Source organism: Sagittula sp., from assembly GCF_052825245.1.
Window position 1 is genome coordinate 279262 of the sequence record NZ_JBRBWD010000032.1, and the last position, 54424, is coordinate 333685.

The window sequence follows — 54424 nt, forward strand, 5'->3', positions numbered from 1 at the left end:
CCGCACGGTGGCGCCGCGCCTCGGGCTCAACAAGGAAGAATGCGAGACGGTGGAATGGCTGGTCCGCTACCACCTGCTGATGTCCGACATGGCGCAGAAACGCGACATCGCCGACCCGCGCACCGTGCGCGACTTCGCCAAGGCGGTGAAGACGGTCGAGCGGCTGAACCTGCTGACGGTGCTGACGGTCTGCGACATCCGCGGCGTGGGTCCCGGCACGTGGAACAACTGGAAGGCCGCGCTGCTGCGCGCCCTCTACCGCCAGACCCGCCGCGCGCTCGAAGGCGGCATGGAAGAGCTGAACCGCGAAAAGCGCGGCACCGTGGCCAAGCAGGAACTGCGCGAGAAGCTGTCTGACTGGTCGGAGGCCGATCTGGCGCATGAAACCTCGCGGCATTATGGACCCTACTGGCAGGGCCTGCATGTCACCGCGCATGTCATCTTTGCCAACCTGCTGCGCGGGCTCACGGACGACGAGGTGCGGATGGACATCCATCCCGACGACGACCGCGACGCCACCCGCGTCTGCTTTGCGCTTCAGGATCATCCCGGCATCTTCTCCCGCCTGACCGGCGCGCTTGCGCTGTCGGGCGCCAACGTGGTGGACGCGCGGACCTTCACGACCCGCGACGGCTATGCCACGGCGGTCTTCTGGATACAGGATGCGGACGGCGCCCCCTACGAGGAAGTGCGCATCCCCCGCCTGCGCGAAACCATCCGCAAGACCCTGACCGGAGAGGTCGTGGCCCGCGAGGCGGTGAAATCCCGCGACAAGTACAAGAAGCGCGAAAAGGCCTTCAAGGTGCCGACCCACATCACCTTCGACAACGAAGGGTCCGAGATCTTCACGATCATCGAGGTGGATACCCGCGACCGGCCTTCGCTGCTCTACGATCTGGCGCGTGTGCTGGCGAGCCAGAACATCTACATCGCCTCCGCCGTCATCGCCACCTATGGTGAACAGGTGGTCGATACCTTCTACGTGAAGGACATGTTCGGGCTGAAGCTGCACTCCAAGACGAAACGCGACATGATCGAGAAGAAGCTGCGGCTGGCGATGGCAGAAGGGGCGGAACGCGCCTACGGCTGAAGCGCGCGCGCCCCGGCCTGCTGCGCCCTCGCGGCCCATGCCGGCCGCCGATAACCCAGCCAGCGGTCTGCAAAGGCGGCGTAGTCGGGATGCCCGTGGTCGAGCTGCATGAAATCCAGCGCCTCGGCCCGGCTGTGAAAGTTCTCCGTCTCCCACGGCGCATCGTCGAGCAGCATCTGCAACATCCGGCACATGCCGTAGGTCACGTCATCGGTCACGAAACAGGCGTGTCGGACGTTTGCCGACTGCGCCAGGAAGGTCCGGCGCGACTTCATGGCGACGGCGCGCATCTCGGCGTAGCCGTGGTTCGGAAAGCGGCATCCGTCGAGGTCGAAGAGGATGCTCTGGCTCGGCTCGAAATCGGGGTCCTGGGCATACGCCGCGATGGAGTCGAGATGCTCCAGCGGATCCACGTCGCCTCTCAGCGTGACTACGACCGCCCCGAGACTCTTGTGTATGCGGTATCCAATTCCCAAGCTGCCCCCGCTGAGCGTCAGGAAAGTTGACTGGTAAACTGTCTTAGCACCTTTTTGCATTGTTGCAACTGAATATATGGCGCGGTAGCTCAAACGCATGAGCGACCTTCCGCAATTCCTGCTTGCGGGATTCGCCCTTGCGGGCAGCCCCGGGCCGAACACGCTGTCGATGGCAGCGGTCGGTGCCGCTTTCGGCCGCCGCGATGCGATAGGCTACCTGCTGGGGCTCAGCTTCGGCATGCTCGGGGTCATCGCGCTGGTCGGTACGGGCACGGCGGGGCTTTTGCTGGCTGTCCCCGGCGCCGCGCCGGTCATCACCGGGCTCGCCGCGCTCTACTTCCTGTGGCTCGCCTGGCGGATCGCGAACGCACCGCCCATCGGCCCGGCAGACAGCGGTCGCCGCCCGCCGCGCTGGCACGAGGGCGCGCTTCTGTCGATGATGAACCCCAAGGCCTACGCCGCCATGGCCGCGCTCTTCTCGGGCTTTACCCTGCGTCCGGAGCCGCTGCCCGATGCGCTGACCAAGACCCTCGTGGCCTTCGCGGTGATCCTGACCGTAAACGCGGCATGGATGGTCATCGGCACCCTGCTGACCCGCCTGGCGGGCAATCCGCGCACCGCCCGGGCCATCAACTACGGGTTTGCGGCGGCGCTGCTGATCTCCGTCGCCGCGACCACGCTGCTCTGACTGCACGAAACCTGCACGAAGGCGGGGTTCACCCTGCACATCTTTCGCGGTAACTGCAACCAGACCTCTTGCTGCGAGCAGCCATGAAACCCATCCGCCTCATCTCCGGTATCCTCACTGTCGGATTCTGGACCCTCGCCAGCCGCGTGCTGGGCCTTGTCCGCGATATCCTGATCGCCACCGTCATCGGCCCCGGCCCGCTGATGGACGCCTTCGTCGCCGCTTTCCGGCTGCCGAACCTGTTCCGCCGGTTCTTTGCCGAGGGCGCGTTCAACGCCGCCTTCGTGCCGATGTTCTCCAAGAAGTTCGAAGCCGGGGAGGACCCGCAAGGCTTTGCCCGCGACGCCTTTTCCGGGCTTGCCTTCGTGCTGCTGATCCTGACCGCGCTGGCGATGATCTTCATGCCGCTCCTGGTCTGGGCCACGGCGGGCGGATTTGCGGGCGACGAACGCTTCGACCTGACAACCGCCTTCGGGCGCATCACCTTCCCCTACATCCTGACGATCTCGCTGGCGGCGCTCCTGTCCGGCGCGCTGAACGCCGTGGGCCGCTTTGCCGCCGCCGCCGCCGCGCCCGTCCTGCTGAACATCCTGATCGTGTCCGGCCTGACCTTCGGACAGGGGCTCTTTGGCGGCGCCCATATCGAGTGGCTGATCTGGACGATCCCGGTGGCAGGCCTGGCGCAGCTGACACTCGTCTGGGTCGCGGCAGAGCGCGCCGGGCTGAAGATCCGCCCCGGCCGCCCGCGCCTGACCGACGACATGAAGCGCCTGACCCGCATCGCCATTCCCGCGGCCCTCGCCGGAGGCGTCATGCAGGTGAACCTGCTGGTCGGCCAGCAGGTGGCCTCGCACTTCGAAAAGGCGGTGTCGTGGCTCTACAACGCCGACCGTCTCTACCAGCTGCCGCTGGGGGTCGTCGGCATCGCCATCGGCATCGTGCTCCTGCCCGACCTCTCGCGCCGCCTGAAGGCAGAGGATCACGTCGGCGGGCGCATGGCCTTCTCCCGCGCGGGCGAACTGTCGCTGGCCCTGACCGTGCCCTGCGCCGTGGCACTTGTGGTCATGCCGCTGCCGCTGGTCTCGGTGCTGTTCGAACACGGTCGCACCGGGCCGGAGGACAGCCGCGCCATGGCCATAGCCGTCGCGATCTACGGGGTGGGCCTGCCCGCCTTCGTCCTCCAGAAGGTGCTTCAACCCGTCTATTTCGCGCGCGAAGACACCCGGTCGCCCTTCCGCTTTGCCGTCTGGTCGATGGTCGTCAACGCCGTGGCCGCCATCGGGCTTGCGCCGCTGATCGGCTGGCTCGCGCCCGCCATCGCCACCTCGCTCGCCGGATGGACGATGGTCTGGCAACTGGCACGCGGAACCCGGGGCATGGGCGACGTGGCACGCTTCGACACCCGCTTCTACAAGCGCGCGGGCCGCATCGTCGCCGCGTCGGCCCTCATGGGCGCCGCGCTCTTCGGGGCCGAACTGCTGCTGGCCCCTTGGCTCGCGACCGCCGGTCTGCGCGTGTTGGCCCTGCTCCTGCTCATCGCCGTGGGCGTCGCGGTCTATGGCGTCGCGGGGCAGCTTCTGGGCGCCTTCCGGCTGTCGGAGTTCCGCTCCATCGTGCGCCGCCGCAAGCCCGCATGACCCGCCTCCTCCACACCCGGTCCGAAACCCTCGCTGCGCTCGAAACGCTCGCCGCCTCCGCGACAGAAGAGCTGATCCTCGCCGTGCGGACCCTGTCGCCGGGCACGCCCCTGCTGACCGAGGCACTGACCGAGCGTGGCCTGAACACCTGGAGCGACCTGATCGCCTGGGTCACGCGCCGCGGCGTCCGCCTGCTGATGGCGTTCGGGGACGACGATCCGCTGTTCGACGCGGACCGTCACCGGCGGGTGTGGCTGGCGGCCTCGGCCTTTGCCAACGTGCACCAGGGCAATGCGCAGATCCTTTGCGCCCCGCATGGGCAGACGATGGGCAGGCTATGGGCGCTGCGCTTTCGCAGACCGATCCGTGCCGCGCTCCGGCAGCTGGCCACTGACGACGCGCGGCGGCTGACCCTGCCGCAGCGCGCGGCACTCGCCAAGGGGCCGACGCCAAGACCGCAGCGGATCGCCCAGTCCTTTGCCGTGGCGGACGGCGAAAGGGCCCTGATCGGCGGCTACTCCATCGACATGCGGCACAAGGGTCAGGACTGGTACGACGTCGCCGCCCTGATAGAGGACGCAGATTTCGCCGGGGCCCTCCGGTCGCATTTCGCCGACTGCTGGAGCGCCGCGATCGCCACCGGCGCGCCCACCCTCGCGTCGGAGCCGCGCCCTTTCGCGACGGTCTCCCGACGTCAGAGCCGGCCCGAACTGCGCCTGCTCCGCACGCTCTCCGACCCGTCCTCAGGCCCGCTCGCCTTCACCGGTACGACGAAGGCCCGCGATGCGGAGACGCATCTCCTCCGCACCTTCGGGGCGGCCCGGCAGCACGTCTTTATCGAGACGCCCGCCTTCCGTCATCCCGCGCTTGCCGACGCGCTGGCCAGCGCCGCACGCGCCACGCCGGAGCTGCAACTGACTGTCGTGCTGCATCCAGACGCGGACATCCTGCCCTTCGGCGGCGCCCTGCCCGACACGGTGGCGCTGGCAGAGGACGCGCGCGACCACACGCTCGCCCTGCTCGCCCGGGCCTTCGGGCGGCGGGCCACCTTCCTGAAACACGCGCCGCAGGGCCGGGACACGGTGGCGCAGCGCGGACCGGACGGGACGGCCGGGCGGGTGATCGTCGTGGACGGCACCACCATCGTGCTCGGGTCGCACAGCCTGACGCTGCGTTCCATGCGGCTGGACACCGAAGCCTCCGTGCTGATCCGGGACACATGCCTTGCGCAGGACCTCGTGGCGCAGCGGGCGCGGAAATGGCTGGGACCGGAGGCAGACAACAAGGATCCGACCCGGGCCGAAACATGGGCCACGGCGCCCGCGCCGCTGGAACCCTTCAAACCGCAGGCCCCGGCGCCACGCAGCACCCGGCCCATGCGCCTGCCGGACGAGGCGTTCTAGCCCCGCCCCCCGCGCACGCGGTGCAGGAAGCGGCGCCAGCCGCCCGGCACCATCACGACCGCCAGCAGGAACCCGGCGAAGAAACCGCCGAGGTCGGCGATCCATGTGTCGTCCGTCCCGAAGAGCAGGCCGAACACCAGCCGGATCCCCATGAGCATGCCGATCAGCCCGAAAGCCCGCATCTGCGGGCCTCCCTCCTGTCCCAGCCGCAGCCACAAGAGGTAGGTGAACCCTCCGATCAGGCCGAAGTCCGAAGGGTAGGCGCCCACCAGCCACGGATCGTTGCTGAACAGGCCAAAGCACAGCGCGCCCGCCACGGCGCTGACGAAGAAGATGGCGACAAAGGCCAGCGCCCCCATCGACTCCGTGACGATCTTGCCCATGGCCAGCAGGAAGACCATGCCGAACAGAGCCTCGTAGAAACTGCCGTGCAGGAACGGGTAGGACACGAACCGGATCAGGTGCTCGGGCGGGTAGCGCGCGTTGTCCAGCATCCAGTCGAAGACCTGCCCCGAGAATCCGAACCGCTCGATGTAGCCGAACCGCAGGCCCACGGCGTCGCGGCCGCCGATCATGCCCATGTCGGCCAGCGAAAAGAACGCCTCGATCCCCAGCAGGACAAGGAACATCGCGGCCACGACCGGGGGCAGCGGATTCACCGGCGCTTCGTTGTGCGGATGGGTCATGCGGGGCCTTTCCTTGACGGGGTGTCCGGGCATGGGTAAGCCAGCCGCGCAGCAATTTCCAGACGGAGACACCGCCATGACCGAGGGGGTCCAAACCTCTCCCGCTTTCGCGCCCCGCGTCTTTTCCGGCATCCAGCCTTCCGGCGGCCTGACGCTCGGCAATTATCTTGGCGCGCTCAAGCGTTTCGCGCAGAGCCAGAACACCGGCGTGCAGTCGATCTACTGCATGGTGGACATGCACGCGATCACCGTCTGGCAAGACCCTGCCAGCCTGAAGCGCGCCACCCGCGAACTCTGCGCCGGCTTCATGGCGTCGGGTGTCGATCCGGAGAAGTCCGTGCTCTTCAACCAGAGCCAGGTCTCCGGCCATGCAGAGCTGGCTTGGATCTTCAACTGCGTCGCCCGCATGGGCTGGATGCAGCGGATGACCCAGTGGAAGGACAAGGCCGGCAAGAACCAGCAGAACGCCTCGCTGGGCCTGTTCGCCTATCCCGCGCTGATGGCCGCCGACATCCTCCTGTACCACGCGACGCACGTCCCGGTAGGCGAGGACCAGAAGCAGCACGTCGAGCTGACCCGCGACATCGCGATCAAGTTCAACCACGACTTCGGCGTCGACTTCTTCCCGATCCCCGAGCCGGTGATCGAGGGTGCGGCAACCCGCGTCATGTCCCTGCGCGACGGCACGAAAAAGATGTCGAAGTCCGATCCCTCGGACATGGCGCGCATCAACATGACCGACGACGCGGACGCCATCGCCTCGAAGATCCGCAAGGCGAAGACCGACCCGGAAGCCCTGCCCTCCGAGGCGGAGGGGCTCGAAGGTCGGGCCGAGGCGCGCAACCTCGTAAACATCTACGCCGCCCTGGCGGACATGACGGTGGACGAGGTGCTGCGCGATGTCGGCGGGCGTCAGTTCTCGGAGTTCAAGCCGATGCTCTCCGAGCTTGCCGTGGCGAAACTGTCGCCGATCTCCGGCGAGATGGCCCGCCTGATGGAGAACCCGTCGGAAATCGACGCCATCCTCGCCCGCGGGGCCGAGCGTGCGCGAGAGATCGCGACGCCGATCATCGACCGCACCTTCGAAATCGTCGGCATGGTACGATGACGTAACGATCTTGCCGGGGCGCATTGCCGCCCCGGTTGTCGGAGGGTATCCACAGCCCGTCTGTTTACGGCTCGTGCCGCCTGTCAGGACCGAATGTTTTTGGTGTCGAAAAGCAACGAATCGGCGCACACTGCGTGCGGCGTTTACCGCGTTAGGACATTATTAACATAGATCAGTTTTCTGGAAGCGCGCGGGCCGGGTCTTTCAACGCCAGGCTGATGCGGTTTCACGGTGTTAAGGATCCAGACAGGAGGTCGTGGCGTGGACGGCCCGGCGACTACCAAAGTAGGGCAGGCCACTGTACGGTCACCCAGGCGGGCCCGTAACAGGTTTGACCGATGGAAAGATGGCAAGTTGAGCGACCTCTGGGAAAGTAACGCAGTTGAATCCGGCGCCGCCTTTCAAGAGGAAGTCAGGCGCATCGTCGAAGGTGCAGAGACGCTGATCCGTGATTCGCTCGGGGCGGCGGAGGTCGTGCTGATCCCGCGCGCAAGCTCGAAGCACGGCGATGTCCACGTGCTGCGCCAGGTGCAGTCGTCCCAGCTGGAAGAGGCCGCGACCCGCTTTCTCGACGACTACCTGATCCAGCGCGCCACCGGCACCAGCATCCCGACCGTCAGGACGATGCCGTATCCCGTGGACGGGCGCCACGGGTCGGACCAGATCATCTGCCGGATCCTCCTGGACGGGGACTACAGCGTCTGCGGCTGCCTCGCGGTGCGCATGCAGGAAGCGGACGCCGCGACGGCCCCGCACAAGGCACGGCTCGACGCGATCTCTGTCATGGTGTCGACGATGCTGAAGGCGGTGACCACCAGCTTCGAGCTGGAGATCGAGCTGATTGCCGCGCAACGCCGCTCTGCCCGGCTCGAGCTTCAGACCCGCACCGACCCGCTGACCGGCGCGCAGACCCTCGGCGCCTTCGAACGCGAGGTCCGAAAACGGTTGCAGGACAGCGCGGATGCCTGCGCGCTGATCCTGTTCGAGGTGGAGAACCTCAAGAACGTCAACGATCTCTTCGGATACCAGTTCGGCAACAGCTACCTCGGACTGGTGGCGGGTGCCCTTTCGGCGGCCCTGCCCGACACTGCCATCGTCGGGCGCCTTGCCGGCGACCAGTTCGGGGCGCTGGTCGAACTGCCCGAACGTTACAACAGCTACCTCGGCGACGTGCTGTCCCGCTGCCGCGACAGCATCCTGCGCAGCACCGCCACGCTGGGGCGTCCGAACCTCGGGCGGACCAGTGCAGGCGCCGCGACCTACCCCAACGACGCCGTGGACTACGACACCCTCTTCGAACTGGCCGAAGGCGCGCTCCACGTCTCCAAGAGCGGCGGGCGCGGCCTGTCCACCGTCTTTGCCCCCGGCATGGACCGGCGCCCGAACCCGCGCGAGATCACGCGCCGCTTCAATGCCGCGCTCTCTGCCAACCAGATCCGCCCGTATTTCCAGCCGGTCCACAACCTTGTCACCGGCGACTGCACGGGCTTCGAGGTGCTGGCCCGCTGGGAAGACCCGGACCGCGGCGTCCTGATGCCCGACGATTTCATCCCGATTCTGAACGATCCGGAAAACGCGGAGCGGCTGACCCAGAAGCTGACCGGCTCCGCGCTGAAGGCGCTCGCCGATCTCGGCCCCAGCCGGGCCAAGGACCTGACGCTTGCCATAAACGTCACCAGTTTCGACCTGATGAACCGGGAATTCGCCTTCGAACTGCAATCCCACCTGTCCGAGATACACGGGCTGTCGTGGTCGCAGATCATCATCGAGGTGACCGAGAAGATCATGCTCGGCGCCGCCGAAGGGCAGGTTTTCCGCACGCTGGAGGAACTGCGCCGCCGGGGCGCGCGCGTGGCGCTGGACGACTTCGGCACCGGGTACGGCGGGCTGCGCCATCTCAGCGGATGGCCGGTGGACATCCTCAAGATCGACCGCCACTTCATCGGGCGGATGCTGGACAGCGAAATCGACCGCGCCATTGTCGAGTCGATCCTCCACCTGTCCGAAAGCTCGGACCTGACGGTCATCGCCGAGGGGATCGAGACGCCGGAACAACTGCGGGCGCTGCAAAGCATGAACTGCGCCAAGGGTCAGGGCCACCTCTTCGCGGCGGCGCTGCCCGCCTCCGGCCTGGCCGACAGCCTCAGGACCATCGACTTCGACATGCTCAACAGCCGGGACGACTGGTAGGCCCTACCGGCCAAGCGCCAGCGCAGCCGTCCGCTTCAGCAGCATGATCGACACCGGCTTGCGCAGGCCGAGGCCGGGAACATGGCGCAGCGCGGGGTCGACCATTTCCGCATAGCCCGAGCAGTAGATCACCCTGAGGTCCGGATTGCGCCCGCGGGCCAGCTTGGCAAGGTCATCGCCGCTGCTGCCGTCGTCCAGTTGCACGTCCGTGATGAGCAGATCGATCCGGGCGTCGCCCTTCAGGCTGTCGCGCGCCGCGGCGGCGGTCGCGGCGGTCGTGACGTCGGCTCCCATGGCCGCCAGCGCCTCTGCCGACAGGGCCCTTGTGTCGACACGCTTGTCCATCAGCAGCACGCGCACGCCGGACAGGACGGGCTGCTCGACGGGCGTCTGTCCGGCGGCGGCGGCCTCCGGCTCCAGCACCATCCGCACCGAGAGGCCCGCACCGGGCACGTTGGACAGCTCCAGACGTCCGCCCGTCCGGTCGGCAAAGGCGCGGACGGCGAACAGTCCGATCGGCGTGTCGCCCACCCCGGGGCGCTTCACGGCCTGCCGTTCACTGAACCGCGCCAGCAGCTCCGCCGACATGCCCGGCCCGGTGTCGCGCACCTCCAGCACGACGGGGGCGCCCTCTGCCCCCCCGGTCAGCCGCACAGTGATCCGCCCGCCGGGGCCGGAAGCGATGCAGGCGTCGCGGGCGTTCAGGATCAGGTGGACCAGCGCCGTCTCGTAGTCCGCAGGCCCGCCGGGCACCGACACCGGCCCCTCCGGCAGGTCCGCCTCCAGGATCATGTCCGTCGGCAGGGAGGGTCGGACGACCGAAACCGTCTCCTCGATCAGGCGGACGAGTTCCGTCCGCAGGTCCGGGCGCGAATCCCGCGTCAGCGCCATGAGTTGGTCGATCAGCAAGACCCCGCGGGAGACGACCTTCTGCAAGGTGCCGATCACCCCGTCCATCGACGGATCGGTCTTGCGCAGCGACCACGTGTCGGTGGACAGCCGGATGACCCCGAAGATGTTGGAGACCTCGTGTACCACGCCCGAGGCAAGCTGGCTCATCGCCTCGAAGCGTTCGGTCCGCGCCATGTTGGTGCGCACGACCCAGCTTTCGGTCTCGTTCCAGACGGTCAGCACGTGACGCCCGACAGTGCCCGGAACCGGCTCCAGCGGGGTCAGGACGAACTGCAGGGCCTGCTCGCTGCCGTCGGGGCCGAGATGCCCGACAAAGACCGACCGGAAGGCCTCTGCGCCCGTCAGGCGTGCAAAGGGATGCTCTTCCCCCAAGAGCCGCCGACGGGTTTCCAGTTCGTGAAACTCCGCCTCGCGCAGCCAGCGGTCCGCCGTTTCGCCGTCGCCGATCATCGCCCGTGCACTGTGGTTGGTCAGGATCACCTTCATGTCCGCGTCCATCAGGAAGACGCCAAGCGGCACCGCCCCAAGGATCGTCCCCAGTTCCTCCAGCCGCTGCCGTGCGGCCTGCGCCCGCTCGTTCTGGAACGCCGCCACCCGCAGGATCACGTACCCCCCGAGCGCGCCCAGCAACATGCCAAGCGCGCTCAGCCGGACGCTGGGTGTGATGAAGCCGAGCTCGGTGGCCTTCAGCGCCAGCCACGCCAGCACAACCGGCCCGATGACGACCGGAAGCAGAAACCGCCGGGCGATGTGGCTGCCCGATCCCTCGCCGGTCAGCACCGCCATCCAGCCGCGCGACGGGCGCGAAAGGATCTGGGCAAGGAAGATCAGTGTCAGGCTGAACGCGGTCGGCAGTGACAGGCCTGTCAGGACCGGGGTGCCCTGCATGCCGCCAAGGTCGAAGGCGAAACTGACAAGCGAGACAAGCGCCAGCAGAAGCCCGGCGCTTGCCACGTAGCCCTTGGCGTCGTGCCGCTCCGGCATCGCGGCGACCAGCGCGGCAAGGACGACGCCCAAGCCGGTCGCGGTCGACATCCATGCCGTGGGCTCTGCCCCGACCCGGCCCAGCGTCAGCCCCCAGAAGGCGATCAGGACAGCGAGGCCCTTCAGCCCAAGTGCCAGCGGCGCCAGGCGCGGCGCAAGGTGCCGAAGCGCAAAGCCCGCCGACAGCAGCATCACGCAGACCGAGGTGGCGGGCACCATCGCCGGCCCCAGATCGAACGCAAGTCCGCCGCCCGTCAGCCGCGTCACGAGGTTGAGAAAGCCGACCGCGAAGGCGGCGGCGTTCAGCACATGCGCGGCGCGGCGCACCCGGGCACGCCGCCGTTCGCCGCTCTGGTCCATGTGGGCTGCCGCTGCGCGCATTCCTGTCCTCCGGCCGTGTTCCGGCCAAGCTTGGCGTTCCGCAAGACGGCGAGACGCAGGCCCGAAGCCCGCCTCAGCCTTTGGTCAGGACCCGGACAACCTCGGCCAGCTCCGACAGCGTGGACGTTTTCCTGATCTTCGCATCGGCAGACCGCAGCCCCTGCGTGAACAGCGGAGAGTCGATCAGTTCGGGCCGCCCGGTGATGACCACCACCGGAATGTCCGGCTTGAGTGCGCGGACACTGTGGACCGCGGTGATCGCCCCGCCCCCGTCCATGATGACATCGAGGAACACGATGTCGAAGGGATCTGCCTGCAACGCCTCCAGCGTCTCGGCCACGGTTTCGAAGGCCGCCACTGAGTGTCCGACCGCCTCCATCGCCTCTGCAAAGGCGATGCGGTACTCCGGATCGTCGTCGGCAAGCAGAATACGGACCAAGCTCGGCTCCACGTTCGATTGAAAACGCCTTCTTCTGTGTTACCAAGAGTTCAGGCACATTTAAACCGGGAAGGATCTGGTATGGCCGACGCGAAAGGCAGCTCTGAGAGTGTCCCTCTCGTCGTTGTGGGCGCATCTGCCGGCGGGCTCGAACCGCTCGAAGACTTCTTCGAAGCCGCTTCGGATCTTTCCGGCTGGGCCTTCGTGGTGATCCAGCACCTCTCGCCGGACTACAAGTCGATGATGCACGAACTTCTGTCACGGAAGTCGCGCATGAAGATCGAACACATCGAAGACGGCATGAGGCTGCGACCCGACACGATCTACCTGAACAGTCCCGGTATCAGCGTCGAACTGGAGGACGACGTCTTCCGGGTCCAATCGTTTTCAAGCCAGGACAAGCTGCCCCGCCTGCCGATCGACACTTTGCTCAGGTCAGTCGCCAAGCGCAAGAAACAGCCCGTGGTCGGGGTGATCCTTTCCGGATCGGGCAGCGACGGCTCGCGCGGGGCGAAAGTGCTGCACGAGGCCGGAGGCGCCATAATCGCCCAGTCTCCGAACGAGGCCGGCTTCAACTCGATGCCGATGGGCGTGATCGCCGCGGGCGCCGTCGACCGCGTGCTGCGCGCCGCCGACATGCCCGATGCGATCCGCGATATCTTTGCCGGACGGGCACCCGATAGCGGCGAAGACAAGGATTTTTCCGGCACGATGAACGGCATCCTGCAATTGCTCGAAGACGGGTTCCGCGTCGACTTTTCCTCCTACAAGTCGGCCAACGTCCGGCGGCGGGTGGAACGGCGGCAACACCTGCGCGGCATCGAGGATCCGGCCGACTATTTCAAGCTGCTGGCCGACGACCGGTCGGCCCTGGACGAGCTTTACCGCGACCTGCTGATCGGCGTGACGGAGTTCTACCGCGACCCGGAGGCCTTCACCGTCCTGCGCAAGCAGGTGCTGAACAAGCTCGCCCGCAATGACGACGAAACCTCGCCCCTGCGTATCTGGGTGCCGGGCTGCGCCTCCGGCGAAGAGGCCTATACGCTCGCCATCGAGATGTCCGAGGCGCTGGCGGAGGCAGGGGCCGCCCGCAAGTTCCGCATCATCGCGACCGACATGCACCGCGGCTCGCTCGAACGGGCCTCTGCCGGGGCCTATGACGCGCAGGCCGTCGCGAACCTGCCGCCCGAGATCGTCGGCCGCTACTTCGAAAAGCGCAACAACAAGTATGTGGTCGATCCGATCCTGCGCCAGAAGATCATCTTCTCCGCCCATGACGTGCTGAGCGATCCGCCCTTCATGAACCTGAACCTGATCTCCTGCCGCAACCTGTTCATCTACCTTCAGGACCGCCCGCAGGCGCGCGTCCTGTCGATGTTCCTCTTCGGGCTGCGGCGGAACGGTTACATGTTCCTCGGCCCCTCCGAAAGCCTTGGCCGGTTCAGCCAGGAATTCGACACCATCGACTCGCGCTGGCGCATCTTCCAGAAGGCCTCCGAAGGCCGTGTGCTCGACCACAGCGTGATGACCGGCAAGTTCCGCGCCCGCCCGCTGCACGAAACCGCCGTCGCCGCGCCAAAGCGTCCGCGTGACCGTTCCGTCGCCTCGGACATCGCCGACATCCGCAGCCGCGAGACGCTGATCAAGGGGTACGACGCCCTGCTCAAGCGCTATGCGCCGCCGTCGATCCTCGTGACCGGGGACGGGTCGGTGCTGGGCTGGTTCGGCATGGCGCGGCTGTTCATCGACACGATGAACAACCTCACCGACTGGACGGTCGAGAACATCGTGCACCACGACCTGCACTTCACCATCAACGTCGCCCTCGAGAAACTGCGCCAGGGCCAGCTCGAGTCCTACAGCCGCAAGACCAAGGTCACGCTGACCGATGGCGAGGTCCAGACCTGCAACGTCCGCATCGAGGCGCTGGACCAGGTGTCGCGCGTCAAGGTCATGCTGGTCGGGCTGGAACTCGCCAAGGAAGAGGCTCCGCAGGACTCCGCTGCCGCGATCCAGCCGATCAGCGACGAGGACGTAAGCGTCGTCACCACCCGCATCCACGAACTCGAACGCGACCTCCGCCTGACCGAACAGACCCTCCAGCACGTGACCGAACGGCTCGAGGCCAGCGGCGAGGAACTTCAGGCCTCGAACGAGGAACTGCAGGCCTCCAACGAAGAGCTTCAGGCCGCGAACGAGGAACTCCAGTCCTCCAACGAGGAACTGCACGCGGTGAACGAGGAACTCGTCTCCGTCAGTGCCGAGCACGAGCGCAAGATCGAACTCCTGTCGCAGCTCAACGCCAACACCGAACAGGTGCTCGAACTTCTGGGCACCGGGGTCATCTTCCTCGACAAGCAGGGGCGCATCCAGCGGTTCAGCGAACTGGTCTCCGAACGGTTCAAGCTGGAAACCCACGACATCGGCCGCACCTTCCACGTAGTCGGTCCGCGGCTGGAATTCACCGCCCTCGAAACGGTGATCGACGAGGTGCTGGAGTCCGGCACGTCCCAGACGGTCAGCGGCGAGCATCGCGGCCAAGCGATCACGGTCGAGGTGCACCCCACGAAGGAGAACCCCGACTCGGACACCGGCGCCGTGGTTCTGGTCCGCTAACGGCGGCATACGCCGCGTGACGTGCAGGCCCCGCCGGCGCGCCTCAGGCGTCCGGCGACTGGGCGGCCATGCGTGCGAACAGCCGCAGCGCGTGGCTCGGATCCTGCGACACGGCGGGCAGCACGGGATCGTAGGCAGCGCGGATCACACCGGCAATGTCGGGCCGCAGCACCGTGGTCGCCCCCGCCCACGCCAGCGGCGAGCGTTCCGAAAAGGCCGTGTCGGACCAGCACAGTATGCTCTGCGCCACCTGTCCCAAGGCCAGTTCCTCTGCCGGGACTTTCGAGAGCGCATCGTCCATCCGCAGGAACACGAAACAGGCCCGGATCGCGCCGCTCTCGTCAAAGCGGAAGACCCGGTACTGGTTGGCCTCCGCCGCGTCCAGCCGCGCGACCAGCGCGCCGAGCCCGTCGATCAGCCGGTCGAGGTTGGGCACGTCCAGCAGTTCCGGCCAGTCGCGGAAGAAGAACACCATGAAGTTGCTGCCCAGTTCCGTATCCGTCTCGGCCATGCCGTGACCGGCCAGCGCACAGACGGCCTCGAACGCCCCCTTCACCACACTCAGCGTCGCGTCCTCCACGCCGAACACGATGGGCGCGATGGGCCGCCCCCAGCGGGCGCAGAAGAAGCTGCCGTCCGACCGGGTGAACAGGGCCGCGATGTCCTCGGGGGTGATGGTGTCGGTCTGGGTCATGGGCCCTCCGCCATGTCTCGGGGCGCGCGTGCGGCCACCGGGGCCGGCGCAACAGGATGTGGGGCGGGGTTACACGCCACTCCCCTTGCGGGCAATCCCGGCGTTTTGTCTCACTTCCCGAACAGGTCGGGGGGTGTGTCCGGGCGCGGCGGGGCCATGCCGATGTGCTTCCACGCCGACTGCGTCAGCATCCGCCCGCGCGGCGTCCGCGGGATCAGGCCCTGTTGCAGCAGGTAGGGCTCCACCACTTCCTCCAGCGCGTCGCGGCTCTCCGACAACGCGGCAGAAAGCGTCTCGATCCCCACCGGCCCGCCGCCATAGCTCTGCGCGATCAGCTGCAGGTAGCGCCGGTCCGCACCGTCCAGACCCAGCGCATCCACGCCCAGCCGTGTGAGCGAAGAATCCGCAAGCTCCTGCGTGACCACCCCGCCACCCTCGACCACGGCAAAGTCCACGACCCGGCGCAGCAGCCGCCCGGCGATCCGGGGCGTGCCCCTTGCGCGCCGCGCGATCTCCCGCGCGCCGGAGCCTTCGACCCGCACCCCCAGCTTGCGCGCGTTGCCCCCGACGATCGTCTCCAGCTCGTCCACCGTGTAGAAGTTCAACCGTGTCGGGATGCCGAAACGGTCGCGCAGCGGCGTCGTCAGAAGCCCCAGCCGCGTCGTGGCGCCCACCAGCGTGAATGGCTGCAACTCGATCCGCACGGTGCGCGCCGCCGGCCCCTCGCCGATCACGAGGTCCAGTTCGTAGTCCTCCATCGCCGGATAGAGGACCTCCTCCACCGCCGCGCTCATGCGGTGGATCTCGTCGATGAACAGCACGTCCCGCGCTTCGAGGTTGGTCAGGATCGCCGCCAGATCGCCCGCCTTGGCCAGCACAGGGCCAGAGGTCATGCGGAACCCCACCCCCAGCTCGCGCGCCATGATCTGCGCCAGCGTCGTCTTGCCCAGCCCCGGCGGGCCGTGGAACAGCGTGTGATCCATCGCCTCGCCGCGCGACCGGGCGCTTTCGATGAACACCCGCAGGTTCGCCCGCGCCTCCGCCTGGCCGACGAAATCCACCAGCATCTGCGGCCGGAGCGCGCGGTCGCGGTCCTCGGGCAAGGGCTCGGGCCGCATCGTCGGATCAGGTTCCATGCCTCTTCCTTACCGGTCGGTCGGTCGGGTGCGCGACCCGCCTCACCCCTTGGGCGCCAACAGCTTCAGCGCCGCGCGGATCAGGCCTGCCGTGTCCAGCGATCCGTCCTCGCCCGCGGCCTGCGCCACGGCGCCTGCCGCCTCGCCCGGTCCATACCCGAGGTTGCCGAGCGCGGAAAGCGCCTCCGCCTGGGCCGAGGCCACGGGTGCCGGGGCCGCTGCAGGGGCGCGCGGGACGGTCTCGATCACCTCGTCGGGCGTATCCGACAGCGGCACCGAGGTCGCGCTCACGCCCATGGCCATGACCATCGGCGCCTTGTCCTTCAGCTCGTTCACCACGCGCTGCGCGGTCTTGGGACCGATGCCCTTCGCCGCCTTGATCGCGTTCCAGTCGCCAAGCGCCAGCGCCCGCGACACGCCATCCGCGCCAAGCGCGCCGAGGATCGCAAGCGACGCCTTGGCCCCCACGCCCTGCACCGACATCAGCAGGCGGAACCATTCCTTCTCCACCAGCGTCGGAAAGCCGAACAGCTGCAGCAGGTCCTCGCGCACCAGCAGGTCAGTATAAAGCGCCGCGAACTCCCCGGCACGGCCAAGCGACGCCAGCACCCGGTCGGTGCAATAGACGACATAGCCCACGCCGCGCACGTCGATCAGCACGTGGTCGTCGCCGCGATAGACGATCTGTCCGGCAATCCGCCCGATCATGCCCGCACCTTCATCCGCTGCACGCCGGAGTGATGCGCATGGCAGATCGCGATGGCCAGCGCGTCCGCCGCGTCCGGGCCGACCGGCTGGCAACCGGGCAACTGCATCTTCACCATGTGCAGGATCTGGTTCTTGTCCGCATGACCCACGCCGACCACCGTCTTCTTGACCTGGTTCGGCGCGTACTCCCCGATGCTCAGCCCGAACTGCGCCGGCACCAGCAGCGCGACACCCCGCGCCTGGCCCAGCTTCAGCGTGCCCACCGCGTCCTTGTTGACGAATGTCTTCTCGATGGCGGCCTCGTCCGGTGCGTGCGTCTCGAAGACCCGCGTCAGCTGGCCGTGCAGCGACAACAGCCGCAGCGCCAGATCGGTGCCTTCCGAATCGCAAATGCCGTTGGCCACGTGCCGCAAGCGGCTGCCGTCGACCTCGATGACCCCCCATCCGAGGTGTCGCAACCCCGGATCAATGCCCAATACCCGCATCCTCGCCCACTTTTCTTGTTATGCGGCCACAGTTAGCACGAAACGCGAACAAACGCCAAGGTTAAAGCGGCGGAGCCCAAAAGCGACACCCCTTTATCCACAGGCGACATCGCGCGGCAGGCGGTGTCGGTTTGCGCCGGTTGCGGAGTGGAAAGCGACACGATTTCAGGCGGAATTTTGCCAGTTTTTATAGGCAGTTAACCGCGAATGCTGCCATGCAGAAAATGCAGATGTCCCATGCAATTTCCGCCCCTTGCTTGTGCGCTTCGCACATTTTACGTGCGCTTTGTAAACATGCACCCCCCCATCATCCAGGAGATCGAGATGGCCGCATACGACACCACCCGCCACCACGCCGCCACGGGCTCCGCCGCCCGCATTGGCACCATGTTCACCACTGCCGTCGGCGCGTTCGCCGCATGGAATGACACCCGTCAGACCCGCAAGGCACTTGCATCGCTGACCGACCGCGAACTCGACGACATCGGCCTGCACCGCGGCGACATCGACGCCGTAGCCCGTCGCTACTAAGCGCATGGGGCGCTACAGAAAAAGGGCCGCGTCTGGCAAAGACGCGGCCCTTTTTACGTGAGCGCAACGAGAGATAGTCAGTCTTTACGAAACAAGCAGTGATCCGAGCTCGGCCAGTTTCGCGGTCAGCGGGTCGATCTGCATGAGCCACGCGCCAACCCGTTCGAAGATGGAGCCGCTGGCCAGGGTATCGACGTGGACCTGGTAATCCCCGCTGCCGAGGTACGTCAGGACCAGCGTCTTGAAGGCGATGAAGCCTGCCGCCGCCGCCAGAATGACACGCAGTCCCATGCCGCCGGTCTTGCCGGCGGGCACCTGCACGTAATTCCCTGTCTTCTTGTCGAGCTTCGTCACATAGCCCCGCGCCAGGCGCTCGTGCTTGCGACGAAGAGCCTGTTCGCGACGTTTATAGCTGGAGAGCGCTTCTTCCATGGCAGCCTCTGAAATACCGGCCCCCACCGATTGGACACATTTTTAGCCAAGGAATGTGGCGAGAATTGGGCACTTGCCGCAGGTTTTACCCAAAAACGGCATGAACCCTCCTCATTTTTGCAGGAGCAGCGTGACCCAGTCACCGATCGTGGTGCGGTTCACCTCGGCGATTCCCTCTGCCGCGTAGGCCTCGGCGACCTCGTCGGCCTGACGCGTCAGGATGCCCGACAGGATCGCATAGCCGCCGTCGGCCAGATGCGCCTTCATCGACGGGGCAAGGTCGATCAGCGGCTGCTTGAGGATGTTCGCGAACACGAGGTCATAGGGCGCGCGTTCGTGCAGGACGTCGTTCTCGAAGCCCGCCGCCTCAACGCAGATGACCTTGCCCTCAAGCGCGTTGGCGCGCACGTTGGCCTCGGCCACCTCGACCGCAACCTCGTCGATGTCGGAGGCCACCACGGTCTCCGGCCAGATGCGCGCGGCACCCATGGCCAGAACCGCCGTGCCGCAACCGATGTCCGCGACGCTGCGGCCGACAAAGCCCTCGCCCGCCAGCCGGTCCAGCGCCTCAAGGCAGCCCTGCGTGGTGCCGTGGTGCCCGGTGCCGAAGGCCATCGCCGCTTCGATCAGCAGCGGCTCCGACCCTTCCGGGATCTTGTCCGCATCGTGGCTGCCGTAGACGAAGAACCGCCCCGCAACCACCGGCGTCAGTTCGCGGCGCACCTTGTCGACCCAGTCGGTGTCCGGCACTTCGGACACGACAAAGCCCTGCGCGTGGAAGGCCGCGGACAGAAGCGCAAGCTCCACCTCGTTCGGCGCTTCGATGAAGTAGCCGCCGATTTCCCACAGGCCCGATCCGTCCTCGATCTCGAAAACGCCGACGCCTGTCGGTTCCGGTTCGAGCTCTTCCATCGCCTCGCCCAACGCCTCGGCGCGGGTCTTGTCGTCGATCTTGGTGAAGGCGGTCCAGGTCGGCATCATCGGGTCTCCATCGGGTGCTTCCGCGCCTTACACCAGCCGGAGGGCACACGCCAGCATTGCCAGACTCGCGAAACTGCGCCACGCTCACGGCGTATTCTTTCGGAGTCCATTCTTATGAAAACCGTTCTCAAGGTCCTTGGCGGCCTCGTTCTTGTTGTCGCGCTGTTCGCCGGTGCCATGTTCTTCTTCACCTCCGGGTCGCGCGACATTGCCCGGCAGTTCGTCACGCTCAGCACCACCGGCGGCCACGCCGAGGCGCGTGCCCTCCTCCACCCCGGCCTGCAGGATCAGCTCAGCACCGACAAGATGGCCGAGATGTTCGCGGGCGCGAAAGCCTACGAGAAGGTCTCGTTCTCCAGCGTATCCACCGGCACCGGCAAGCCGACCGTCCTCGAAGGCACGGCCACGACCGCCGACGGCTGCATGTCGGTCCTGAAGTTCGAGCTGCTGAACGAACAGATCGTCGGTTTCGACGTCTCGCCGCTCTGCCGCTGACGGATCACTCTGCCGGAGCGGGGGCCAATGCGCTGAACCGGGTCTCGTTCCCCGGCGCGGGGTGGCGCGGGATAAGCAGCGCCAGCCCCAGCGAGGTCATCGCCATGCAGGACGCCAGCCCGAACACCGCCCCCGGCGAAGTCAGCCAGAGGTAGCCCAGTAGCGCCGGCAGGAAGACGGCCGCGATGTGGTTGATGGTGAAGGCCACCGCCGCCGTGGGCGCGATGTCGCCCGGGTCGGCGATCTTCTGGAAGTAGGTCTTCAGCGCCAGCGCCATGGCAAAGAACAGGTGATCGACGACATACAGCACCGCCGCCAGCACCACACCCCAGCCGAACCAGTAGATCCCGCCATACAGCGTGAACACCAGCGTCAGGCCGATGTACTCGAAGACCAGCGTGTTGCGTTCGCCAAACCTGAAGACGGCGCGCCCGAAGACAGGCCCGATCACCATGTTGGCGACGAGGTTGATGAGGTACAGCGCCGTCACCTCGTGCACGTCAAAGCCGAAACGCTCGACCATCATGAAGCCCGCGAAGACCACGAAGATCTGCCGCCGCGCGCCCGACATGAACTGCAACGCGTAGTACAGCCAGTACCGCTTGCGCAGGATGAACTTCTTCACCTGGGGGTTCGGGCTCTCGAACTGCGGAAAGGCGATGGCGCAGTAGATCACGATCACCAGCGTCAGGCCGCCCGAGGCCATGAACACCGTATCATAGCTGAGGCCAAGCCGGTCCCAGGTCAGCACGATCAACCCGTAGGCCACCAGTGTCGCGCCCGATCCGGCGGCGATCAGCCAGCCCAGGATCTGCGGCGCGCGGTCCTTCCTCAGCCACTGAAGCTGCAGCGACTGGTTCACCGTCTCGTAGTAGTGGAAGCCGATGGACGACATCAGCGTGATGAACAGCAGCCCGCCCATCGTCGGGAACCACGCCGTGACCGCCGTGGCCACCGCCAGCAGCGCCAGCGACACCAGCGCCAGCACCTGTTCGCGCATCACGATGATCACGAGGATCACCCCGATGGCAAGGAAGCCGGGGATCTCGCGCACGGTGTGCAGCCAGCCGATGTCCGCCCCGTCGAACTGCGCCACCTCGATGACGAAGTTGTTGAGCAGCGCCGACCACGTCGCGAACGACAGCGGCATGGCAATCGACATCAGGAACAGCAGGGTGATGGGCCGGCGCCAGATCGGCAGCGAACGTGCCTCGGAGAGCGGAATAGGTGTCATGAGCATGCTTTACGCCCGGGCAAACACTTTGGCGAGTCCGCTTTTCGTGCGAAAACGCACAGCCCGGTGAAAAAGTCACGCCACGGAGAAGCGGTACTCCACCTCGGCAAAGCGGTCGCGCGGGAAGACGTAAAGGAAGCGCAGCCCCTCCGACCCGGCCACCGTGCCATGCTCCACGTCCGACGGGATGTAGAGCGCCACGCCCGGCGCGATCTCGTGCGCGACGCCGTCGATGGTGACGATGCCCGTGCCCGACAGGCCGAAGTAAATCTCGGCCGGGGCATGTCGGTGCGGCAGCAAAGTGCCCTGCGGGCCGAACTCTGCCACGCCCAGCACCATGGAGGAGGTCGCGGTCTTGTCGCCGTCGAACAGGGTCTTCCAGCGCACCGTGCCAAACGCCGGGTCCTCGCCGCCTTCCAGCGGCGCGTGGTCGGCATTGGCCACTACCGGAAGCGCGGACATGGCCACGGCCGCCATCGTCGCGGCGGTCAGGTCGAACTGGACGGTCTCGTTCATCGCGGGCGCCTCCCGGCAAAGCGTGTCTCTGGATCCGCCCATTGCATTTCAGACACCTCCACCTCTGCCCGGAAAACGACGCGCATGTCGCACATGGCGCTGTGACGGGCAAAAAACCGCGCCGTGACCGGCCATTCATGCGGAAAATTGAATTTAATGATCTGCATCAAGTCACCTTTTCCGATTCTCCGGCAGAACCCCGGCCAGCGTCACACCGCAGGAGGGAAGCCCATGGACATCGTTCCGCTGATCGACCGGATCGGAGAATCCCCGACCGCCGCGCTCTTCGGGCTGGTGACCGGCGTGATCTTCGGCATCGCGGCGCAACGCTCCCGCTTCTGCCTGCGCGCCGCGACGGTCGAATTCGCCCGCGGCATGATGCAGGACAAGGTCGCGGTCTGGCTGCTGACCTTCTCCACGGCGCTCGTCTGGGTTCAGGGCGCACAGCTTCTGGGCCTGCTCGACACGACCGAGGCACGCATGATGGCCGTCCCGGGAAGCTGGTCGGGCGCCATCGTCGGCGGACTGATCTTCGGCGCGGGCATGGTGCTGGCGCGCGGCTGCTCGGGCCGCCTTCTGGTGCTGGCGGCGACCGGCAACCTGCGCTCCGTCGTGTCGGGGCTGATCTTCGCCGTCACCGCACAGATGAGCCTGACCGGCTGGCTCGCCCCGATCCGCGACCGCATCGCCGCGATCTGGATCACCTCCGGCGGGCGCAACATGGACCTGCTGACCGCCCTGCACCTGCCGCGTGAGGCCGGGCTTGTGATCGGCCTCGCCATCGCGCTCGTCGCGCTGGAACTGAGCCGCCGCAACCGCATCGGGTTTTCACGGCTGGTCTTCGCCTCCGGCGTGGGCTTTGCGGCGGCGGTGGGCTACGGGCTGACCTACATGCTTTCGCAATCCGCGTTCGAGCCGGTCCAGATCGAAAGCCTGACCTTCACCGGCCCCTCGGCCAACACGCTGATGTTCTTCCTCGACCGCACCTCGGTGCTCGAATTCGACGTGGGTCTGGTGCCGGGCGTCGTGCTGGGGTCGTTCCTGTCGGCCCTTCTGGCGAAGGAGCTGAAGTTCCAAGGGTTCGAAGGCTCGACCCCCATGCGCAACGCCATGATCGGCGCGGTGATGATGGGCTTCGGCGGGATGCTGGCCGGCGGCTGCGCCATCGGCGCGGGCGTCTCCGGCGGCTCGATCTTTGCCGGAACCGCCTGGCTGGCGCTGTTCTGCATGTGGATCGGCGGGATGAGCATGGACGTCATCCTCGGCGGCCGCGGCCAGCCCGCACACGTCTGACCCGCCGCAAGAAGCTGCGGGCGACCCGAAGGCCGCCCGCGCAGTCTCAGTTCCGGATCCGCCAGCCGGTCCGGAAGATCAGCCAGATCACCGCCAGGCACAGGAACAGGAACCCGCCGATCGCCAGCAGCGACAGGCCGATGGGCACATCCGCCGTGCCGAAGAACGACCACCGGAAGCCCGAGATCAGGTAGACCACCGGGTTGAACAGCGTGATCTTCTGCCAGATCGGCGGCAGCATGGAGATCGAGTAGAAAGACCCGCCAAGGAACACCAACGGCGTCACGACCAGCAGCGGCACAAGCTGCAACTGTTCGAAGTTCTTCGCCCAGATGCCGATGATGAAGCCAAACAGCGCGAAGCTCACGCAGGTCAGGATCATGAACATCAGCATCGCGAAGGGGTGCAGGATCGTCAGGTCCACGAACAGCGCCGAGGTGGCAAGGATCACCACGCCGATGAACAGCGCCTTGGTGGCCGCCGCGCCGACATAGCCCGCCACCACCTCGAGGAAGTTCACCGGGGCGGACAGCAGTTCGTAGATCGTGCCGATGAACTTCGGAAAGTAGATCCCGAAGGACGCGTTCGACAGCGCCTGCGTCATCACCGACAGCATGATGAGACCCGGCACGATGAAGGCGCCGTAGGACACGCCCTCCACCTCGTCGATGCGCGACCCGATGGCCGCGCCGAAGACCACGAAGTAGAGCGACGTGGAAATGACCGGAGAGATGAAGCTCTGGAACAGCGTGCGGAAGAACCGCGCCATCTCGAACCGGTAGATGGATGCGACTGCGCGGTAGTTCATGCCGCGTCCTCCTTCTGCTCGTCTTGCACGAGGCCGACGAAGATGTCTTCGAGCGAGTTCTGCGCGGTCGCCACGTCGCGCACCACCAGCCCCTCAGAGGATATGGCAGACATGAGCCGCCCGATCCCTGTCCGTTCGGCGTTGGAATCGTACTGGTAGACCAGCCACGTGCCGTCCTCCGCCAGCGTCAGGCCGAAGTCCGACAGCGCCGGGGGGATGGCGGACAGCGGCTCGCCCAGTTCGATGCGCAGCTCCTTCTGGCCCATGCGGACCATCAGCGCGTCCTTGTCCTCCACCAACAGGATCCGGCCCTTGTTGATGACGCCCACGCGGTCGGCGATGGCCTCCGCCTCCTCGATGTAGTGGGTGGTCAGGATGATGGTGACGCCCTGCCGCTTGAGGTCGGCCACCACCTCCCACATGTCGCGCCGCAGTTCCACGTCGACACCGGCGGTCGGCTCGTCGAGGAACAGCACGCGCGGTTCGTGGCTCAGCGCCTTGGCGATCAGCACCCGGCGCTTCATGCCGCCCGACAGTTCCTTCACCGCCGAGTCGCGCTTGTCCCAGAGCGACAGCTTCCTGAGGATGTCCTCGAGCAGCGCCTCGTCGTGTTTCAGCCCGAACAGCCCGCGCGAGAAACGCACGGTGTTGATGACCTTCTCGAACGGTTCGAGGTTGATTTCCTGCGGCACCAGCCCCACAAGGCTCCGCGCCGCGCGGTATTCGGTGACCACGTCGTGCCCGCCGATGCGGATCGTGCCCTCGGTCGGAATGGTGATGCCGCAGATGGCCGAGATCAGGGTGGTCTTGCCCGCCCCGTTCGGCCCGAGCAGCGCGAGGATCTCGCCTTCCTCGATGGTCAGGTCGACCCCTTTCAGGGCCTCGAACCCGCCCTCATAGCGCTTCTTCACGCCGTCAATTTCTACCATGGCCATGGTCAGAGCCCCTCCATTTACGCAAGCGGAACCTAAACTCGCCGGTTCGGATTGCAATTGTGCAAACGCGCATACTGCCTATTCATGTCGCTTTCTGACAGGACGGGGGCAGCCCCCTGCCGTATGGGCAGGGCATGAAAGACCGCCTCGACAACCCCGCCCTCGGAATAGTGCTCATCTGCCTCGGCGTGCTGGCGATCTCGGTAAATGACTTGCTCATCAAGTGGTTGTCGGGCGGATACCCGCTGCACCAGATGGTCTTCACCCGCTCCGCCATCGGGCTTTGCTTCACCTTCGGCTTCGTGTTCTGGGAAGGCGGGCTCGGGCTCCTCCGCAGCAGGACACCGGGCATCCACGCCCTGCGCGGCTTCCTCGTGGTCGTGGCGAACATGACCTTCTACGCCGCGGTGGCCGTGCTGCCGCTGGGCCAGGCGACCGCGCTCTTCTTCGTGGCGCCGCTGTTCATCACCCTCCTGTCGATCCCGATTCTCGGCGAAAAGGTCGGGCCGCTCCGGCTCGGCGCGGTGATCGTCGGATTCCTCGGCGTGCTGGTGATGCAACAGCCGTGGAACACCGATGCGCAGGTCTCGCGGATCGTGATGCTCCTGCCCGTGGCAGCCGCGCTGTTCTATGCGCTGATGCAGGTGCTGACCCGCAAGCTGGGCGCGACGACGGCCGCCTCCGCCATGGCGGTCTACACGCAGGGCGCCTTCCTGCTGGTCTCCACCGCGTTTTTCCTGATCGCGGGCGACGGGCGGTTCGCGGAAGGCGTCAGCAACGAAAGCCTGATCTTCCTCCTGCGCGCATGGACATGGCCCACGCCCGAGGACTGGCCTGTGTTCATCGGCCTTGGCCTGTGTTCGGGCGTGGTGGGATACTGCCTCAGCTCGGCCTACCGGCTGGCCGACGCGGCGATCATCGCGCCCTTCGAATACATCGGCCTGCCGATGGCGATCTTCTGGGGCTGGACGATCTTCGGCGAATGGCCGGAAATCGCCACCTGGATCGGCTGCGCGCTGATCATCGGGGCGGGCATCTTCGTCTTCCTGCGCGAACAGGCGCGCAACCGGCCACTGCCCGGCCGCCGGTCGCGCTGGGGCCGCCGCTGACGGTGGACCCGCTCAGGCGCTGCGCACCGCGTCGATCATGATCTGCACGTTCTCCGGATCGGCGTCCGGCGTGATCCCGTGGCCGAGGTTGAAGATGTGCGGCCCCTTCGAGAACGCCCGCACCACGCGCTTCGTCTCCTCGACCAGCGCGTCGCCGCCGGTGACGAGATGCGTGTTGGCCAGGTTGCCCTGCACGCAGCCGTGGGGCTGGACATGCTCTGCCGCCCACTCCGGCGTCACGCTGTCGTCGATGGCGACGCAGTCGGCGCCCGTTGCGGCGTGGAAGTCGATGTACCTGTCGCCCGCCTGACGCGGGAAGGCGATGACCGGCAGACCGGGAAAGCGCGACTTCAGTTCCTGCGTGATGATCTTCGCAGGTTCCAGCGCATAGCGGTCGAAGTCCTCGCCCTGCAGCGACCCGGCCCAGCTGTCGAAGATCTTCACCACCTCGGCCCCGGCCTTCACCTGCTCCGTCAGGTAGTCGATGGTGCCCTCGGTCAGCCGGTCGATGATCTTCTCGAACAGCGCGCGGTTCTCGGCCTTCAGCGCATGCGCCGGGCCCTGATCGGGGGTGCCGCGCCCGGCGATCATGTAGGTCGCGACCGTCCAGGGCGCCCCGGCAAAGCCGATCAGCGTGACTTCCTCGGGCAGGGTCCTGCGCAGGATCTTCACCGTCTCGTACACCGGCGACAGCGTGTCGTGGATCATCTCGCCACGGCCCAGCTTGTCGAAATCCGCATCCCGGGTGATCGTCGACAGCCGCGGCCCCTCGCCCGTGACGAACCACAGGTCCGCTCCCAGCGCCTGCGGCAGCAGCAGGATGTCGGCGAACAGGATCGCCGCGTCGAAACCGTAGCGCCGGATCGGCTGCAGCGTCACCTCGGCGGCCAGCTCCGGGTTGTAGCACAACGACAGGAAGTCCCCCGCCTCGGCCCGTGTGGCCTTGTACTCCGGCAGGTAACGTCCCGCCTGCCGCATCATCCAGATCGGCGGGGTCGGAAGCGTCTCTCCGGCAAGCGCGCGCAGCAGGGTCTTGGTCATGTTGGCTCCCATCGGTGTTTTGCCGCACTTAGGGCAAAACGCGGGTGGTTGCCAGCGGTCAGCCTGCCGCATAAAGCTCTGGGCCATGACGATGCCCACGCCCAACTCCCCGCTCAAGATCGGCACCCGCGGCTCTCCGCTGGCGCTGGCGCAGGCCTTCGAGACCCGTGAACGGCTGATGGCCACCTTCTCGCTGCCCGAGGAAGCCTTCGAGATCTGCATCATCAAGACGACCGGCGACGACCGCGCGATGATCGCCGCGGACCGGCCGCTGAAGGAGATCGGCAACAAGGGCCTCTTCACCAAGGAAATCGAAGAGGCGCTGATCGCGGGCCGCATCGACATCGCCGTGCACTCGATGAAGGACATGCCGACGGAACAGCCCGAAGGCCTTGTCCTCGATTGCTACCTCCCGCGCGAGGACCCGCGCGACGCCTTCATCTGTCACGACCACGGCTCGATCCACGATCTGCCGGTGGGGGCCGTCGTGGGGTCTTCCTCGCTCCGCCGCCGCGCGCAGCTTTTGCATCGCCGCCCCGACCTGAGCGTGGTGGAGTTCCGCGGCAACCTCCAGACCCGGCTGAAGAAGCTCTCGGACGGCGTGGCCACGGCCACCTTCCTCGCCTGCGCCGGTCTGAACCGGATGAAGATCCCCGGCGTGCCGATGTTCCCCATCGCCGAAGAGGACATGCTGCCCGCCATAGCCCAAGGCGCCATCGGCATCGAACGCCGCATCGACGATCCCACCACGCAAGAGATGCTGGCCGCAATCCACGACCACGACACCGGCCTGCGGCTTGCGGCGGAACGCGCCTTCCTCGCCCAGCTCGACGGTTCGTGCGAGACGCCGATTGCCGGGCTGGCCGAACTCGACGGCGAGAACCTGAGGCTCCGGGGCGAGATCCTGAAACCGGACGGCTCGATCTCCCACGCAGGCGAGATCAGCGGCCCGGTGGCCGACGGCGCGGCCCTCGGCCGGGCCCTCGCCGACGACCTCCTGTCCCGCGCCGGCGAAGGCTTCTTCGACTGGCATTGATGCCCCTCTGACCGCGCGCCTCTCGCACAGAGGTGATATGCCGGGCCCCGCTTCCGTGTTACGCTGGCATCGGAAGCGCCCGCGGTCGAGGCCGGCGCAAAGATCGACCTCTTCCACCGGCGGGCGCCACGCCGGGAGGAGATCTACATGACCCAAACTATCGGAAATCCCGCAAGCTGGCTCGCCGGCGCCTTCGGACGCGCCTCGCACCACGCGGTCGAAAGTTCGCGCCGCATGGGCGGCATCGCCCATCTCGCAGCCCCCCGAACGCGCAGGCTGCACATGGGGGACATCGGCGACGCCCTCCGCGCCGGATGGGCGGATTTCAAGGCCTGCCGGACCGACGTGATGTTCCTCGTCCTCATCTACCCGGTGATCGGTCTGGTGCTGATGGCCATAGGGTTCGACCGCAACCTGATCCCGCTGATCTTCCCGCTGATGGCCGGGTTTGCCATCCTCGGCCCGGTCGCCGCCGTCGGCGTCTACGAGATCAGCCGCCGCCGCGAACGCGGCGAGGACACCGGCCTTTTCGCCGCGCTCAAGGTGGTCCAGCGCCCGCGTTTCAGTGCGGTGGTGATGCTGGGCCTCTACCTCTGCGCGCTGTTCATCGGCTGGATGCTGATCGCCGCGGGCCTGCACAGCGCCCTGCTCGGCGATGCCCCCGCCTCCCTCTCCGCCTTCGCGGATCAGGTCTTCGGCACGGCCGCGGGCTGGACGATGATCGTCGTGGGCTGCGGCCTCGGGTTCGCCATCGCGCTCGCGGTGCTCGCCATATCGCTGGTGTCCTTCCCGCTGCTGATCGACCGGCCCGTGGGCCTGCCCGTCGCGGTCTCCACCTCGATCCAGGTCACGCGCGAGAATCCGAAGGTGGTGCTGACATGGGGCGCGGTGATCGCCGCCGGGCTGATCCTCGGCAGCCTGCCGATGCTGATCGGCCTCGTGGTGGTGCTGCCGGTGCTGGGCCACGCCACGTGGCACCTCTACCGGCGCGCAATCCACTGAAGGCGGCAGGGGCCGGGACGTCCCGCCCCCCCCCACCCGCCGGCTCAGCCGACCTTCAGCACGATCTTCCCGATGTGGCCCGAGCTTTCCATCCGCGCATGCGCCTGCGCGGCGTCGTCCAGGGCGAACTCCGAATCCATGACCGGCGCGATCTTGCCCGCATCCAGAAGCGGCCAGACCTTCGCCTTCAGCTCATCCGCGATGCGCGCCTTGGCAAGGTCGCTCTGCGGACGCAGCGTGCTGCCGGTGATCGTCAGCCGCTTCACCATGACCATGGCGAAGTTCAGCTCCACCTGCGGCCCCTGCAGAAAGGCGATCTGCACCAGCCGCCCGTCCTCCGCCAGCGTCTTCACGTTGCGCGGGATGTAGTCGCCGCCCACCATGTCGAGGATCAGGTTCGCGCCACCCTCGTCCTTCATGACCTTGACGAAATCCTCGTCGCGGTAGTTGATCGCCCGCTCTGCCCCCAGCGCCTCGCAGGCGGCGCATTTCTCCGCCGACCCGGCGGTGGCAAAGACCCGCGCCCCGAAATGCTTCGCCAGCTGGATCGCGGTCGTGCCGATCCCGGACGACCCGCCGTGGATCAGGAACCGCTCCCCCGCCTGCAGGCCGCCACGCATGAAGACGTTGGACCAGACCGTGTAGAAGGTCTCCGGCAGGCAGGCGGCCTCCTTCATGCCCATGCCCTCCGGCACCGGCAGGCAATGCGCGGCGGGCGTCGCCACGTATTCCGCGTAACCGCCCCCGGGCAGCAGCGCGCAGACCTTGTCGCCCACCGCGGGCCAGTCCACGCCCGCCCCGACGGCCACCACCTCGCCCGAGGCCTCGAGCCCCGGCAGGTCGGACGCCCCCGGCGGCGGCGCGTAGCTGCCCGCACGCTGCAGCGCGTCGGGGCGGTTCACCCCGGCATAGGCCACCTTCAGGACGACCTGCCCGGCCTTCGGTTCCGGCACGGGCCGCGTGCAGGGCTTCAGCACCTCCGGCCCCCCGGCCTCGGTTATCTCGATCGCGCGCATGTCGGCCATGGGGCCCTCCCTGTTGTCTCGTCCGGCAACGCTATCAGCGCACCGGCCCCGGGCAACACCCCGGGATCAGCCGCGGGTGGTCCAGCCCCCCGGCAAATCGTCGCGCTTCGGTGCCTTCACCATGTCGAGGATCCGCGCCGGACCGGCGGCCAGCGCGCTCAGCACCTTGCTGTCCCGCACGCCCGCCTTCATCTTCTCGATCCGCATCACGTCCTCGATCCGCCGGTCGAGGAAGGCCCATGTCGCCTCGTGCCCCGGCGAATCGTCGCCCAGCCAGAACAGCACGGTCGAGGAATAGACCCCCGACAGCGTCGCCCGCTTGGTGTACCAGTTCACGTCCTCCGAGGTGTCGCCCAACGCCCGCCAGATCGCATCCGCCGTGCCCCAGATCAGCTTCGCGCCCTCGGCGGCATACATCGGCAGCGCAAAGAGCGTGGTGCCCCGCCGCACCGCCTCCCGGTCCTCCGCCGCCTCGATCCGCGCCCGCACGGCAAAGGCCACCTTGTCGCGGAACCGCATGCCTTCCATGTCGGCCGCCTCGATCCTCTCCAGCATCAGCGCGTCGCCCCGCCGGTGATAGGCCGCGGCCAGGTCCACGGCGCCGCGCGGGAACAGCGCCCGCGCTACCGTGCGGTCGACCTCCGCATCCTGCACCGCCGCGCGGAACGTGGTCTCCGACCAGCCGTCGAAGGGCACGTGTGTCAGGGCTGCATCCAGCAACCGGTCAGCGGTATCGGGCATGGGACCTCTCCTCTTGCATCGCGCATCAGGGTAGACAAATAGTCCGCCCCTTGCTATAGGGCCACTTCCTGCAAAACTTCCTTGCAACTCCAGACTTAGAAAGGTGGTGAAAACCACATGCAGGTCAGTGTTCGTGACAACAATGTCGATCAGGCGCTCCGCGCCCTGAAGAAAAAGCTGCAGCGCGAAGGCGTGTTCCGCGAAATGAAGCTCAAGCAGCATTTCGAGAAGCCGTCCGAGAAGAAGGCCCGTGAAAAGGCCGAGGCTATCCGCCGCGCCCGCAAGCTGGCTCGTAAAAAGGCCCAGCGCGAAGGTCTCCTCTGAGGCTCAGCCGTTCTTCGGCACTGAACAAACGATCGACCCCCGGGGCACCCGCCTTCGGGGGTTTTTCATGTCCTCACGCCGCCATCCACCTTGATCTGGCCCCAGCCACAGGCCGGCAAGCCCACACCTGCCGCACCCCCCAAAGGCCCTCCTCCTTCATCTTGGCAAGAAATACCTCGGGGTGAGGCCGCAGGCCGAGGGGCGGAGCCCCTTTTCCTGTCCCGCAAAGGCAAAGGGCCGGCACGAAGCCGGCCCAGTATGGCATGTCAGCGGAGGGCCGGGCGTCCGCCGCCCCGCCCGAAAGCTCAGCTCGGCCCGATCATGAAGCAGTTCACCTGCCGCGCCTGCAGCCGCTTGCAGGCCAGCTCGGCGGTGTCCCGCGTCAGCCCCATGAAGTTCGCGTCGAACCCGCGGTTGCCCTGCACCACCTTGCGCAGCGATCCGTCCAGCGTCGCGGTCTCCGCCAGGGCGGTCTTCAGCAGGATCTTCTCGGCCGCGTAGCGGCTCGGGAAGCGGCCGACGTTGATGCCCCAGTGGCGCGCGTCGTTGGTGGACAGCCGCGTGACGACCTCCGCCTCGCGCGCGGGCGTCGGCGTGTCGCGCAGCGCGGCGCTGGCCAGCGTCACGCCCTGCGGCCTGCGGATCGGCTTGGCCGAGGCAGACGGCGCCACGGCCGAGGCCGCGACCACGGCGGACCCGACCGGCGCCGCGGCGGCGGCGGACGACGTGGCCTGCACTTCCTTCAGCACCGTCTCGATCTCGTCCTCGAGCTGCGCAACCAGCGGCGCGACCTCGCCCGCGGGCACCGCCGGGGCCACAGATCCCGCCCGCGCCAGCGGACGCAGGCTGCGCGAAACGGCGGCGCTGGCCACGCGGATCGACTTCGCCCGCGTGCCCGGTGCCGGATCGGAGGTATTGGCGACCACGATGCCCGCAGTCCCCGCGCCACGGCCCAGGTAGGGCGGCTTGCCGGGTGCGGCAAAGGCCACGCGGCTCGGCGATTCGCGGAAACCGAGGTCCAGCAGCTCCGCCACCTTGGCGTTGCGCGACGCGGTCGACTGGCCGCCGAACACCGTGGCGATCACCCGCTCCTGCCCGCGCTCGGCCGAGGCGACAAGGTTGAAGCCCGCCGCCCGGGTGTAGCCGGTCTTGATGCCGTCGGCGCCCTTGTAGCTCTGCAGCAGGCGGCGGTTGGTGTGCGACACGGTGCGCACGCCCGCATCCGCCGTCACGCGCGAGAACAGGTTGTAGTACTCCGGGTAGTCGTAGATCACGTGCCGCCCGAGGATGGACATGTCACGCGCGGTGGACAGGTGCCCCTCCGCCGTCAGCCCGTGGGCGTTCTTGAACGTGGTCCGGGTCATGCCCATCGCCTGCGCGGTGCGGTTCATCCGGCGGGCAAAGGCCGCCTCCGACCCTTCCACCGCCTCGCCGATCGCGGTGGCCGCGTCGTTCGCCGATTTCACCGCCGCCGCACGCACGAGGTAGCGCAACTTGATCTTCTGCCCCTCGCGCAGGCCCAGCTTCGACGGCGGTTCCGCCGCCGCGTTCTTCGACACGGTGACGAGCGTGTCCATCGTTAGCTCGCCGTTCTGCACCGCCTCGAAGGCAATATAGAGTGTCATCATCTTGGTCAGCGACGCCGGGTGAAGCCGGGTGTCCGCGTTCTGTGCGTGCAGCACCTTGCCGGTGCGCGCGTCCATGACCATGGCTGCGTAGGGCGCGGCTTTCACTGCCATCGGCAGCAGAGCCACCAGCCAAACGAATGTGAGTAAACGGAGGCCTGTCCGGCCCCACTTCCTGCGACGTCCCGTCACCTGTTCCGCCTTTCTGCCTCTTTCCCCCCGATGTTTCGGTGGGGTTTGTCCTGGTACCATTCTGCGGGCACCATGGTTAAGCAAATGCTAACACGGAAAGGGCTTGTGGAAAAGCCTGCAGTGCATTGATTTGCATCACATTTTCCGGGCAGGTGTTACCAACATCTTGGGGGTTGTCCGCACAACCCCAACTATTGAGGCCATTGTGTCCGGAATAAGGCAGATTGTGGCGAAAATGGGGCAACCGAAACCGGGCTACAACCGGACCGCCGCGGGACTCATCCGGCCATGAACCGCGCCGCCACCGGACCGCTCATCCAGGCCACCTGTCCCCCCGCCACGGTCGCCACGATTCGCCGGCTCTCGCGCTCCATGACCAGCAGGTCGGCCCGCTTGCCCGGCAGGATCGCCCCCCGGTCCTCCAGCCCCAGCAACCGCGCGGGCCCGTCGGAGACCAGCCGCCACGCCGCCGCCTCGTCCAGAAGCCCCAGCTCGACACAGCGCCAGGCCGCCCGCGCGGGCGAGGGGTAGTGATAGTCGGACGCGAGCGCGTCGCACAGCCCTTCGGCGATCACCTCCTGCGCCGCGACATTGCCCGCGTGCGAGGCGCCCCGCACCACGTTCGGCGCGCCCAGCACCACCTTGTCGCCGCCGTCGCGCGCCGCCTGTGCCGCCTCCAGCGTCTCCGGGAATTCCGAGATCCGGACGCCGCGCGCCCGCCACCCGGCCCGCTGTGCCGCCGTCCGGTCGTCGTGGCTGCCCATCGCCACGCCCCGCGCCGCCAGCCGCGCGCACAAGCCGTCCATGGCCGCAGGCACCTCCGCCGCCGCCGCGTGCAGCCCCATCATCAGTGCGAAATGCGCCTCCGGGTTGCGGCCCGATTTCAGCGCCTGCCCGGTCAGCCGCGGCGGCTTGCGCCCCTCCGCCAGCCGGTCGTGCGGCAGGTGGTCGTTCATCACCACGTAGCCGATGCCCCAGCGATCCACCGCCGCCTCCGCCCGCGCGAAGCTGTCCAGATAATGCGTCTCGAGCCGCAACTGCAGCCGCAGGTCCACCGGCACCGTGTCCGCCACCGCCGCCACGGAGGCAAAGACCTCCTCCGCGAACTCCGGCCCGCGCATCCCGCCCTCCCAGGACCAGAACTGCGCAAGCATCGCCGTGGTGATCCCGCAGGCCGCAAGCTCTGCCGCCACGGCCACCATGCCCGCGTCCCGTTCCCGCAGGGCTCCGCGCCGCGGCGCCATGTGCCGCTCGAACCCGTCGCCATGGGCGTCCACGATCCCGGGCAGCACGTCGTACCCCGACAGGTCCACGCGCCGCCCGACCGGCACGTCGGCGATCAAGCCGCCTGCCATCGAAACGGCGCCGCTGTCCCATCCGGCGGGCGTCATCACGCGCGCGCCCGTCCATGTCATCCCGAGGCTCATGGCGCTGGCATAGCCGGGAGAGGGCGCATAGAAAAGGCACCATGACATCCCCTCGCCTCGCCTGCCGCGCCATCATCATGCACGACGACCGCTTGCTCCTGGTGAACGCCTGGCCGGGCCGGATCTCGACGCTCTGGTGCGCGCCGGGCGGCGGCGTCGAATGCGGCGCCTCCCTGCCCGACAACCTCGCCCGCGAGGTGCACGAGGAAACCGGCCTGACCGTCGCCGTGGGCGCCCCCTGCCTGGTGAACGAATACCACGACCCCGACACCGGCTTTCACCAGGTGGAGGTCTTCTTCCGCTGCACCGTGACCGCGGGCCAGATCACCGACGACTGGCAGGACCCCGAGGGAATCGTCCACACCCGGCGCTTCTTCACGCGCGCCGAACTCGCTGACTTGCACATGAAGCCCGACAGCCTCCGCACCCTGCCCTGGCAGGACGGGCTGACCTACGATCCGCTGGAACTCCTCGCGAAGTAGCGCGGCCCAAGGACCGACAGCGCCACACCGCCCAGGATCACCGCCGAGGCCATGAGGAAGGTCACCGTCAGCGGCTCGCCCAGCAGCAGCACGCCCCCCAGCGCCGCGATCATCGGCACCGTCAGCTGCGCCACCGCCGCCACCGCCCCGTCGAGCCGCGGCAGGACCGCGTACCAGAGCGCGTAGCCCACGCCCGACGTCACCGCCCCCGACAGCACCGCCAGCGCGATCCCACCCCCGGTCATCGGGCCCGGATCGACCCCCATGAGCAAGAGCGCCAGCGGCGCCGCGATCACGAAATTCGCCGCCGTGGACCCCAGCGCATCCGCAGCCTTCCGCCCGGCCAGCGAATAGACGCCCCAGCCCACGCCCGCGGCCACCATGCTCATGACCGCCCAAAGCCCGCCTGACGCGCCACCCGACGGCCAGGCCAGCCACATGAGCCCGGCAAACGCCAGCCCCGCCCCGACCCAGCGCAGAAGCGGCGGCCGCTCCCCGCCCAGAAGGCTGCCCGCGAACATCGTCACCTGCACCATGCCGAACAGGATCAGCGCCCCCAGCCCGGACGGCAGGTCGATGTAAGCCCATGAAAACCCGAAGATATAGGCCAGGAGCCCCAGCACCCCCGCGACCCGGCCCGCGCCGCCCAGCCGCAGCCCGCCGCGCAGCGCGAAGGCCAGAACCGTCAGCATCGCGGCCCCGGCCCACAGGCGGATCACCCCGAAGGCCACCGGCTCTATCAGCCCGGCTCCGACGGCAGCCCGGTTCAGCACGGAATTGGCCGCAAAGGCGACCATCACCACCGCGACCCATGCAAAGAGCCTCATGCCGCCCCCTTCATCTTGGCGAAAATACCTCGGGGTCCGGGGCAGAGCCCCGGCGGATCGCCCGGCGCACGCCGGGCGAGACCCCTCATGCCACCAGCTTCTCCGCCCGCTTCAGATCGACGGAGACAAGCTGCGACACGCCCTGTTCCTGCATGGTCACGCCGAACAGCCGGTCCATGCGCGCCATCGTCACCGCGTGGTGGGTGATGATCAGGAACCGCGTGTCGGTGCGGCGGCACATCTCGTCCAGCATGTCGCAGAACCGCGTGACGTTGGCGTCGTCCAGCGGCGCGTCCACCTCGTCCAGCACGCAGATCGGCGAGGGGTTGGCCAGGAACACCGCAAAGATCAGCGCAAGGCAGGTCAGCGTCTGCTCGCCCCCCGACATCAGCGACAGCGTCGACAGCTTCTTGCCCGGCGGCTGGCACATGATCTCCAGCCCCGCCTCCAGCGGATCGTCCGATTCCACCATGACGAGGTTCGCCTCGCCGCCGCCGAACAGGTGCTTGAACAGCATCGAGAAGTTGGAGTTCACCTGCTCGAAGGCCGTCAGCAGCCGCTCGCGCCCTTCCCGGTTGAGCGAGGCGATGCCGGTGCGCAGCGTCTTCACCGCCTCCTCCAGGTCGGACTTCTCCTTCACCAAGCCGTCGTGCTCCGCCTCGACCTCGCGGGCGTCCTCCTCGGCGCGCAGGTTGACCGCGCCAAGCGCGTCGCGCGCGCGTTTCAGCCGCGCCACCTCGATCTCGATCTTCTCCGCATCGGGCATCTCGTCCGGGTCGGCGTCCAGCGCCTCCAGCAGGGCCTGCGGCGTGGTCTCCATGACCTCCTCGATGCGCAGCGCCGCGGCCTGCACGCCCTCGCGCGCCGCTTCTGCCCGGGCCTCGCCCCCGGCGCGGGCCTCGCGCGCCTCGCCGGCACGGCGCTCCGCCTCGCGTTCCGCCGTCACCGCGTCGCGCAGCAGGGTCTCCGCATCGGCCAGCCGGTCTTGCGCCAGGCCGCGCCGCTCCTCGGCGGCGGCGATCCCCTCGGACAGTTCCTCGCGCTGCACCGACAGCGCCTCCGGCACCTCGGCGGCCTCATAAAGTTCCTGCTCGGTCTCGTCGCGCCGCTCCGCCAGTTCGCGGGCGCGCACCGTGGCCGTCTCAAGCCGGTGCCGCCATCCCGACAGCTCCTGCGTCACCCGCTGTGCGCGCCCCTTGCGGGCCTCGCCCTCGCGGCGCAGCTCGTCGGCGGCGGACCGGCGGGCCATCATCGTCATCCGCGCCGCCTCCACCGTCATCTTGACGTCCTCGGCCTGCCCGCGCACCTCGTCGAGATCGTCGAGCCCCTCCAGCGCGCGCTCCGCTTCCTTCAGTTGCGCCCGGGCCGCGCCCGCCTCGTCCTCGAACCGCTTCACCGCCAGCGCGGCACTTTCCAGCTTGCCCTCGGCCATGTCGCGATCGGCCTCGGCGCGGGACAGGGCGCGGGTCGCCTCCGTCACCTGCTGGTCGGCCTCGCGCCGGGCCACGCGGGCCTCCTTGTCGGCGCGGGTCAGCTCCGCCAGCCGCGCGACCAGCGCGTCATGCGCCGCCCGGCATCCGTCCAGATGGGCCGAGGCTTCCGCCATCTCCTGCTTCAGCGCCTCCAGCCGGTTGAGCTGTTCCAGCCGCAGCGCCGCGGCAGAGGGCTGATCCTCCGCCCAGGCGCGATAGCCGTCCCAGCGCCAAAGGTCGCCTTCGACCGACACCAGCCGCTGACCCGGCTTCAGAAGCTGCTGCAACCGCGCGCCGTCCTCGGCCTCCACGAGGCCGATCTGCGACAGCCGCCGTTCCAGCACATCCGGCACCGACACGTGCTGCGCCAGAGAGGTCACGCCCGGCGGCAGGGGCTGCGTCACGTCGTAGGCAGGCAGCACCAGCCAGCCCGACGGTCCGTCCTCGCCCACTTCCGGGGCGCGCAGGTCGTCGGCCAGCGCCGCGCCCAGGGCCTTCTCGAAGCCCTGCTGGACCTGCAGCCGGTCGAGGATCTGGCCGCCCTCCGCCGTGTCCCGCTCCAGCAGGCGCGCCAGCGCCGTCACCTCCGCGCGCAGCGCGTTCATCACGCCCTCCGCCTCGGACCGTTCGCCGCGGGCCTCCGCCTCGCGCGACTGGCACTCTGCCCGCGCGGTCTCCGAATCGGTCAGCAGGGTCTCCGCCCGCTCCGCCATGGCGGTCGCATCCATCTGGCGGCCGCGTGCAGTCTCGGCGGCCTCGCGCGCCGACGTCAGCCGGCCCTTCGCCTCCGCGACCGAAGCATGGGCCTTCTCGGCCTCCGCCTCGCCGCGCGCCACGGTGCGCTGGCAATCGGCAAGGTAGCGCTGCGCCGACTGATGCCGCGCCGCCAGACGGGCCACGTCCTCCGTCATCTGCGACAGGTCGGCCTCGCGCGCCTGCAACACGTCGGATGCCTCATGCGCCGCCGCCTGCGCCTCCGCCAGCTTTTCGTCGTGGCCCTCTCCGGCCTTTTCCAGTTCGCGCGCTTCCCACTCCAGCCGTTCGATCGTCTCGCCGGCATCGCGGTTCAGCGTCTCCTCGCGGGCCATGTCCTGATCGAGCTGGGCAATCCGCTTCTTCAGCGTCTCGATCCGCTCCGCTGCCTGCCGCTCCTGATCGGACAGCGAATCGCGCTGCACCAGCAACCGCTGCAGGATGGCAGAGGCGATGGCGTCCTCCTCGCGCAGCGGCGGCAGGGCCTCTTCTGCGGTCCCGCGCCGGGCCTCCGCCTCGCGCGCCTCGCGCTCTGCGGCAAGGGCCGCGGCGACCATGGCGCGCAGCGCCTCTTCCGCCTGCGCGCGGGTCAGGTCCGCTTCTTTCCAGCGGCGATACAGCAGCATCCCCTCGGTCTGGCGCAGTTCCTCGCCGATGGCCCGGTAGCGCGCCGCCTGCTTGGCCTGCCGCGCAAGCTGCGCCAGTTGCCCGGCCAGCTGCTCCACCACGTCGTCGACGCGCAGCAGGTTGGCCTCCGTGCTCTTCAGCTTCAGCTCCGCCTCGTGGCGCCGCTGGTAGAGGCCGCCGATCCCCGCCGCGTCCTCCAGCACCTTCCGCCGGTTCGCGGGCCGCGCGTTGATCAGTTCCGAGATCTGCCCCTGCCGCACCAGCGCCGGAGAGGTCGCCCCGGTCGCGGCATCGGCGAACAGCATCTGCACGTCGCGCGCCCGGGTGTCCTTGCCATTGACCTTGTAGGCCGACCCCACGTCGCGCGTGATCCGCCGCACCACCTCAAGCTGGTCGGTGTCGTTGAACCCGGCGGGCGCCAGCCGGTCGCCATTGTCGATGGTCAGCGCCACCTCGGCAAAGTTGCGGGCAGGCCGGGACGAGGCCCCGGCAAAGATCACGTCTTCCATGCCGCCGCCGCGCATCGCCTTGGCGCGGGTCTCGCCCATCACCCAGCGCAGCGCCTCCAGCAGGTTCGACTTGCCACAGCCGTTCGGCCCCACGACACCCGTCAGCCCGGACGAGATGATGAGGTCGGTCGGATCGACGAAGCTCTTGAAGCCGGTGAGTCGCAGACGGGAAAAGTGCACGGGCAGGTCCTCCTGAGACGTGCAGTCTGCCTGTCCCCACCCCCGAGAGTCAATCTGGAGGCGCCCGATATGGCGGGGCTGCGATCAACTTTCCACAAGATATAGCACGTTACGTCAGGTCTTGTGGCACTCCATTTCAAAGCTGTTTCCGATGCCCGCGAACAGCTCGCAATACATGGTGTGACGGCGTTTCGGCAGCTTCGGCGGGGTACGCCCGGCGCAGGCCATGCCCACGACCATCATCGCCGGATCGCCCATCACCCACTCCGCCCGGCAGCCCGTCCAAAGCTGCGCGGCGATGCCCGCCTTGGGCGCCACGGCCTGGAATTGGGGAAGAACCTCGGGGTTGGTGCGAATCGCCTCCACCAGATCGCCGCGCCGCCGGAGCGTGAAACGCGCGCCGTCCTGTTCCCGGATCGCCTTCTCCGCCCCGGAGAACCCCGGCCCCGCCGCGTCACACGCAGCGAGGCCGAGGATGAGAGAAACCACGGGTAACGTCCGCATGGTTACAGTATCGCTCACCTTCCTTACCGTTAGGTTAACCCGTCCGGACAATCCGCGCTTTCAGGCTTTACATTCCAAGTTCAGAATGTATATTACATTCCAATATCGGAATTTGTTTAGTCACGGAGGCCGACATGGCACAGACTCATCGTCCCGCCGACAGCTACTCGCCCGTCTACTTCCTCGCGTCGCTTGGCGCGGGCGGGATCGCTGTCACCTTCTTCATGTTCCTGATGTTCTGGGTGCCCCACAAGGGCCGGCCCGTCCCGATCTTCGAAGACATCGTGGCCGCATGGTCCACCGGCAGCCCGTGGATGCAGACCGGGATCGCAGTGGCGCTGGCCGGGATCGCGTTCTTTGCCTTCCTCAACATCCGCTCGCTGATCTGGAACCTCTCCGCCTACAGCGCCTTCAAGCGGACGGAGGGCTACGCCAGCCTCAAGGCCTCGAACGCCGAGACCACGCTGCTCGCTATGCCGCTCGCGCTGGCGATGACGGTGAACGTCGGCTTCATCCTCGGCCTCGTCTTCGTGCCCGGCCTCTGGGGCGTGGTGGAATACCTCTTCCCGCTCGCCATGGTCGCCTTCGGCCTGATCGCCGTCATGGCCTTCCGGCTGATCGGCGACTTCCTCGGCCGCGTGCTGTCGAAGGGCGGTGTCTTCGACGTGACCGCGCACAACTCCTTTGCGCAGCTCACCCCGGCCTTCGCGCTCGCCATGATCGCCGTGGGCTTCTCTGCCCCCGCCGCGATGAGCACGAACGCCCTGACCGTCGGCACCGCGCTGGTGATCTCCACCCTGCTCGGCACCATCGCGATCCTCTACACGGTGCTCGCGGCCACGACCGCCTTCGCCTCCATGCTGCAACACGGCACGGCGCGCGAGGCCGGCCCGACGCTGATGATCGTCGTGCCCATCGTCACGGTGCTGGGCATCATGTTCGTCCGTCAGGACCACGGGCTGCACACCACCTTCGAGGGCCACACCACCGCCGGTGAAACCATGGTCTTCCTTGCCCGGCTGCTCGCCATCCAGGTGGCGTTCCTCGGCCTCGGCGCGGTCGTCCTGAAGGCGCAGGGCTACTTCTCCGACTTCGTGACGGGGCCAAAGACCTCGCCCGGGTCCTACGCGCTGGTCTGCCCCTTCGTGGCCTTCTCGGTGATGATGCACTTCTTCATCAACAAGGGGCTTGTCGCAGCGCAGGTGATCGACAAGTTCGGCACCGGGTACTGGAGCCTGACCGCCATCGCCATCGCCTTCCAGGTGGTCGCCATCGCGCTGGTCCTGCGCCTGAACCGCCAGCACTTCGCCCGGACGCAGATCGCTGCCGTCCCGGCCGAGTGACCCACCTGCCGGAAACGATGAAGCCGGGGCCATGCGCCCCGGCTTTGCCGTCCGTACCGGAACCGCCAGCCCTCAGAACGTGACGTCGACCCCGGGCAGCTTCAGCGCCTTGATCAGTTCCCGCAGCTCCTGCCGCGCCGCCACGTTCGAGATGTTGAGCTGCTTGACGCCCACGTCCTTCAGATCGAGCAGCGTCAGCCCGCGCGGAAAGAGTTCGCGGAACACCACGCGTTCGGAAAAGCCCGGCGCCACGCGGAAACCGATCCGCTTCGACAGCCGCTCCAGCGCGCGCTCGATCTTCATCTTGTTGACCATCTGCTGCGCCCCCAGCCGGTTGCGCAGCACCACCCAGTCGATCGGCGGCAGACCGGCCTGCGCGCGCACCTGCCGCGCCGACCAGACCATCTCCGAATAGACCGAGGGGCCGAGGATCTTGTCGCCGTCCGCGTCGATCCGCGCCAGCAGGTCGAAGTCGATGAAACTGTCGTTCAGCGGGGTCACCAGCGTATCCGCCAGCGAATGCGCCACCTGCGCCAGCCGGGTGTGCGAACCGGGGCAGTCGATGACGATGAAGTCGCAGGCCGCATCCAGCCCGGCCACCGCCTCGCTCAGCTTTTCCTCGTTCGCCGCCTCGTTGACCGTCAGCCCGTCCTTGTCCGCGTCGGGCAGTTGCGTGTGCCCCGGAGAGGGCAGCGTCAGGTCGGACTTCTGCAGAAAGGCCGTCCGGTTGTCGAGGTAGCGGCCCAGACTCCGCTGCCGCAGGTCGAGGTCAAGCGTCTCTACCCGGTGGCCGAGGCGCGCGAGCGCCGTCGCCAGATGCATCGAGACGGTGGATTTCCCCGCACCGCCTTTTTCGTTCCCGACCACGATGATGTGTGCCACGCCCGAACCCCCAAAATCTTACCACATGTTTGCCTGTGGTTTGGTATCCCCAACAGTATCTTGTAGAGACCGTCAAGGAAAGATGAACCCGTGCACGGCGAAAGCAGGCCGCGGCGCGCGGGCCACAAGGCAGGGCGGGCGCAACGCCGCCCCACGAACGGAAAGACCCGGCACCATGGCCGGGTCCTTGCCTTAAACCTTGCGAAGGCTCAGTGCAGCTTGGCACCGACTTCCGTGATGGAGGAGTCGATCATCTGCTTGGCTTTCGCCGCATCCGTCTGCTCTGCCACCACTTCGCGCGCGGCTGCGATGGCCACGGTGGCCGCCGTGTCGCGCACTTCCTTCACCGCGGCAGCCTCTGCCGACGCGATCTGCGATTCGGCGGCGGCCAGGCGGCGCTTGATCGACTCGGCGATCTTGGCTTTCGCCTCCTCGGCGGCCAGTTCGGCCTCCTGGCGGGCGTGGGCCACGATCCGGTCGGCCTGGTCCTGCACGTCGCGCTGCTTGCGCTCGTAGCTGGCAAGAAGGGTCTGCGCTTCCTCGCGGATGCGCCGTGCCTCGTCCAGCTCGGACTGGATGTCCTCTGCCCGCTTGTCCAGCAACTTGCCCAGCATGTTCGGCACGTTGAAGTACACGAGCACCACGAGGAACAGCAGGAACGCCAGCAGCACGATGAAGTTCGTGTTGTGCAGCGAGAAGAACGGACCCGTTGCGGCATGCGCCGGGGCCGCGGCCAGCAGGGCGAGGGGAAGAACGATCTTTTTCATGTCCCTTACCCCTTCAGCTGATTGTCGACGGCGGCCGCGATGCGGCTTTCGTCAGCGGACATGCCCAACGCCGCCACGATGGCCTGCGCGGTGTCCTTTGCGACGACCTCGACGTGCTGCATTGCGCTGGCGCGGATCTCGGCAATCGCCTTCTCCGACTCTGCGGCTTTCGCGGCGATCTCCGCGTCGGCCTTCGCAATGGAAACGTCGAGCTCTTCCTTGATCTCGTCGCGCGTCTTCTGCGCGATGGTCTGGGCCTCGGCCCGGGCATCCGCCAGCGCCTTCTCGTAGGCCTTCTCGGCCTCCTCGGCCTTGGACTTGAGGTCCTCGGCAGCGGCGATGTCGTTGGTAATGGTGCCCTGGCGTTCGGCCAGGACGGACGCGATCCGCGGCAGGGCGACACGCGCCAGGATGAAATAGATCACCACCAGCGTGATGATGAGCCAGAAGACCTGGTTGCCGATCCACTCGCCGCACAGCTGCGGCATGCCGATCGCGCTGCCGTTTGCGTCGACGCAGGCGCCCGCAAGCTCTTCCGTGATGGGTTCTGTCGCCATGTCGTTCTCCGTCGGAACTTGTCTCTACATCGGGCGGTCCGTCAAACGGCGAACCGCCCGCGCGTAAGGATCGTTAAGTTCCGTGGATCAGACGGCGAACATCAGCAGCAGCGAAACGAGGAAGGCGAAGATGCCCAGCGCTTCCGCGAATGCGATGCCGATGAAGAGGGTGGCGGTCTGCGAAGCAGCTGCCGACGGGTTGCGCAGGGCGCCTGCCAGGAAGTTGCCTGCCACGTTGCCCACACCGATTGCGGCTGCGCCGGAACCGATAGCTGCGAGACCTGCGCCGATGAACTGAAGACCTTCCATGTCCTATCTCCTTACGATTGGAAGTTGTATGTTCGGGTGTGTCGGGGGCGGGCGCCGGGGCGCCCAGCCGTCAGTGATGCGGATGCAGCGCGTCCTTGAGGTACACGCACGTCAGGATCGTGAAGACGTAGGCCTGGATGAAGGCCACGAGGATTTCCAGACCGTACATCGCGGTGATCGCCAGGACCGAGATCGGCGAGACGGCGGCAATGGCCGCAAAGCCCGCGAAGACCTTGATCACGGCGTGGCCCGCCATCAGGTTGCCTGCAAGACGGATGGAGTGGCTGACCGGGCGCACGAAGTACGAGATCAGCTCGATCAGCGCCAGCACCGGGCGCAGCGCCAGCGGCGCGGCCGAAACCCAGAACAGCGACAGGAAGCCCACGCCGTTCTTGATGAAGCCAAGGATCGTCACGGTCAGGAACACGGCCAGCGCCAGGACCACCGTCACGGCAAAGTGCGACGTGGTGGTGAACGACATCGGGATCAGCCCGAGGAAGTTGGCGAAGACGATGAACAGGAACAGCGTCATGATGTAGGGGAAGTACTTCAGGCCGTCCTTGCCGGTCACGTCCTCGACCATCTTGTAGACAAAGCCGTAGGCCAGTTCGGCGACCGACTGGGAGCGCGACGGCACGATGGCCCGGCGCGAGGTGCCCACGACCATCAGCAGCACGATGGCGACGATCGACAGGAACAGCCAGAGCGTCACGTTGGTGATGGTGAACATGCCGACATCGCCATGGCCGAACAGCGGCTTCACGATGAACTGGTCCATCGGGTGGAAGACGAGGCTGCTGCCCTCGGCTGCGCCGTGGGCTGCCTCGGCTGCCTGTTCTGCACCTTGCGTTTCAGCTGCCATCTCTGTTCCCCTCGTTCGCACCCGACCGGGCGCCCTTGTCTGCTTCGGGCGCGTCCGCCCCGTTGTGTCCCGGCGTGACCGCCATCTGTGTCGCCTGCACCTCGGCCGCCGTCCTCAGCATCACCTTGATGCCCGCGACGATGCCCAGGAGGGCGAAGATGACCATCAGGAAAGGCGCGGTGCCCAGCACCATGTCCAACCCGTAGCCAAGGCCGAACCCGATCCCGAGTCCCGCCACCATTTCCGTCACCATCCGCCAGGCGATGTTGGCCTGGCTGTAGTGTTCTTCCTGATGTTTCTTCTCGAGCTTCCGCCCGGCCTTGAAGGCCGCCAGCTTCGCATCCAGGTCGTTCAGCTGCCGCTTTGGATCGGGCGCGCTCATGCTCGGGTCGGTTCCATCAGTGTCGCGCTAGGGATTAGGTGCAGGGGCGGCCTGAGTCAATGTCCGGTTAAGCCCCGGAATGCGGGCCGCAGGTATCTGAAATCATTCATAATTTCCAAAGGCAGCGCGGGACGGCACAGGATGCCGCACCTCCGTTAGCGCCCCAAGACGGCCAAAACCCATATTCAACCCATCAGTTGACAATGCGCGGAACCGGGCCTGCGCCCCGCTCCTCCGGGCATCGGGCCGCGCGATCAGCCGTCGATCCCCGGCCCTTCGTCGAACCGCCATGGCGCGCCCTCCGCGATCACCCAGTCGCGGAACTGGCGGACCGCGCGCCGCCGCGCCGCCTGCGGCTCGGTCAGGATCATGTAGGACCCGCCCCAGAGCGGCACGTCCCAGGCCCTTTGCAGATCGCCCCGCGCCACGTGAACCTCCGCCACCTCGGCACTGACCAGCATCACCCCCTGCCCCGCGACGGCGGCGGGCAGGGCCAGATCGGCCAGCAGACGCCACTCCGGCGGTTCCAGCCCGCCCGGATCGACCCCGGCGGCGATGAACCAGTCGCGCCACGGATCGCCGCGCCGGTCCTGCAGCCGCGGCAGCCGCAGCAGGTCCGACGGACCGGCGATCCCGGCGCAGACCTCGGGACGGGCAAAGGGATACATCGGCGCGTTGCTGACCAGAGACGCGGGCACATCCGGCACGGTGCGCACCACGGAGCGGATGGCGACATCCGCCTCGAAGCCGGTCAGGTTCGCCAGCGCATAAGAGGCAGTGATCCGCGGCTCGACACCCGGAAAGGCCGCATGGAACCGCCCCAGCCGCGGCAGAAGCCAGTGCGCCGCGATGGTCGGTTCGCAGGAAACGGTGACGACGCCCGGTGCCCGCCCGGTGAGCGTCTCGGTCGCCTCCGCCAGCACGTCGAAGGCCGGGGAGACCTGCCGGAGGTAGGCCCGCCCCTCCGGCGACAGCTCCACCCCGCGCGCCGCGTCACGGAACAGGTTGACCCCCAGCCTCAGCTCCAGCCCGCGCACGTGGCGGCTGATGGAGGAGTGGCTAACGCCCAGCTCCGCCGCGGCGGCGCTGAAGCTGCCATGCCGCCCGGCCGCCTCGAAGGCGCGCAGGGCATTCAGCGGAGGCAGGCTGCGGGGCATGGCGTCATGTGCAGTTTTTGCACAGCTTCTGTCAAGCAACTCGCGTTGATCGGACCCGCCATAAGCGGGATATTGAGGGAAACCCACGTCATTCGGACACCTAGACATGCACAAGAACCGCACAGCTCCGCTGGCGCGGGTCTGGGCCGCCTGCCGCGCGCTCACCCGCGTCCTTGCCTCTTCTTCAACTCAGGCGGATCCCGTCAACGGCCTGCCGACCGGCCTCAGCGACCATCACCTGCGCGACATCGGCCTGTCGCGTCAGCAGATCTATCTTTACCGGCAGCGGGAGGCGACACCGCCGCGCTTTTGAAATCCCGGGAAAGCATGTATCGCGGGAAACATGACCGCCCGTCTCGACGCCACCTTCGCGGCCCTCGCCGATCCGACCCGCCGCCGCATCCTCGCGATGCTGCTGGAGGACGACATGGCCGTGACGGATGTGGCCGAACCCTTCGAGATGTCGCTGGCCGCGATTTCCAAGCACCTCACCGTGCTGACCAACGCCGGGCTCATCAGCCAGGAAAAGCGGGGCCGCCTGAAGTGGTGCAAGCTGGAACCCGACGCCCTGCGCGAGGCGACGGTCTGGATGCAGGGCTTCGGCCTGTTCGAGCCGGTCAACCTCGACGCCTTCGAGCGTTTCCTGGAAATGGAACTCGCGCCCCGCGACGACATCCCCGACGGCCCGCAGAACCCCGACGCGGCCTGAACAGCGCCCGAAGGGCCCTCCCGAAAACAGGCGCAGCCCCGCCCCGATCTCGGCGGGACCGCGACGCGGGCCGGGGCGCGTCTGCCGAGGCTTTGGACGCGGGCGGAGGCGACGGGTTGAGGGGCCAGCCCCTCAAACTCCCCGAGGTATTTGCGCCAAGATGAAGGGGGAGCGCATCAGCTGCGGTGGGCGTCCTCGTCCTTCAGCAGAAGGAGCAGCGAGATCACGGTGAGCGCCACGCCGGGCAGCACCGCTGCCGCGGGCGCGCCCTGTCCGAGCGCCAGCTGCCAGAGGATCACGCAGGACGGCACGAGGTAGGTATAGGCCATGACCTTGGCCGAGGGCAGGCGCAGCGTGGCGAAGCGCATGATCAGGAAGGTCACGCCGGTCGCCATCAGCGCGGTGTAGAGGATCACCCACCAGACCACCGCCGGCAGCGCGGCCCAGTCGGTCGCCAGGATGTCCGGCGCCGCCCAGAGGCCGAGGATCAGCGCACCCGCCGTGAGGATCGCCGCGGTGAAGGCCAGCGCCGGTTCGCCGCGGTTCAGCCGGCGCAGCAGCGGCGAGTAGAGCGCGTGGCCGATGCAGCCCCAGAAGTAGACCTGCTCGCCGCGGCCGATCTCGAACCGGGCCAGCGCCGAGGGGTCGCCCCGGAAGATCACCCAGAGCGCACCCGCGCCGCCGATGGCGATGGCCAGCGCCATGCGCGCGGTGGTCGCCTGCCGCACCACCAGCCAGCCGAAGACCGCGGTCAGCGCCGGGTTGAGGGTGAAGACCGCCGCCATGCTGACCGGCTCGGCCGTCTTCAGCCCTTCGAACATCGTCACGAAGTAGAGCGCGAAAAGCCCCGCCAGCGCAAAGTAGCGCCAGGGGGCGCGGAAGACGCGGGCCTCCGCCTGCCCCGCGCCCAGCGCCAGCGCCCACATGACCGCCGCCGCCACGGCGAAGCGCACCGCGGTCAGCACCGCCGGGTCGATGTGCGGGCCGACCATCGCCCCGAACGGAAAGCTCAGGGCGACGATCATCGAGAATCCCAGCATGGCGAGGTGGCCCTTGCCGGCCTCGCCCAGCCGCCCTTCCGCCGCGCCCGTCCGGTTCAGCACTCCGTTTCTGCCCCGACAAAGGCCTTCAGGTGGGCGAGGAAGGCCTGCACCTTCGCGGTGCGGTGCAGGTCGACATGGGTCACCAGCCACAGCGGCGAGGCCCAGTCGTCCTGCGGGCCCATCACCAGTTCGAGGTCGGGGTTGTTCTTCGCCTCGCGCGTCGGCAGGAAGCCCAGCCCGGCACCCGCCAGCAGCGCCTGCTGCACCACGCGGCTGTCCTCCGACCGGAAGACCACGCGTTCGGTGTAGGGGACCTGCGCCTGCAGCCAGCGGTAGAAGGGCGCGCGGTTCTCCGGATCGTCGTGGCCGACGAAATCGTGGTTCACGAGGTCGGCTGCGCCGGAGGGGCGGCCGCGCCGGGCGATGTAGTCCTTGTGGCCGTAAAGCCCGATGGACTGGCGCGCAAAGGCCTGCACCACGTTGTCGGGCTCCTGCGGCGCGTTGCCCGCGCGCAGCGCCACATGCGCCTCGCCGTATTCCAGCCGGAACAGCCGGTCGCCCGTCAGGAAGCGGACCACCACCTCCGGGTGCGCCTCGCGGAAGGAGGTCAGCGCGGGGACCATCAGCGGCGCAAAGGCCACGAGCGAGGTCACCAGCAGCTCGCCCGACACGTCGGAGCCGCGGCCGCGGATGCGTCCTTCGAGCTGCTGGAACTGGTCGGCGGTGGTCTGTGCCACCCGCAGCAGGTCGGTGCCCGCCTCCGTGGCGGTGTAGCCGCGGGCATGGCGCTGGAACAGCTTGACGCCCAGCCGCCCCTCGAGCGCGTCGATATGGCGGATCACCGTGGCGTGGTGCACGCCCAGAACCTCGGCCGCACCGCTGACGGTGCCCAGCCGCGCCACCTGGAAGGCGGTTCTGATCTCATCCCAATTGTCCATGTCTCACCATGTGCATCTGCAAACATATTCTGTCCATTTCCTCCGATTGCGTTCACGGATGCAAGAACCAAAATGAACGGCAGAGTTCACAAACCGGATATCGAACAGGAAAACCGAATGACACATACCTTGCTGCGCATCGACGCCTCTGCCCGCCACGAGAATTCCACCACCCGGACGCTGGCCGACCGCGTGGCGGAGCGCCTGCAACCGGCAAAGACCGTCACCCGCGACCTGAGCCAGGAGGTCATCCCGCAGCTCGACGCGGGCTGGCTGCACGCCATGTCGACCCAGACCGACGCCCGCAGCCCCGAGCAGCACGACCGGCTGGCCCTGTCCGACCGGCTGATCGCCGAGGTGCAGGAGGCCGACACCCTGCTGATCGCCATGCCGATCTACAACTTCAACGTGCCCGCCAGCCTGAAGGCCTGGTTCGACATGGTCGCCCGTGCCGGCATCACCTTCCGCTACACCGAGAAGGGCCCCCAAGGCCTGCTCGAGGGCAAGCGCGTGATCCTCGTGGTCGCCACCGGCGGGACCGAGGTCGGCAGCCCCATCGACTTTGCCACCCCCTGGGTCCGCCACATGCTGAACTTCATGGGGATCACCGACATCCAGGTGGTGCGCTCGGACCTGCAGAACCTCGACGCCGAGGCCTCGAAGGCGCGCGCCGAAGCCGACCTCGCCGAACTGGCGGCCTGACCGCCGAACGGACTTGCCATGTCCTGCCCTCCGGCAGGACCCACCGGGGAGGGCGCTGCCCTCCCCGGACCCGTTCCGGGGTACGCGTCAGATGCCAGGCATCAGTGGCTCTTGCATCACATCGCAGCCCCGGAGCGCGGCGCTGCGTACGAAGGCCAAGGCCGGGGCCAAGCGATCATTCGTGCAAGATGCAGCGAACGGCAGGATCGGGCCCGAACTGTCAATATGTCGTTCCGCCATCGCCTTTCAGGACTTTGAACAACGCCATCACATGCTCTTCGGCGTAGCCGGCCTTGATTGCCTTGTCGAAAAGGGTGCCAATGTGGTTCGGAAACCCGGCATCAATGCCTACGTCCATGGCTTGCCGCTTCAATAGTTCCAGCGATGCCTGCCAAACGGACAACGTGGCCGTTCTTTGATCGTAAGTGCCGTCTCGTATCGTTCCGACATGATGCTGAATGCGTTCATTGTCAGGAAACATCGAAATGAACTTCTGCAGGTCTATTCCCTCTGCCTGGCATATGTTCGAAGCGTGCAGCATTCCCAAGAACTCGCCGAAGCGGACCGACAGCCATGCCAGGTCAAGCACGGATACGGCTGCAATGTCGTCGCCGAGATGCGCTATCTTCCCGCCCTGATGGCCCAGAAGGTCTTCAACCTGCCTGTAGCTGGCAGAGGGACCGGAAATCAGGATGTTACCGTCCTTCGTTCCCAGATACTGGGGGCCACAGTGAATGGCACCGTAGAGAAAGTCAGCGTTTCTTTCAGCCAGCCATTTCTGGTCTTCTCTTACCTGTTTGGGCAGGCTAGTGCTGAGTTGAATTATTGTTCGGCCATCGAGCAGCCGCCCGACTTGGCTGTGCCCAAAGAGGGTAAGAACTGATTTAGGATTGTCTACACAGATGATTAAGACCGGGCTCGCAACAATCGCGTCTGAAATCGTTGGAGCGACGACGACATTCTCGGGCTCCAACGCCTCTGCTTTCTTGATCGTGCGGTTCCAGACGGTTATGGAAACTCCGGCTTTCTGGTAAGCTTGGGCAAGCGCCGATCCCATCAGCCCAAGCCCGAAGATTGTGACTTCGCTCACTTCCCGATCTCCCGACCAAATGCGTGACGAGTGCTTAGACACTATGTCAAATCAGCAAGTTGACCAAGGTCCGGTTTGGGTCAGGAATGCCTGGCATCCGGGCCGGAATTGCCTGGTACGGCACCCTGGCAACATTCAGAGAGTGCGACACCAAGAGCCGGACATTCACGCCATTCGGCAGCATGTCCGCCGGGATGAAGGGAACCTACGAACCTCAGGGCGCGACGCGGCCCTGCGCGGAGGCCGGGCGCAGGAGGCCGCGGACGTCGGGCGACCGGGGGTCGAGGTCGGCGAAGTCCAGCGCCGCCTCCGCCGTGCGGAAAACGCCGATGGGATAGGGCGCGTCGGGATTGACGCGCGACCGGTAGAGGCGCGACACGCCGTAGGCCACGTCGCCCGGCGCGTAGATCGACGTCCGGGACCGGGGATCGCGGGTCTGGTAGTAGGGCCGCAGCCTTTCGGCCAGGGCACGCATCTCGACGAAGAAGTTGTCGGGAAAGCGGCAATGGGCCAGGTCCATCAGCACGTTCTGCAGACCGTCGAAGTCCGGGTGCTGCTGGTAGTCGAGGAAGGCCTCGATGTTTTCCTCGGACCGCACCAGCCCGTGGAACAGCACGAGCACGATGTTGAGATCCGGGTGAACGGTGTAGTCGACTGGCATGGCGTCAATCGCGCCTCCTCGCGGCGCCCGGGCCCCCTTGGGCCATCTGCGCGGCGGGTTTTCGGATCAGCGGCCGCGCACGCTTTCCTGAACGATTTGTTGTGGGTTCAACGATGAAAGGCCGGTGCGGGTTGCACACGTGCGGGATTTTTCCGCAGGCGGCGCCCGTTGCCCCTCCCCTCTTGCGCAGGCCTCTGAGCCCTCTCAGCCGGGTCGAAGACCTCCTGCGCGCGCCAGTTCGCCGGGTCGATCCCGAGGTGTCCCAGCGCCTCGGCCGCGTCGCGGAAGATGGTGATCGGATAGCCCGCTCCGGGCGCGGCCAGCGTCGCATAGGCCGTGGCGATACGGAACGACCGGTCGTCGGGCGCAAGAAGCGCGCTGCGGGTCGGTGCGCTGTGGGCGCGGTAATAGGGGCGGCAGAGGTCGATCAGCAGCTGCACCTCCTTCACGGAGGTCAGCCAGCCGCCGCTCAGGTCCATGGACATGCGGTACTCCGGATCGAAGTCCGGCCCCAGCGCGTATTCGATCGACACCTGGGCCAGTTCCTCCGGGTCGACCCGGCCGTCCCACGCAAAGCGCACCAGCTTGAGCTTGTCGAAAACCCGGTAACCGACCATGGTCATCCCCCTCCGGATGGGGAATGTTACCACAGATCGCCTGCCTTTCCAGAACATAGATCATTGACTCCGGGCGCGTGATGCGGCATGGACCAGCCACTTCCGGAAGTCCGCAGAGTCTTCCGGTCCCATGGGCATGGCCCGGGATCGACCTCCGTCAGCGCGTTGCGCCCACGGGGGCATTTCCGCATTGCCCCATGGCACAGGCGCCCCTGGCGCCACGGAAGACGGCGCCCCCGGCGCCATGGAACTCACCGGCGCCCCGGCGCCACAGGATTTGCGAAGCCGGTCGCCGCCCCCTACCTCTCAGGCGACCACCAGAGACATAGAGAAAGGCCAAGGGCCCATGTTCGAAAATCTCTCCGAACGCCTCGGCGGCGTCTTCGACCGGCTGACCAAGCAGGGCGCGCTCTCCGAGGACGATGTGAAGACCGCCCTGCGCGAGGTGCGCGTCGCCCTGCTCGAGGCGGACGTGTCGCTGCCCGTGGCGCGCCAGTTCGTCAAGGCGGTAGAGAAGAAGGCCACCGGCGCCTCCGTCACCAAGTCGGTGACCCCCGGCCAGCAGGTCGTCAAGATCGTCCACGACGAGCTGATCGCCACGCTGGCGGGCGAAGGCGAACCCGGCAAGCTGAAGATCGACAACCCGCCCGCGCCGATCCTGATGGTCGGCCTGCAGGGCGGCGGCAAGACGACGACCACCGCCAAGCTGGCAAAACGCCTGAAGGAGCGCGACGGCAAGAAGGTCCTGATGGCCTCGCTCGACGTGAACCGCCCCGCCGCGATGGAACAGCTCGCCATCCTCGGCACCCAGATCGGCGTCGACACCCTGCCCATCGTCAAGGGCGAGGACCCGGTCGCCATCGCGAAGCGTGCCAAGACGCAGGCAGGCCTCGGCGGCTACGATGTCTACCTGCTCGACACCGCAGGCCGCCTGTCCATCGACGAAGAGCTTATGGCGCAGGTGGAAGCGGTCCGCGACGTCGCCAACCCGCGCGAGACGCTTCTGGTGGTCGACGGCCTGACCGGCCAGGACGCCGTGCACACCGCTGAAAACTTCGACAACCGTGTCGGCATCACCGGCGTCGTCCTCACCCGGATGGACGGCGACGGCCGCGGCGGTGCGGCGCTCTCGATGCGCGCGATCACCGGCAAGCCGATCAAGTTCGTCGGCCTCGGCGAAAAGATGGACGCCCTCGAAACCTTCGAGCCCGAGCGCATCGCGGGCCGCATCCTCGGCATGGGCGACATCGTCGCGCTGGTCGAGAAGGCGCAGCAGACGCTGGAGGCCGAGCAGGCCGAGCGCATGATGAAGCGCTTCCAGAAGGGTCAGTTCAACATGAACGACCTGCGGATGCAGCTCGAGCAGATGATCAAGATGGGCGGCGTCGCCGGCATGATGGAAATGATGCCGGGCATGGGCAAGATGGCCAAGCAGGTCGACAGCGCCGACATGGACGACAAGATGATCAAGCGCCAGATCGCCCTGATCAACTCCATGACCAAGATGGAGCGCGCCAACCCCCAGATCCTTCAGGCCTCGCGCAAGAAGCGGATCGCGGCGGGCGCCGGCATGGAGGTCTCGGACCTCAACAAGCTGCTGAAGATGCAGCGCCAGATGTCCGACATGATGAAGAAGATGGGCAAGATGGGCAAAGGCGGAATGCTGAAGCAGGCCATGCGCGGCATGTTCGGCAAGGGCGGCATGCCGCCGGGCATGGACCCCTCGCAGATGGACCCGAAGGCGCTGGAAGCGGCGGCCAAGCAGATGAGCGCCCGCGGCGGCATGCCCGGCCTGCCCGGTGCGGGCGGCGGCAGCGCCCTGCCCCCGGGCCTCTCCGGCTTCGGCAAGAAGAAGTAACCCTCCCGAAAGGACAGCCCCCGCGCTTCGCGCCGCCCGGACCAGATCCGGACCAGAAGCACACCGCCTGACACCGCCATGCCCGCACCCACGCTGCATACCCCGCGCCTGACGCTGCGCCAGCACGCCCTGGCCGACCTCGAACCGCTTTACGCGGCGCTGGGGAGCGAGCACGCGCGCTACATGGGCGGGCCGTTCTCGCGGCGCGACGCGTGGTACATCCTCGGCGCCGAGGCCGGAAGCTGGGACATCCTCGGCCACGGGTCCTGGGGCGTGGAGACGCGCGACGGCATCTTCGTCGGGCAGGTCGGCATCAACCGCCCGCCGCACTACCCGGAGGCAGAGATCGGCTGGACCCTCCTGCCGGAGGCCGAGGGCAAGGGCTATGCCACGGAGGCCACGACCGCCGCGCTGCACTGGGCCTGGGAAAACGGGTTTCAGACTCTGGTCTCCTACATCACGCCGGGCAACGACCGCTCCATCGCGCTGGCCGAACGGCTGGGTGCGGTCCCCGACCCGGACGCCCCCCTGCCCGAGGGCGAGACGCCCGAGGAAACCGTGGTCTACCGCCATGCGCCCGACACCGACGGCGCGCCGGAGGCCTACGCATGAGCCTGACCCGCGCGCCCCGCCTCGAAACCGACCGCCTGATCCTGCGCAGCCCGGAAACCGCCGACGCAGAGGCCTACATCGCCTTCCTCACCGACCGCCCCCGCGCGGACGGCTTCGGCGCCTATGACAACCGCGGCGACGCGTGGCGCTGGTTCGCGCTGAACGTCGGTCACTGGCACATCCACGGCTACGGCTACTTCA

56 protein-coding genes (2 of these 56 running past the window's edge) are annotated in these 54424 nt (G+C 67.4%); 22 read left to right on the forward strand and 34 right to left on the reverse strand.

Annotated features, from left to right (window positions below):
* On the forward strand, nt 1-1090 hold the 3' portion of the coding sequence (locus ACU0DV_RS12320; protein WP_446242808.1) for a [protein-PII] uridylyltransferase. 1703 nt of this gene lie to the left of the window's left edge; 1090 of the gene's 2793 nt are visible here — the last part of the coding sequence; the start codon falls outside the window, past its left edge; its stop codon occupies nt 1088-1090.
* Here ACU0DV_RS12320 and ACU0DV_RS12325 read toward each other — a convergent pair.
* Nucleotides 1081-1503 (reverse strand): hypothetical protein, encoded by a 423-nt coding sequence (locus ACU0DV_RS12325; protein ID WP_446242576.1) that lies wholly within the window; start codon nt 1501-1503, stop codon nt 1081-1083. The genes ACU0DV_RS12320 and ACU0DV_RS12325 overlap by 10 nt on opposite strands.
* Before the next feature lie 160 nt (nt 1504-1663).
* Between ACU0DV_RS12325 and ACU0DV_RS12330 the strand changes: the two genes are divergently transcribed.
* From ACU0DV_RS12330 to ACU0DV_RS12340, 3 genes are all read left to right on the forward strand, one after another.
* A complete protein-coding gene (locus tag ACU0DV_RS12330) occupies nt 1664-2254 on the forward strand; it encodes a LysE family translocator (protein ID WP_100928378.1) in 591 nt (196 codons plus the stop codon).
* A gap of 83 nt (nt 2255-2337) precedes the next feature.
* Nucleotides 2338-3891 carry a murein biosynthesis integral membrane protein MurJ gene (murJ, locus tag ACU0DV_RS12335; protein ID WP_446242575.1) on the forward strand — a complete coding sequence of 518 codons (1554 nt, stop codon included), beginning with the start codon at nt 2338-2340 and terminating at the stop codon, nt 3889-3891.
* Nucleotides 3888-5294, forward strand: a complete 1407-nt coding sequence (locus ACU0DV_RS12340) for a phospholipase D-like domain-containing protein (protein ID WP_446242574.1) — start codon at nt 3888-3890, stop codon at nt 5292-5294. Before murJ ends, ACU0DV_RS12340 begins: the two co-directional genes overlap by 4 nt.
* On the opposite strand, the gene ACU0DV_RS12345 is transcribed toward ACU0DV_RS12340, so the two are convergent.
* Nucleotides 5291-5980 (reverse strand): rhomboid family intramembrane serine protease, encoded by a 690-nt coding sequence (locus ACU0DV_RS12345; RefSeq protein ID WP_100928381.1) that lies wholly within the window; start codon nt 5978-5980, stop codon nt 5291-5293. The two genes, ACU0DV_RS12340 and ACU0DV_RS12345, sit on opposite strands and share 4 nt — an antisense overlap.
* A gap of 76 nt (nt 5981-6056) precedes the next feature.
* On the opposite strand from ACU0DV_RS12345, the gene trpS reads away from it, so the two are divergent.
* Entirely contained in the window at nt 6057-7088 is a 1032-nt protein-coding gene (gene trpS / locus ACU0DV_RS12350) for a tryptophan--tRNA ligase (protein ID WP_100928382.1), read from the forward strand.
* 354 nt (nt 7089-7442) lie between these two features.
* The gene (locus ACU0DV_RS12355; protein ID WP_446242573.1) at nt 7443-9278 is read left to right on the forward strand and encodes a putative bifunctional diguanylate cyclase/phosphodiesterase; all 1836 of its coding nucleotides are present in this window, start codon (nt 7443-7445) and stop codon (nt 9276-9278) included.
* A gap of 3 nt (nt 9279-9281) precedes the next feature.
* Here the strand turns inward: ACU0DV_RS12355 and ACU0DV_RS12360 are convergent, their stop codons facing one another.
* Nucleotides 9282-11555, reverse strand: coding sequence for an ATP-binding protein (locus ACU0DV_RS12360; protein WP_446242572.1), 2274 nt, complete (start codon nt 11553-11555; stop codon nt 9282-9284).
* Nucleotides 11556-11628: 73 nt separating this feature from the next.
* Nucleotides 11629-11994 (reverse strand): response regulator, encoded by a 366-nt coding sequence (locus ACU0DV_RS12365; RefSeq protein ID WP_254698386.1) that lies wholly within the window; start codon nt 11992-11994, stop codon nt 11629-11631.
* An 81-nt stretch (nt 11995-12075) separates the two neighbouring features.
* On the opposite strand from ACU0DV_RS12365, the gene ACU0DV_RS12370 reads away from it, so the two are divergent.
* Nucleotides 12076-14610: a chemotaxis protein CheB gene (locus ACU0DV_RS12370; protein WP_446242571.1), complete on the forward strand. Its 2535-nt coding sequence runs from the start codon at nt 12076-12078 to the stop codon at nt 14608-14610.
* A 43-nt stretch (nt 14611-14653) separates the two neighbouring features.
* On the opposite strand, the gene ACU0DV_RS12375 is transcribed toward ACU0DV_RS12370, so the two are convergent.
* From ACU0DV_RS12375 to ruvC, 4 genes are all read right to left on the reverse strand, one after another.
* The gene (locus ACU0DV_RS12375) at nt 14654-15304 is read right to left on the reverse strand and encodes a hypothetical protein (protein WP_446242570.1); all 651 of its coding nucleotides are present in this window, start codon (nt 15302-15304) and stop codon (nt 14654-14656) included.
* 110 nt (nt 15305-15414) lie between these two features.
* Nucleotides 15415-16440 (reverse strand): Holliday junction branch migration DNA helicase RuvB, encoded by a 1026-nt coding sequence (ruvB, locus tag ACU0DV_RS12380; protein ID WP_446273549.1) that lies wholly within the window; start codon nt 16438-16440, stop codon nt 15415-15417.
* Between the two features lie 42 nt (nt 16441-16482).
* Complete coding sequence (gene ruvA, locus ACU0DV_RS12385; RefSeq protein ID WP_446242568.1) at nt 16483-17148, reverse strand: Holliday junction branch migration protein RuvA; 666 nt, start codon at nt 17146-17148, stop codon at nt 16483-16485.
* Nucleotides 17145-17633 (reverse strand): crossover junction endodeoxyribonuclease RuvC, encoded by a 489-nt coding sequence (gene ruvC, locus ACU0DV_RS12390; RefSeq protein ID WP_370269670.1) that lies wholly within the window; start codon nt 17631-17633, stop codon nt 17145-17147. The genes ruvA and ruvC overlap by 4 nt, the downstream gene beginning before the upstream one ends.
* 294 nt (nt 17634-17927) lie before the next feature.
* On the opposite strand from ruvC, the gene ACU0DV_RS12395 reads away from it, so the two are divergent.
* The gene (locus tag ACU0DV_RS12395; RefSeq protein WP_446273550.1) at nt 17928-18164 is read left to right on the forward strand and encodes a DUF1127 domain-containing protein; all 237 of its coding nucleotides are present in this window, start codon (nt 17928-17930) and stop codon (nt 18162-18164) included.
* Nucleotides 18165-18248: 84 nt separating this feature from the next.
* Here ACU0DV_RS12395 and ACU0DV_RS12400 read toward each other — a convergent pair whose 3' ends face one another.
* Nucleotides 18249-18596, reverse strand: a complete 348-nt coding sequence (locus tag ACU0DV_RS12400; RefSeq protein ID WP_446242567.1) for a hypothetical protein — start codon at nt 18594-18596, stop codon at nt 18249-18251.
* A gap of 111 nt (nt 18597-18707) precedes the next feature.
* A complete protein-coding gene (locus ACU0DV_RS12405) occupies nt 18708-19574 on the reverse strand; it encodes a 50S ribosomal protein L11 methyltransferase (protein ID WP_446242566.1) in 867 nt (288 codons plus the stop codon).
* A gap of 117 nt (nt 19575-19691) precedes the next feature.
* Here ACU0DV_RS12405 and ACU0DV_RS12410 point away from each other — a divergent pair, with 117 nt between their 5' ends.
* On the forward strand, nt 19692-20072 hold the full coding sequence (locus ACU0DV_RS12410; RefSeq protein WP_100928393.1) for a hypothetical protein: 381 nt from the start codon (nt 19692-19694) through the stop codon (nt 20070-20072).
* A 4-nt stretch (nt 20073-20076) separates the two neighbouring features.
* On the opposite strand, the gene ACU0DV_RS12415 is transcribed toward ACU0DV_RS12410, so the two are convergent.
* Nucleotides 20077-21312 carry an MFS transporter gene (locus ACU0DV_RS12415; RefSeq protein ID WP_100928394.1) on the reverse strand — a complete coding sequence of 412 codons (1236 nt, stop codon included), beginning with the start codon at nt 21310-21312 and terminating at the stop codon, nt 20077-20079.
* Between the two features lie 69 nt (nt 21313-21381).
* Nucleotides 21382-21822, reverse strand: a complete 441-nt coding sequence (locus ACU0DV_RS12420; protein ID WP_100928395.1) for a cupin domain-containing protein — start codon at nt 21820-21822, stop codon at nt 21382-21384.
* A 231-nt stretch (nt 21823-22053) separates the two neighbouring features.
* On the opposite strand from ACU0DV_RS12420, the gene ACU0DV_RS12425 reads away from it, so the two are divergent.
* A complete protein-coding gene (locus tag ACU0DV_RS12425) occupies nt 22054-23115 on the forward strand; it encodes a YeeE/YedE family protein (RefSeq protein WP_370313724.1) in 1062 nt (353 codons plus the stop codon).
* A 46-nt stretch (nt 23116-23161) separates the two neighbouring features.
* Here the strand turns inward: ACU0DV_RS12425 and ACU0DV_RS12430 are convergent, their stop codons facing one another.
* Nucleotides 23162-23923: an ABC transporter permease gene (locus ACU0DV_RS12430; RefSeq protein WP_446242565.1), complete on the reverse strand. Its 762-nt coding sequence runs from the start codon at nt 23921-23923 to the stop codon at nt 23162-23164.
* Nucleotides 23920-24858, reverse strand: coding sequence for an ABC transporter ATP-binding protein (locus ACU0DV_RS12435; RefSeq protein WP_446242564.1), 939 nt, complete (start codon nt 24856-24858; stop codon nt 23920-23922). Before ACU0DV_RS12435 ends, ACU0DV_RS12430 begins: the two co-directional genes overlap by 4 nt.
* 134 nt (nt 24859-24992) lie before the next feature.
* On the opposite strand from ACU0DV_RS12435, the gene ACU0DV_RS12440 reads away from it, so the two are divergent.
* A complete protein-coding gene (locus ACU0DV_RS12440) occupies nt 24993-25967 on the forward strand; it encodes a DMT family transporter (protein WP_446242563.1) in 975 nt (324 codons plus the stop codon).
* Nucleotides 25968-25979: 12 nt separating this feature from the next.
* Here the strand turns inward: ACU0DV_RS12440 and hemE are convergent, their stop codons facing one another.
* Nucleotides 25980-27008, reverse strand: coding sequence for a uroporphyrinogen decarboxylase (hemE, locus tag ACU0DV_RS12445; protein WP_100930888.1), 1029 nt, complete (start codon nt 27006-27008; stop codon nt 25980-25982).
* A 91-nt stretch (nt 27009-27099) separates the two neighbouring features.
* Between hemE and hemC the strand changes: the two genes are divergently transcribed.
* Complete coding sequence (hemC, locus tag ACU0DV_RS12450; protein WP_446242807.1) at nt 27100-28044, forward strand: hydroxymethylbilane synthase; 945 nt, start codon at nt 27100-27102, stop codon at nt 28042-28044.
* A 147-nt stretch (nt 28045-28191) separates the two neighbouring features.
* The gene (locus tag ACU0DV_RS12455) at nt 28192-29046 is read left to right on the forward strand and encodes a DUF2189 domain-containing protein (RefSeq protein WP_446242562.1); all 855 of its coding nucleotides are present in this window, start codon (nt 28192-28194) and stop codon (nt 29044-29046) included.
* Between the two features lie 44 nt (nt 29047-29090).
* On the opposite strand, the gene ACU0DV_RS12460 is transcribed toward ACU0DV_RS12455, so the two are convergent.
* Both ACU0DV_RS12460 and ACU0DV_RS12465 read right to left on the reverse strand, forming a co-directional pair.
* Nucleotides 29091-30071: an NAD(P)H-quinone oxidoreductase gene (locus ACU0DV_RS12460; protein WP_446242561.1), complete on the reverse strand. Its 981-nt coding sequence runs from the start codon at nt 30069-30071 to the stop codon at nt 29091-29093.
* A 66-nt stretch (nt 30072-30137) separates the two neighbouring features.
* On the reverse strand, nt 30138-30812 hold the full coding sequence (locus ACU0DV_RS12465) for a COQ9 family protein (RefSeq protein WP_100928403.1): 675 nt from the start codon (nt 30810-30812) through the stop codon (nt 30138-30140).
* Nucleotides 30813-30929: 117 nt separating this feature from the next.
* Between ACU0DV_RS12465 and rpsU the strand changes: the two genes are divergently transcribed.
* Entirely contained in the window at nt 30930-31136 is a 207-nt protein-coding gene (rpsU, locus tag ACU0DV_RS12470) for a 30S ribosomal protein S21 (protein ID WP_005614280.1), read from the forward strand.
* A gap of 305 nt (nt 31137-31441) precedes the next feature.
* Here the strand turns inward: rpsU and ACU0DV_RS12475 are convergent, their stop codons facing one another.
* On the reverse strand, nt 31442-32875 hold the full coding sequence (locus ACU0DV_RS12475) for a D-alanyl-D-alanine carboxypeptidase family protein (RefSeq protein WP_254698390.1): 1434 nt from the start codon (nt 32873-32875) through the stop codon (nt 31442-31444).
* 356 nt (nt 32876-33231) lie between these two features.
* Nucleotides 33232-34380, reverse strand: a complete 1149-nt coding sequence (locus tag ACU0DV_RS12480) for an alpha-D-ribose 1-methylphosphonate 5-triphosphate diphosphatase (protein WP_446242806.1) — start codon at nt 34378-34380, stop codon at nt 33232-33234.
* A 41-nt stretch (nt 34381-34421) separates the two neighbouring features.
* On the opposite strand from ACU0DV_RS12480, the gene ACU0DV_RS12485 reads away from it, so the two are divergent.
* The gene (locus ACU0DV_RS12485; protein WP_370313731.1) at nt 34422-34862 is read left to right on the forward strand and encodes an NUDIX domain-containing protein; all 441 of its coding nucleotides are present in this window, start codon (nt 34422-34424) and stop codon (nt 34860-34862) included.
* On the opposite strand, the gene ACU0DV_RS12490 is transcribed toward ACU0DV_RS12485, so the two are convergent.
* The 3 genes from ACU0DV_RS12490 to ACU0DV_RS12500 all read right to left on the reverse strand — a co-directional run bounded on the left by ACU0DV_RS12490 (nt 34832) and on the right by ACU0DV_RS12500 (nt 39719).
* Entirely contained in the window at nt 34832-35689 is an 858-nt protein-coding gene (locus ACU0DV_RS12490) for a DMT family transporter (RefSeq protein WP_446242560.1), read from the reverse strand. The genes ACU0DV_RS12485 and ACU0DV_RS12490 overlap by 31 nt on opposite strands.
* A gap of 85 nt (nt 35690-35774) precedes the next feature.
* The gene (gene smc / locus ACU0DV_RS12495; RefSeq protein WP_446241523.1) at nt 35775-39230 is read right to left on the reverse strand and encodes a chromosome segregation protein SMC; all 3456 of its coding nucleotides are present in this window, start codon (nt 39228-39230) and stop codon (nt 35775-35777) included.
* Between the two features lie 114 nt (nt 39231-39344).
* Nucleotides 39345-39719 (reverse strand): hypothetical protein, encoded by a 375-nt coding sequence (locus ACU0DV_RS12500; RefSeq protein WP_446241524.1) that lies wholly within the window; start codon nt 39717-39719, stop codon nt 39345-39347.
* Between the two features lie 149 nt (nt 39720-39868).
* Here ACU0DV_RS12500 and ACU0DV_RS12505 point away from each other — a divergent pair, with 149 nt between their 5' ends.
* On the forward strand, nt 39869-41077 hold the full coding sequence (locus tag ACU0DV_RS12505; RefSeq protein WP_446241525.1) for a TsoY family (seleno)protein: 1209 nt from the start codon (nt 39869-39871) through the stop codon (nt 41075-41077).
* A 72-nt stretch (nt 41078-41149) separates the two neighbouring features.
* On the opposite strand, the gene ACU0DV_RS12510 is transcribed toward ACU0DV_RS12505, so the two are convergent.
* The 7 genes from ACU0DV_RS12510 to ACU0DV_RS12540 all read right to left on the reverse strand — a co-directional run bounded on the left by ACU0DV_RS12510 (nt 41150) and on the right by ACU0DV_RS12540 (nt 45993).
* Nucleotides 41150-41959, reverse strand: a complete 810-nt coding sequence (locus tag ACU0DV_RS12510) for a division plane positioning ATPase MipZ (protein ID WP_100928411.1) — start codon at nt 41957-41959, stop codon at nt 41150-41152.
* A 209-nt stretch (nt 41960-42168) separates the two neighbouring features.
* Nucleotides 42169-42726, reverse strand: coding sequence for a F0F1 ATP synthase subunit B (locus ACU0DV_RS12515; protein ID WP_100928412.1), 558 nt, complete (start codon nt 42724-42726; stop codon nt 42169-42171).
* Between the two features lie 5 nt (nt 42727-42731).
* The gene (locus ACU0DV_RS12520; RefSeq protein ID WP_100928413.1) at nt 42732-43283 is read right to left on the reverse strand and encodes a F0F1 ATP synthase subunit B'; all 552 of its coding nucleotides are present in this window, start codon (nt 43281-43283) and stop codon (nt 42732-42734) included.
* An 87-nt stretch (nt 43284-43370) separates the two neighbouring features.
* The gene (locus ACU0DV_RS12525; RefSeq protein WP_005862946.1) at nt 43371-43592 is read right to left on the reverse strand and encodes a F0F1 ATP synthase subunit C; all 222 of its coding nucleotides are present in this window, start codon (nt 43590-43592) and stop codon (nt 43371-43373) included.
* A gap of 70 nt (nt 43593-43662) precedes the next feature.
* Entirely contained in the window at nt 43663-44454 is a 792-nt protein-coding gene (locus ACU0DV_RS12530) for a F0F1 ATP synthase subunit A (RefSeq protein WP_100928414.1), read from the reverse strand.
* Nucleotides 44444-44836 carry an AtpZ/AtpI family protein gene (locus tag ACU0DV_RS12535; protein WP_283981464.1) on the reverse strand — a complete coding sequence of 131 codons (393 nt, stop codon included), beginning with the start codon at nt 44834-44836 and terminating at the stop codon, nt 44444-44446. The genes ACU0DV_RS12530 and ACU0DV_RS12535 overlap by 11 nt, the downstream gene beginning before the upstream one ends.
* Before the next feature lie 254 nt (nt 44837-45090).
* Nucleotides 45091-45993, reverse strand: coding sequence for a LysR substrate-binding domain-containing protein (locus tag ACU0DV_RS12540; protein ID WP_446241526.1), 903 nt, complete (start codon nt 45991-45993; stop codon nt 45091-45093).
* Between the two features lie 106 nt (nt 45994-46099).
* Here ACU0DV_RS12540 and ACU0DV_RS12545 point away from each other — a divergent pair, with 106 nt between their 5' ends.
* Nucleotides 46100-46306: a DUF1127 domain-containing protein gene (locus ACU0DV_RS12545; protein WP_446241527.1), complete on the forward strand. Its 207-nt coding sequence runs from the start codon at nt 46100-46102 to the stop codon at nt 46304-46306.
* A 30-nt stretch (nt 46307-46336) separates the two neighbouring features.
* Nucleotides 46337-46702, forward strand: coding sequence for an ArsR/SmtB family transcription factor (locus ACU0DV_RS12550; RefSeq protein WP_283981467.1), 366 nt, complete (start codon nt 46337-46339; stop codon nt 46700-46702).
* A 176-nt stretch (nt 46703-46878) separates the two neighbouring features.
* On the opposite strand, the gene ACU0DV_RS12555 is transcribed toward ACU0DV_RS12550, so the two are convergent.
* Nucleotides 46879-47802, reverse strand: a complete 924-nt coding sequence (locus ACU0DV_RS12555) for a DMT family transporter (protein WP_446241681.1) — start codon at nt 47800-47802, stop codon at nt 46879-46881.
* Nucleotides 47799-48683 (reverse strand): LysR family transcriptional regulator, encoded by an 885-nt coding sequence (locus ACU0DV_RS12560; protein WP_370313739.1) that lies wholly within the window; start codon nt 48681-48683, stop codon nt 47799-47801. The genes ACU0DV_RS12555 and ACU0DV_RS12560 overlap by 4 nt, the downstream gene beginning before the upstream one ends.
* 117 nt (nt 48684-48800) lie before the next feature.
* Between ACU0DV_RS12560 and ACU0DV_RS12565 the strand changes: the two genes are divergently transcribed.
* Nucleotides 48801-49385: an FMN-dependent NADH-azoreductase gene (locus ACU0DV_RS12565; RefSeq protein WP_100928420.1), complete on the forward strand. Its 585-nt coding sequence runs from the start codon at nt 48801-48803 to the stop codon at nt 49383-49385.
* Nucleotides 49386-49605: 220 nt separating this feature from the next.
* On the opposite strand, the gene ACU0DV_RS12570 is transcribed toward ACU0DV_RS12565, so the two are convergent.
* The 3 genes from ACU0DV_RS12570 to ACU0DV_RS12580 all read right to left on the reverse strand — a co-directional run bounded on the left by ACU0DV_RS12570 (nt 49606) and on the right by ACU0DV_RS12580 (nt 51759).
* A complete protein-coding gene (locus ACU0DV_RS12570; RefSeq protein ID WP_446241528.1) occupies nt 49606-50475 on the reverse strand; it encodes an NAD(P)-dependent oxidoreductase in 870 nt (289 codons plus the stop codon).
* Between the two features lie 214 nt (nt 50476-50689).
* Entirely contained in the window at nt 50690-51136 is a 447-nt protein-coding gene (locus tag ACU0DV_RS12575; protein WP_370313741.1) for a hypothetical protein, read from the reverse strand.
* A gap of 107 nt (nt 51137-51243) precedes the next feature.
* The gene (locus ACU0DV_RS12580) at nt 51244-51759 is read right to left on the reverse strand and encodes a hypothetical protein (RefSeq protein WP_446241529.1); all 516 of its coding nucleotides are present in this window, start codon (nt 51757-51759) and stop codon (nt 51244-51246) included.
* Nucleotides 51760-52099: 340 nt separating this feature from the next.
* On the opposite strand from ACU0DV_RS12580, the gene ffh reads away from it, so the two are divergent.
* From ffh to ACU0DV_RS12595, 3 genes are all read left to right on the forward strand, one after another.
* Nucleotides 52100-53611 carry a signal recognition particle protein gene (gene ffh / locus ACU0DV_RS12585; RefSeq protein ID WP_283981473.1) on the forward strand — a complete coding sequence of 504 codons (1512 nt, stop codon included), beginning with the start codon at nt 52100-52102 and terminating at the stop codon, nt 53609-53611.
* 78 nt (nt 53612-53689) lie between these two features.
* On the forward strand, nt 53690-54223 hold the full coding sequence (locus ACU0DV_RS12590) for a GNAT family N-acetyltransferase (RefSeq protein ID WP_446241530.1): 534 nt from the start codon (nt 53690-53692) through the stop codon (nt 54221-54223).
* Nucleotides 54220-54424 carry the 5' portion of a GNAT family N-acetyltransferase gene (locus ACU0DV_RS12595; RefSeq protein ID WP_283981474.1) on the forward strand. 326 nt of this gene lie beyond the right edge of the window, so 205 of the gene's 531 nt are visible here — the first part of the coding sequence; it begins with the start codon at nt 54220-54222; its stop codon lies beyond the right edge, outside the window. Before ACU0DV_RS12590 ends, ACU0DV_RS12595 begins: the two co-directional genes overlap by 4 nt.

Bases quoted from the DNA above. Each gene is read 5' to 3' on its own strand.
- ACU0DV_RS12560 (WP_370313739.1), bottom strand. From the start codon at position 48,683: ATGGACAATTGGGATGAGATCAGAACCGCCTTCCAGGTGGCGCGGCTG.
- ACU0DV_RS12515 (WP_100928412.1), bottom strand. From the start codon at position 42,726: ATGAAAAAGATCGTTCTTCCCCTCGCCCTGCTGGCCGCGGCCCCGGCG.
- ACU0DV_RS12435 (WP_446242564.1), bottom strand. From the start codon at position 24,858: ATGGCCATGGTAGAAATTGACGGCGTGAAGAAGCGCTATGAGGGCGGG.
- ACU0DV_RS12550 (WP_283981467.1), top strand. From the start codon at position 46,337: ATGACCGCCCGTCTCGACGCCACCTTCGCGGCCCTCGCCGATCCGACC.
- ACU0DV_RS12590 (WP_446241530.1), top strand. From the start codon at position 53,690: ATGCCCGCACCCACGCTGCATACCCCGCGCCTGACGCTGCGCCAGCAC.
- ACU0DV_RS12420 (WP_100928395.1), bottom strand. From the start codon at position 21,822: ATGAACGAGACCGTCCAGTTCGACCTGACCGCCGCGACGATGGCGGCC.
- ACU0DV_RS12360 (WP_446242572.1), bottom strand. From the start codon at position 11,555: ATGCGCGCAGCGGCAGCCCACATGGACCAGAGCGGCGAACGGCGGCGT.
- ACU0DV_RS12525 (WP_005862946.1), bottom strand. From the start codon at position 43,592: ATGGAAGGTCTTCAGTTCATCGGCGCAGGTCTCGCAGCTATCGGTTCC.
- ACU0DV_RS12340 (WP_446242574.1), top strand. From the start codon at position 3,888: ATGACCCGCCTCCTCCACACCCGGTCCGAAACCCTCGCTGCGCTCGAA.
- ACU0DV_RS12520 (WP_100928413.1), bottom strand. From the start codon at position 43,283: ATGGCGACAGAACCCATCACGGAAGAGCTTGCGGGCGCCTGCGTCGAC.
- ACU0DV_RS12415 (WP_100928394.1), bottom strand. From the start codon at position 21,312: ATGCTCATGACACCTATTCCGCTCTCCGAGGCACGTTCGCTGCCGATC.
- ACU0DV_RS12485 (WP_370313731.1), top strand. From the start codon at position 34,422: ATGACATCCCCTCGCCTCGCCTGCCGCGCCATCATCATGCACGACGAC.
- ACU0DV_RS12530 (WP_100928414.1), bottom strand. From the start codon at position 44,454: ATGGCAGCTGAAACGCAAGGTGCAGAACAGGCAGCCGAGGCAGCCCAC.
- ACU0DV_RS12400 (WP_446242567.1), bottom strand. From the start codon at position 18,596: ATGGAAGAAGCGCTCTCCAGCTATAAACGTCGCGAACAGGCTCTTCGT.
- trpS (WP_100928382.1), top strand. From the start codon at position 6,057: ATGACCGAGGGGGTCCAAACCTCTCCCGCTTTCGCGCCCCGCGTCTTT.
- ACU0DV_RS12540 (WP_446241526.1), bottom strand. From the start codon at position 45,993: ATGCCCCGCAGCCTGCCTCCGCTGAATGCCCTGCGCGCCTTCGAGGCG.
- ACU0DV_RS12410 (WP_100928393.1), top strand. From the start codon at position 19,692: ATGAAAACCGTTCTCAAGGTCCTTGGCGGCCTCGTTCTTGTTGTCGCG.
- ACU0DV_RS12330 (WP_100928378.1), top strand. From the start codon at position 1,664: ATGAGCGACCTTCCGCAATTCCTGCTTGCGGGATTCGCCCTTGCGGGC.
- ACU0DV_RS12565 (WP_100928420.1), top strand. From the start codon at position 48,801: ATGACACATACCTTGCTGCGCATCGACGCCTCTGCCCGCCACGAGAAT.
- ACU0DV_RS12580 (WP_446241529.1), bottom strand. From the start codon at position 51,759: ATGACCATGGTCGGTTACCGGGTTTTCGACAAGCTCAAGCTGGTGCGC.
- hemE (WP_100930888.1), bottom strand. From the start codon at position 27,008: ATGACCAAGACCCTGCTGCGCGCGCTTGCCGGAGAGACGCTTCCGACC.
- ffh (WP_283981473.1), top strand. From the start codon at position 52,100: ATGTTCGAAAATCTCTCCGAACGCCTCGGCGGCGTCTTCGACCGGCTG.
- ACU0DV_RS12440 (WP_446242563.1), top strand. From the start codon at position 24,993: ATGAAAGACCGCCTCGACAACCCCGCCCTCGGAATAGTGCTCATCTGC.
- ruvC (WP_370269670.1), bottom strand. From the start codon at position 17,633: ATGCGGGTATTGGGCATTGATCCGGGGTTGCGACACCTCGGATGGGGG.
- ACU0DV_RS12505 (WP_446241525.1), top strand. From the start codon at position 39,869: ATGGCACAGACTCATCGTCCCGCCGACAGCTACTCGCCCGTCTACTTC.
- hemC (WP_446242807.1), top strand. From the start codon at position 27,100: ATGCCCACGCCCAACTCCCCGCTCAAGATCGGCACCCGCGGCTCTCCG.
- ACU0DV_RS12455 (WP_446242562.1), top strand. From the start codon at position 28,192: ATGACCCAAACTATCGGAAATCCCGCAAGCTGGCTCGCCGGCGCCTTC.
- ruvA (WP_446242568.1), bottom strand. From the start codon at position 17,148: ATGATCGGGCGGATTGCCGGACAGATCGTCTATCGCGGCGACGACCAC.
- ACU0DV_RS12425 (WP_370313724.1), top strand. From the start codon at position 22,054: ATGGACATCGTTCCGCTGATCGACCGGATCGGAGAATCCCCGACCGCC.
- ACU0DV_RS12480 (WP_446242806.1), bottom strand. From the start codon at position 34,380: ATGAGCCTCGGGATGACATGGACGGGCGCGCGCGTGATGACGCCCGCC.
- ACU0DV_RS12490 (WP_446242560.1), bottom strand. From the start codon at position 35,689: ATGAGGCTCTTTGCATGGGTCGCGGTGGTGATGGTCGCCTTTGCGGCC.
- ACU0DV_RS12575 (WP_370313741.1), bottom strand. From the start codon at position 51,136: ATGCCAGTCGACTACACCGTTCACCCGGATCTCAACATCGTGCTCGTG.
- ACU0DV_RS12395 (WP_446273550.1), top strand. From the start codon at position 17,928: ATGCACCCCCCCATCATCCAGGAGATCGAGATGGCCGCATACGACACC.
- ACU0DV_RS12460 (WP_446242561.1), bottom strand. From the start codon at position 30,071: ATGGCCGACATGCGCGCGATCGAGATAACCGAGGCCGGGGGGCCGGAG.
- ACU0DV_RS12430 (WP_446242565.1), bottom strand. From the start codon at position 23,923: ATGAACTACCGCGCAGTCGCATCCATCTACCGGTTCGAGATGGCGCGG.
- ACU0DV_RS12375 (WP_446242570.1), bottom strand. From the start codon at position 15,304: ATGACCCAGACCGACACCATCACCCCCGAGGACATCGCGGCCCTGTTC.
- ACU0DV_RS12345 (WP_100928381.1), bottom strand. From the start codon at position 5,980: ATGACCCATCCGCACAACGAAGCGCCGGTGAATCCGCTGCCCCCGGTC.
- murJ (WP_446242575.1), top strand. From the start codon at position 2,338: ATGAAACCCATCCGCCTCATCTCCGGTATCCTCACTGTCGGATTCTGG.
- ACU0DV_RS12475 (WP_254698390.1), bottom strand. From the start codon at position 32,875: ATGGCAGTGAAAGCCGCGCCCTACGCAGCCATGGTCATGGACGCGCGC.
- rpsU (WP_005614280.1), top strand. From the start codon at position 30,930: ATGCAGGTCAGTGTTCGTGACAACAATGTCGATCAGGCGCTCCGCGCC.
- ACU0DV_RS12405 (WP_446242566.1), bottom strand. From the start codon at position 19,574: ATGCCGACCTGGACCGCCTTCACCAAGATCGACGACAAGACCCGCGCC.
- ACU0DV_RS12370 (WP_446242571.1), top strand. From the start codon at position 12,076: ATGGCCGACGCGAAAGGCAGCTCTGAGAGTGTCCCTCTCGTCGTTGTG.
- ACU0DV_RS12545 (WP_446241527.1), top strand. From the start codon at position 46,100: ATGCACAAGAACCGCACAGCTCCGCTGGCGCGGGTCTGGGCCGCCTGC.
- ACU0DV_RS12535 (WP_283981464.1), bottom strand. From the start codon at position 44,836: ATGAGCGCGCCCGATCCAAAGCGGCAGCTGAACGACCTGGATGCGAAG.
- ACU0DV_RS12465 (WP_100928403.1), bottom strand. From the start codon at position 30,812: ATGCCCGATACCGCTGACCGGTTGCTGGATGCAGCCCTGACACACGTG.
- ruvB (WP_446273549.1), bottom strand. From the start codon at position 16,440: ATGGAACCTGATCCGACGATGCGGCCCGAGCCCTTGCCCGAGGACCGC.